We start from the raw sequence: 54,222 nt of genomic DNA, 5'->3' as shown, positions 1-54,222 counted from the left end.
GGTTTGCCGTGCACCTCCAGCAGGGGCTTGGGGCAGGTGTCGGTCAATGGCCGCATGCGCTCGCCGCGCCCTGCGGCCAGGATCATGGCCCGTATCGCGCTCACGCTGCGATCTGCCCGCGTCGCAGTTCGTTGCGCTCGCTATGACGGGGCTGGAACACCGACACCAGGCACTCCATCAGCGCATGCGCCTTGGCCGAATGATCGCCGCCGAAATTGCAGACGTACACGTCGAGCGTCACGCCGCGCTGCTCGGGCCAGGTGTGGATGCACAGGTGCGATTCGGCCAGCAGCACGGTGGCCGTCACGCCGCCCGGCCCCTGCGGCGTGGCAGGGAAGGAATGGACGATCTTGCCCACCGCCTGCAGCCCCGCGGCCGACACCGCCTTGATGCAGACCGCTCCCAATGCGGGGCCGTCGGTCAGCCATTGGAGGCCGCATTGGCAGTCGTGAAGGTCGGCGGTGAGGTGCAGCCCGTGCATGGGTGGCAACTCTAGCAGTCTGCCCGCCGCACAAGAACATCGGAAGGGTGTTCGGGCCGTATCGGGGCCGTCCGGGGCTCGCCCGGTAAAATCGCGGGTTCTCCCGACCCCAACCCTCCCTTTTCCCTCCGAAAGTCCACCGCACATGGCAAACCACGCCCTGATGGCCAACGCAATCCGCGCTCTGGCTATGGATGCCGTCCAACAAGCAAATTCCGGACATCCGGGCGCACCGATGGGCATGGCCGACATGGCCGTCGCACTCTGGGGCGAACACCTGCGCTACAACCCCGCCAACCCGCACTGGTTCGACCGCGACCGCTTCGTGCTGTCCAACGGCCATGCCTCGATGCTGCTGTACTCGGTGCTGCATCTCACCGGCTACGACCTGCCCATCGGCGAAATCAAGAACTTCCGCCAGCTGCACAGCAAGACCGCCGGCCACCCTGAAGTCGACGTGACCCCGGGCGTGGAAACCACCACCGGCCCGCTGGGCCAGGGCATCACCAACGCCGTGGGCTTCGCGCTGGCCGAGAAGCTGCTCGCCGCCGAGTTCAACCGCAAGGACCACGACGTGGTCGATCATCACACCTACGCCTTCCTGGGCGACGGCTGCATGATGGAAGGCATCAGCCACGAAGCCTGCGCGCTGGCCGGCGCCTGGCACCTGAACAAGCTGATCGCGCTGTACGACGACAACGGCATCAGCATCGACGGCCAGGTCAAGCCCTGGTACATCGACAACGTGGCCGAACGCTTCCACGCCTATGGCTGGCACGTGATCGGCCCGATCGACGGCAACGACGCCGCCGAAGTGTCCAAGGCCATCGCCAAGGCCAAGCAGTCGACCGACAAGCCCACGCTGATCAACTGCAAGACCGTCATCGGCAAGGGCAGCCCGAACCGCGCCGGCACCGCCAAGGCGCACGGCGAGGCGCTCGGCGCCGAAGAAATCAAGCTCACGCGCGACGCCATCGACTGGCACTACCCGCCCTTCGAGATCCCGGCCGAGGTGTATGCCGACTGGAATCACAAGGAAGCCGGCGCCAGGACCGAAGCCGCCTGGAACGACAAGTTCGCCGCCTACGCCGCCGCGTTCCCCGAACTGGCCGCCGAGTTCACCCGCCGCATGAAGGGCGAGCTGCCCAAGGACTTCCACCAGGTCGCCTTCGACACCGTGGTCGCTGCCCACACCAAGGCCGAGACCGTCGCCAGCCGCAAGGCCAGCCAGCTCGCGCTCGAAGCCTTCACGGCCGCGCTGCCCGAAATGCTCGGCGGCAGCGCCGACCTGACCGGCTCGAACCTCACCAACACCAAGAGCACGCCCGCGCTGCGCTTCGACGCCAAAACCGGCGCCGTGGTCCGCACCGAGCCCACCGAACAGCACCCCGAAGGCCAGATCGGCCGCCACATCAACTACGGCGTGCGCGAGTTCGGCATGGCCGCCATCATGAACGGCGTGTCGCTGCACGGCGGCTACATCCCCTACGGCGGCACCTTCCTCACCTTCAGCGACTACAGCCGCAACGCCATCCGCATGGCCGCGCTGATGAAGCGCCGCGTGGTGCACGTGTTCACGCACGACTCCATCGGCCTCGGCGAAGACGGCCCGACGCACCAGTCGATCGAGCACGCCGCCTCGCTGCGCCTCATTCCGAACCTCGACGTCTGGCGTCCGGGTGACACGGCAGAAACGGCCGTGGCCTGGGCCGTGGCGCTGCAGAACCAGTCGCGTCCCACGGCGCTGCTGCTGAGCCGCCAGAACATCGCCTACGCGGCGAAGTCGGAGCTGGGCGACATCAGCCGTGGCGCCTACGTGCTGTCCGAGCCGGAAGCCGTCGGCCTGAAGAACAAGAAGACCGTGGCCGTGATCATCGCCACCGGTTCTGAAGTGCAACTCGCGATTGCCGCGCAGAAGCTGCTGGCCGACAAGAAGATCGCCGTGCGCGTGGTGTCGATGCCCTCGACCACCACCTTCGACCGCCAGGACCTCGCCTACAAAAAGGCCGTGCTGCCGAAGAAGCTGCCGCGCATCGCCGTCGAAATGGGCTGCACCGGCGGCTGGTGGAAGTACGGCTGCGCTGCCGTCGTCGGCATCGACACGTACGGCGAATCGGCGCCCGCGCCGGAGCTGTTCAAGTACTTCGGATTCACGGCGGAGAACGTGGCCGCTACGGTGGAAGCCGCATTGCGCAACTGATCGCGCCGGTTCACGACAAACAAGTTTTTCAACCTTAGGAGCAAGTCAGATGGCTATCAAACTCGGTATCAACGGCTTCGGCCGCATCGGTCGCAACGTGCTGCGCGCAGCAGTGCAGAACTTCAAGAACGACATCGAGATCGTTGCCATCAACGACTTGCTCGAGCCCGACTACCTCGCCTACATGCTTCAGTACGACTCGGTGCATGGCCGCTTCAAGGGCGAAGTCACGGTTGAAGGCAACACGCTGATCGTGAACGGCAAGAAGATCCGCCTGACGCAGGAGCGCGACCCCGCGCAACTGAAGTGGAACGAAGTCGGCGCCGACGTCGTGCTCGAATCGACCGGCCTGTTCCTCACCAAGGAAACGGCGCAGAAGCACATCGACGCGGGCGCGAAGAAGGTCATTCTGTCGGCACCGTCAAAGGACGACACCCCCATGTTCGTCTACGGCGTGAACGACAAGAAGTACGCCGGCGAAGCCATCATCAGCAATGCCAGCTGCACCACCAACTGCCTGGCCCCGCTGGCCAAGGTGCTGAACGACAAGTGGGGCATCAAGCGCGGCCTGATGACCACCGTGCACGCAGCCACTGCCACGCAGAAGACCGTGGACGGCCCGAGCAACAAGGACTGGCGCGGCGGCCGCGGCATCCTGGAAAACATCATTCCCTCGAGCACCGGTGCTGCCAAGGCCGTGGGCGTGGTGATCCCCGAGCTCAACAAGAAGCTCACGGGCATGAGCTTCCGCGTGCCGACCTCCGACGTGTCGGTGGTCGACCTGACGGTCGAGCTGGTGAAGGAAGCCACGTACAAGGAAATCTGCGCCGAAATGAAGGCACAGAGCGAAGGCGCGCTCAAGGGCGTGCTGGGCTACACCGAAGACAAGGTCGTGGCCACCGATTTCCGCGGCGACCCGCGCACCTCGATCTTCGACGCCGAAGCCGGCATCGCGCTGGACGGTACGTTCGTGAAGCTCGTGAGCTGGTACGACAACGAATGGGGCTACTCGAACAAGTGCCTGGAGATGGTGAAGGTCGTTTCGAAGTAAGGCTTCGAAGCTCCAATGAAAACGCGCCCTCGGGCGCGTTTTTTTATTTGGCGACAAGAACGCTTTAAGGGCTCAACGCAACTTCTCGTTCCTGCGAATCTCGCTGCTCAGCTGTGACGTCAACCGCGTTGCAGCCCTTCGAGCCGCCAGCCCGAAGTCGCCCTTGAACTCGCCGAACTCCGCCGTGCCGTTGCCCGTAGCACGCACACGCGTGACTTCGGCGCCCGCCGCGTCGGTCACCACGCACGACACCTCGGCCGTGAACGAGGTCGGCGGCCAGCTGATGAACGACGACGAGCTGGAGTCGGTCTTGATGCGCGGTGCGAACACCAGCGACACACCGGCCGCCTCGTTCACCTTCGCGTCGCCGGCAGTGCGCAGCACCACCACGTCGCGGTACACCGCGCGCAGTGCATCGCGGATCGACTTCTCCAGGTCGCGGTACGGGTAGTAGCTCACGCGGTCGCCGCTGCCGCCGGGGGTGATCACTTCCAGGTCGCGATCCGCATTGGTCATCACGTAGGCAACCTTCTTCTGAATCAGGTGCGCCTGCGAACGTTGCGGCGCGGTCTCGGTGATCATCGTGATCGGATGCACGCAGCCAGCGAGCAGCAGGGTCACGAGTGCCGCGCCCGTAACACGTCGAATCGCGGTCATCGGAAGTAAGAAGAACATCATCATCGAAGCGCCTCCAGGCCTGTGAGGTCAGCGGCCGATGGCGGCCACGAACTGCGGATCGGCATACACCTGCCGCAGCAAGGCGCGCACGAGGCGCGGGTACGCGGCCTGTCCGGCTGGCACGGCGACGATGCTCGCGTAGCTCGAATCGAAGGCGATCTCCGCGCGGTAGGTCTTGCGCAGGCGCTGCGTGCCATCGCGCGTGACGGTGACTTCGACGTCCATGCGGCCGGTGCCGTTGATCACGCCGAGGTCAATCTCGTTGACGACGATGCGCGCCGCGATGCGAGTGGGCGCCTTCGGGTCGTAGACGGAAATCTCGCTGAGGTCGCGCATCAGCGCGTCTTGCAGGTATTGCGCGAAGCTGCCGCTGGACGACAGCAGCCTGGCGCTGCGAAGACGCACGGTGTTGACCTTGTCTTCCGCTTCGGTGGGCTGTGCTTTCACGAGCGCAACAGGCCCGGGGCGCGTGGCCTCGAGTCGGTCGAGCGTCTCGTAGTCGGCCGCGTAGGGCGGCGCCAGCAACGGCGCGCAGCCGGTCGTCAGAGCAAGGGCGGCCAGCAGTGCGCCGGGCGCGAGCCAGGCGCGCAAGCGGAAACCTCGCGAACGAAAGATCGCCATGCCTGCAGTCCTTCTCTCCATGCGGCCGTGCGATGCATACATGGTGCATCCGCGATGCCTGCTCCCCGGCGCGACGGTAGCACGCATCGCGCGGCGCGCGAAGGCGGGAAACTCAGGCCGGCTTCAGACCGGTTCGAGCACGTGAATCAGCTTGCTCTCGGTGAACTCTTTCGTCTTCTCGCTGTGGGCCTTCATGTGCGGTGCGACCGCATGTGCCTGCAGATGCGCCAGCGTTTCCCACTTCTCGACGACCACGAAAGTGTCGGGGCCGAAGCTGGCCTTCGAAGTCGGGATGCCCTGTGCATCGATCGTGGCGCCGTATTCGATGCAGCCCTCTTCGGCCAGCACGGCCGCGCGGTTGGCGGCAAAGGCTTCGAGCAACGTGGCGCGCTGGCCTGGCTTGGCGGTGATGACGGCGACGACGTGAATCATTGAAAGAGTCTCCAGTAGGTAAGGTAGTACGACGGTCGAATCTAAGAGATTCGACGCCGTCGCGCTGGTCCGGTCGGCGACAACACCACGGCCTTGTCCCTATCATCGCCCGCATGTTCTTCCCGCTGCCCCGCACGGCCACCGCGCCCTTCTGCCCGTCCGAAGTGAAAGGCAGCGTCGCCGTTCCGCAAGACCTGCCCTTCTTCAAGAAGCTGATGCGCTACGCGGGCCCGGGCCTGCTGGTGTCGGTCGGCTACATGGACCCGGGCAACTGGGCGACCGACATCGAGGCCGGCTCTCGCTTCGGCTACGGCCTGCTGTTCGTGGTGCTGCTCGCGAGCCTCGCGGCGATGCTGCTGCAGACGCTGTGCGTGCGGCTGGGGCTCGTCGCGCAGAAGGATCTGGCGCGTGCCTGCCGCGAGCACTACTCGCCGCGCGTCAACCACCTGCTGTGGCTTGGCGCCGAGCTGGCCATCGTGGCCTGCGACCTTGCCGAGGTGCTGGGCAGTGCGCTTGCGTTGCACCTGCTGTTCGGCGTGTCGATTCCGGTGGGCATTGCCATCACGGCCTTCGACACGCTGCTGGTGCTGGGCCTGCAGGGGGCGGGCTTCCGCCGTGTCGAGGCCATTGTGCTCGGGCTGGTCGGCACCATCGCGGGTTGCTTCGTCGTCGAGCTGGCGATGGCGCCGCCTAACTGGTTCGGCGTGGCGATGGGCTTCGGCCCGAGCCTGGAGCGGCTGCACCAGCCGGGCGCGCTGTACCTGGCCATCGGCGTCGTCGGTGCGACGGTGATGCCGCACAACCTGTACCTGCATTCGTCCATCGTGCAGACCCGGCTGATCGCCGACACCGATTCGGCGCGGCGCGAGGCGGTGCGCTTCTGCACGCTCGACGCGGTGGTGTCGCTGTCGCTCGCGCTGCTGGTCAACGCGGCCATCATGGTGCTCGCGGCCAGCGCCTTCCATGCCACGGGCCACCGCGAAGTGACCGAGATCGACGACGCTTACCGGCTGCTCGAACCCATCGTCGGCAGTGCGTTCGCGGCCACGCTGTTCGGCATTGCGCTGCTGGCTTCGGGGCAGAGTTCGACCTTCACCGGCACCATCGCGGGCCAGATCATCATGGAAGGTTTTCTCGACCTGAAGATCCCGTGCTGGCAGCGCCGGCTGATCACGCGCGGGCTGGCGCTGGGGCCGGCCTGGCTTGGCGTCTGGTGGTTCGGCGATGGTGGCGTGGGCAAGATGCTGGTGCTCAGCCAGGTGGTGCTGAGCTTTCAGCTGCCCTTTGCGATGTGGCCGCTGATCCGCTTCACGAGCAGCCGCGCGATGATGGGCAGCTTCGCCAACGGGCCGGTGGTCAAGTCGCTGGCGTGGCTGCTGTTCGGCGTGATCGGCGCGGCCAACGTGTGGCTGATCGCCACGGTGGTCTCGGGCAGCTAGCGCTTGCCGGCGTCCTTCCACAGATGCACCAGCGCTTCAGGCGCTTCGGCCTCCGGCACCTCGAAGCTCACGGAAATCTTCTGGTCTTCTTCGGTGCTTTCCACGAGCACCTCGACACGGTAGTAGCGCTGGTCGCCGCTGGACAGCACGGCACCAGCTTGCCCGGCGTACGGCACCGCGCTTTGCAGCGCGTCGCCTATCTGCTGGCGCAGTTCGGCGGTGCAGTCGCCGAGCTGGAAGCTGCGCGGCTGCGACAGGCCGGGCATGTAGGCCAGCCCGCCCTCGCGCGTCACGCGCACGATGGTCGCTTCGTTCAGTGGCGGCAGGCGGATCATGGCGAAATCACTCCCACGCCCTGCCAGGCGCCGGCCACTGCCTTGTGCACCGCGCTGCCGGCGCCGAAGCGTCGCGAGGCGACCTCGGTGCTGAGCGTTGCGAAAGCCTCGAAATCGGCGTCCTGGCGCAGGCGCTTGTCGCATACCGTGTCGTACCAGACACGGCCTGCGGTTTCCCACGCCTGCCCGCCGATGGCGATGGCCGCCAGATAGAAGGCGCGGTTCGGAATGCCCGAGTTGATGTGCACGCCACCGTTGTCCTGCGAAGTGGTGACGAAGTCCCTCATGTGCGCCGGCTGCGGGTCCTTGCCGATCACCGGGTCGTCGTAGGCGGTGCCGGGCTCGGCCATCGAACGCAGGGCCTTGGCCTTCACGCTTGCCATGAAGAGGCCCGCGCCGATCAGCCAGTCGGCCTGCTGCGCCGTCTGCCGCAGCGAGTGCTGCTTGACGAGCACGCCGAACACGTCGCAGATCGATTCGTTGAGTGCGCCGGGCTGCCCCTGGTAGATGAGCCCAGCCTCGTGGTCGATCACGCCGTGCGTGAGCTCGTGGCCGATGATGTCCACCGCAATGGTGAAGCGGTTCATGACCTCGCCGTCGCCATCGCCGAACACCATCTGCTCGCCGTTCCAGAAGGCGTTGTCGTAGTCCTTGCCGTAGTGCACGCTGCCGGTCAGCGGCATGCTCGCGCCGTCGATGGAGTCGCGCTCGTACACGTCGTGGTACAGCCGCCAGGTTGCGCCCAGGTGGTCGTAGGCCTCGTCGGCCGCGATGTCGCCGGTGGCGGGCTTGCCCTCGGTGCGCACCAGCTTTCCTGGCAGCGTGGTTGTGTGCGCCGCGTCGTGGATGGCGCGCTCGGGCGAATTCGGCCGCGCCGGGCGTGGCCGCGCGGCCGTCGTGCTCGCTGTGCCCGAGGCAAGCTTTGGCGGTACGAACCCGCGCAGCGCGCGGTGCTCTCGGTCGATCGTCAGGGTGTTCACTGCACGCGCGCTGGTGGACGCGCTGGCGTGCTCGGCGAGGCGGCTCAGCAGGTACGGCGGTATGAAGCCGGGTGGCAGGATCTGCGGTGTGCGCGACGGCATGGGCGGGCCTTTCGTCGGGTGTCGATTGATTCAAAACACCGTAGCAGAAACACCCGCCCGCGCTTGTCGGATCGAAGCTCAAGCCCTCGGCGGCATGTCGTCTTTTCCGAGCGCGGCGGCCATGAAGTCGACGAAAGTTCGCACGCGTGCCGACAACTGGTGGCGCTGCGGGTACACCGCGTAGATGTCGGCGTCGGGCGTGCGGTAGTTGGCCAGCACCTGCACCAGCCGGCCGCTGCGCAGGTAGCGCGCGATGTCCCATTCGGCGCGCATCAGGATGCCGTGGCCGTCCAGGGCCCAGTTGACCGCGATCTCGCCGTCGTTGGTGCTCAGCGCGCCGCGCGTCTTCACGGCCTCGGTGCGCTGCGCCGTGCCGCGCCCGCTGCTCAGCCGCCATATGCCGTAGGCCTCGTCACCCTGGCGGATGCCGATGCAGCGGTGGTGCGTGAGGTCGTTCGGCACCTTGGGCTGTCCGGCGCGCGCCAGGTAGGCGGGCGAGGCGCACAGCAGCCGCCGGTTCGACGCGATGCGCCGCGCAATCACGCGCGCCTCGGGCGGCGCGCCGAAGCGGATGCAGACGTCGAAGGCGTCGTCGGTCAGCGGCGGCGGATTGACCGAGAGCTGCAGCTGCACTTCCACCTGCGGATGCTTTCTTGCGAACTTCGAGATCAGTGGCGCCACGTGGCTGCGCCCGAAGCCCAGCGTGGCGTTCACGCGCAGCAGGCCCTGCGCCTCGCCCTTCGCGCCGCCGAGCAGCTGCGCCATGTCGTCGATCTCACCGAGGATGCGGCGCGCGTGCGCCACGTAGAGCTCGCCCTCGGGCGTGAGGCTCATGCGCCGCGTGGTGCGGTTCACCAGCGTCACGCCGAGGCGCGCCTCCATCTGCGCGAGCCGCTTGCTCACCGCGGGCGTGCTGATGCCGAGCTCGCGCGCTGCCGCGCTCAGGCTGCCGCAGGCCGAGAGCGCGGAGAAAAAGCCGAGGTCGGCGGGCTGGACCGGAGCAACCATGGGCGATCCGATTGTTGAACTGAGGTTAATGATGGATTCACTTCCGGCGTGAATCATTCGGCACATCGGATCCTACAGTGGGCCTTCACTACAGCGCACACAAGGACATCGATGAGCAGCTACAGCATTGCCACCATTCCCGGCGACGGCATCGGCAAGGAAGTGATCCCGGCGGGCCGCCAGGTGATGGAGGCGCTGGCCGCGGCCTCCGGCGGCGCACTGCATTTCAGCTTCGAAGACTTCGGCTGGGGCGGCGACTGGTATCGCGCGCACGGCGAGATGATGCCGGCCGACGGCCTCGACGCGCTGCGCAAGAAGGACGCCATTCTTTTCGGCTCCGCGGGCGATCCGCACATTCCCGACCACATCACGCTCTGGGGCCTGCGCCTGAAGATCTGCCAGGGCTTCGACCAGTACGCCAACGTGCGGCCCACGCGCATCCTGCCGGGCATCGACGGCCCGCTCAAGCGCTGCGCGCCGGGCCAGCTCGACTGGGTGATCGTGCGCGAGAACTCCGAGGGCGAATACGCTGGCGTCGGCGGCCGCGTGCACCAGGGTCATCCGATCGAAGCCGCCACCGACGTGAGCATGATGACCCGCGCGGGCGTCGAACGCATCATGCGTTTCGCCTTCAGGCTGGCTCGTTCGCGGCCGCGCAAGCTACTCACCGTGGTCACCAAGAGCAACGCGCAGCGCCACGCGATGGTGATGTGGGACGAGATTGCGCTGCAGATCTCGAGAGAGTTCCCCGACGTGAGCTGGGACAAGGAACTCGTCGACGCCTGCACCGCGCGCATGGTCAACCGGCCGGCCTCGCTTGACACCATCGTCGCCACCAACCTGCACGCCGACATCCTCAGCGACCTCGCGGCTGCGCTGGCGGGCAGCCTGGGCATTGCGCCCACCGGCAACATCGATCCGGAGCGGCGCTATCCGTCGATGTTCGAGCCCATCCACGGTTCGGCCTTCGACATCATGGGCAAGGGGCTGGCCAACCCGGTCGGCACCTTCTGGTCGGTGGTGATGCTGCTCGAGCACCTTGGCGAGGCCGAGGCCGCGCGCCGCGTGATGGCTGCGGTGGAACACGTCACGGCCAACCCGTCGCTGCACACGCGCGACCTGGGCGGCAGCGCGACCACCGAGCAGGTGACGCGCGCGGTGTGTGCGCACATTGCCGGCGAGCCCGTGCGGCTTGCGGCCTGACGGGCCGATCGATTCGAGCGAGCGACACGACGGTATCCGCGCGCCTCGATGCGCGCATCACAACAACGAGCCGGAGACAACACCATGACAGCAGCTTCCTTCCCCCAGCGCCACCGGCGCACGGTGCTTCGGGCCGCGGCGCTCGCGCTCGGCCTCGGCGCCTCTGCCCTGGCGTTTGCGCAGCAGCAGCCCGCCGGTTGGCCGACGCGGCCCATCAGCCTCGTCGTGCCCTTCCCCGCCGGCGGCACCACCGACGTGCTGGCCCGCGCGCTGGCCGACAGGCTTTCGCAATCGCTCGGCCAGCCGGTGGTGGTCGAGAGCAAGCCCGGCGCCGGCGCCACGCTCGGCGCCGACTACGTGGCCAAGGCCAAGCCCGACGGCTACACGCTGCTCATGGGCGCGGTGCACCACACCATCGCCACCAGCGTCTACAAGAAGCTGCCCTACGACTTCCAGAAAGACCTGGCACCGATCACCGTCGTGGCCATGGTGCCCAACGTGCTGGTCATCAACGCCGCCAACACGCCCGCGAAGAGCGTGGCCGAACTGGTCGCGCTCGCCAAGGCCGAGCCCGGCAAGCTGGCCTACGGCTCCAACGGCAACGGCACGGCGCAGCATTTGATCGGCACGCAGTTCCAGTCGAGCACCGGCACCACGCTGCTGCACGTGCCCTACAAGGGCAGCGGTCCGCTCACGACCGACCTGCTCGGCGGGCAGGTGGCGATGTCCTTCGACACCATCACCCCGGTGCTGCAGCACATCAAGGGCGGCAAGCTGCGCGCGCTGGCCGTGACCACCGCGCGCCGCTCGTCGGTGCTGCCGGACGTGCCGACGCTGGAGGAAGCGGGGCTCAAGGGCTTCGACATCGGCACCTGGTTCGGCGTGCTCGCGCCGGTCGCCACGCCGAAGGAGATCGTCGCGCGCCTCAATGCCGAGATGGTGAAGATCATCCACTCGCCCGATTTCGCGCAGCGCATGCAGGCTATCGGCGCCGAGCCGCTGGGCGGCACGCAGGACGAAATGGCGCGGCAGATCCGCGAGGAAACGGCCAGGTTCGCGAAACTCGTCAAAGAGGGCGGCGTGGTGATCGACTAGCGAACGGCCTGTTACGGGTGTGCACACCTCGCTGCGACGGGCGCGTTGCCGAGGTCATAGGATCGGGGCTTCCGAATTCACCGCCATCCCGCCCATGTTCATCGTCACGCTCACCTACATCCGCCCACTCGAAGAAGTCGACGCGCTGATGGACCCGCACATGGTCTGGCTGAAGAAGCACTACGAAAGCGGATTGTTCGTGGCTTCGGGCCGCCAGGTGCCGCGCAAGGGTGGCGTGATCCTCGCCCGGTCGGGCGACCGTGAAGGGCTGGAGGCCGTGCTGGCGCGCGACCCGTTCGTGCAGGGCGGCGTGGCGCGCGCCGACGTGACCGAGTTCATCCCGAGCATGACGGCCCCCAGCATCGAGGTGCTCAAGAAGTTCTGACGAAGAACGTCTTTTTTCTCAGGCCCCCGGCACTTCCTCGCGACCGCCCGGGTGCCGCGCAAAGCGCACGGCTTCGCGGTCGTGCACCGGCGCCGGATCGGCCCACGGCCAGCCGCCGAACTGCGTGCGGCGGTAGTCGGCCATGGTCTGGCTGATCTCGGCCTGCGTGTTCATCACGAAGGGGCCGTACTGCGCCACCGGCTCGGCGATCGGGCGGCCCTGCAGCACCAGGAACTCGCTCGTCTCGTCGTTGCCGTTGACGATCTCGACGGCCACATTCGCGCGCAGCTCGACAGCGGTCGGGCCTTCCACGCGCTCGCCGGCAATGTGCGCCACCGCCCCCTTGAAGAAGTACAGCATGCGCCGCGTGCCTTCGCCCGTGGCGGCCGGCAGCGTCCATTGAGCGCCGGGCGTCATCTTCAGCGTCCAGATTGCCACGTCGGCATCGGCCTGGGCGGCCCATGAATCGGGCGGCGGCGCCAGCGGCTGGATCGGGTCCTGCCCGCCGGCGGCGTCGCCGAGCCGGCCCGCGATCACCGCGACCTCGGTGCGGCCGCCCTTCGCGTCGTCGGAGGCGAAGCGCGGAATGGCGTCGGACCAGAACATCGTGAAGTGCGGCTCGGCCATCTTGCTCCTGGCCGGCAGGTTGAGCCAGATCTGGAACAGCTCCAGCGGGTTCGGCGCGCTGTCGTCGAGCAGCGGGAACATTTCAGAGTGCACGATGCCCTTGCCGGCCGTGAGCCACTGCACGTCGCCGCCGCCGAAGCGCGCGGTGGCGCCCAGCGAGTCGGAATGGTCGACCAGGCCCTTGCGCACGATGGTCACGGTCTCGAAGCCACGGTGCGGGTGCGAGGGAAAGCCTGGCACCGTGTCGCCGTGGTACATGCTCCAGCCGTCCTTGCGGCTGAAGTCCTGGCCGATCTGGCGGCCGGCCAGCGAGGCCTCGGGCCCCATGCGGCCGTTGGCCTTCGGGTAGGCGTCGTCGTGGTAGACGCAGAACAGGAAGGGGTCGATCGTCTGCCACGGGAAGCCGAGAGGCGCGATCTGCACGATGGGGCTCTTGTTGTTGTCGGTCATGTCGATATTCCTTTCCATGTGGGGCGCGGCCGATGATGCCGCGCCAGTGAATGGAATATCGGGGCGCCGCCGTCTTCCGGTAGAGGCCTTCCGTGCAACAGTGAAGAGCGCGTATGGAACGATGGGCATCGCTCTTCTCCCCTTCAGCGCGGGTCCGTGGCTCTTTACTGCTTCGGCATTTCGGCGTTCGGGTCCATGTACACCAGCTCCCACAGGTGGCCGTCGATGTCCTGGAAGCCGTGGCCGTACATGAAGCCGTAGTCCTTCGGCTCGCTCGGGATGGTGCCGCCCGCGGCCACTGCCTTGGCCACGAGCTCGTCGACTTCGGCGCGGCTCTCGCACGAGAGGCACAGCAGCACTTCGGTGCTCTTGGACGTGTCGGTGAGGCTCTTGGTGGTGAAGGTCTTGAAGAACTCCTCGACCAGCAGCATGACGTGGATGCTGTCCTTCTGGACGACTATGCACGCGGCATTGGCGTCGGTGAACTGCTCGTTGAATGTGTAGCCCAGCGCGGCGAAGAAAGCCTTGGTCTTGTCGAGGTTCTTGACGGGGAGGTTCACGAAGATCTGCTTGGTGGCCATGGTGTCGTCCTGTATCGATGAAGAGTGGATGTGGAGGTGTTTTCCGGTGTTTTGTGTACACCGTCCACAAAAGATATCAAAGAAAATGGACGGCGTCCACATCTTTTTTCAAACGGACAAGTCGGCCAGGGTTCGGGCCAGTGCCAGGGTGCTGCGGTCCTCGAAGTACGGGCCGACGATCTGCAGGCCCAGCGGCAGGCCGTCAGCCGTGCGGCCTGCGGGCGCGACCGTGGCGGGCAGCCCGCCGAGGCTGGCGAGGGCCGACCAGGCGCCTTGCGCGCCGTAGGGCGTCGGGCGGCCGTCGATGGCGAGCGTGCGCCGCGACCAGTCGGGCTCCGTCACATGCTCGAAGGCGGCGCAGCCGAAAGCGGGGCACAGCACAGCGTCGAACTCGCCGAACAGTGTGCGCAACTGCGCGCGGATGCGGGTGCGCGTGGCGAGCAGGTCGAACCAGGCGCGCAGCGAGAGCGGCGATTGGCCGCCCGGCTCGGCATGGGCGAGCACGGTCTGCACGATCTGGTCGTAGGTGTCGCTGACTTCGGCCAGGTCGGGGAGCAGGCCCGACGCGTCGCAGACGCTGGCCCCGGCCTTCGCGAGCCGCTGGCCGGCGGATTCGACGGCCTCACGCACCTCGCCGGCGACAGCTGCCCGCGGATGCGACGCCACCACGAGCACGCGCCAGTTCTTCGCGGCTGCATGGCGCGGTGCGGGCAGCGCTATGCGGCCTTCCGCAACGCGCACCGCATCCGGCCCGGCCAGCACGTCGAGCGCCAGCTCCAGATCGTCCGCGCAATGGCCGATCGGCCCGATCACCGAGGGCAGCCCGGCCAGTACCTCCTCGGTGCCCGGAAACGCAAACCCGCGCACCGGCAGCAGGCCGTGGCTCGGCTTGTGCGCGTACACGCCGCAAAAAGCCGCCGGAATACGCAGCGAGCCCATCAGGTCGGTGCCCATCTCGAGCGCGACCATGCCCGTTGCCACTGCGACGGCCGAGCCACCCGAAGAACCACCCGGCGTGCGCTTCGTATCGAGCGGATGCACCGTGCGGCCGTAGACCGGGTTGGTGCACTGCCAGTCAGCCAGCGCGGGCGGCACGTTGGTCTTGCCGAGGATCACCGCGCCCGCCGCCTTCAGGCGCTGCACGGCCACCGCGTCCTGCGCCGGCACGAAATCGCGAAACGGCGGCAGGCCCCAGGTCGTCGGCAGGCCGGCGACGTTGAAGGCTTCCTTCACCGTCATCGGCACCCCGAGCAGCGGCCGGCGCTCGCCGCGCGCAAGGGCGGTGTCAGCTGCAGCGGCCTGGCTGCGGGCGCGGTCGAAATCGCGCACCACCACTGCGTTGAGCGCGCCGTCGAGCGTCTCGATGCGGGCGATGGCGGCCTCGCAGAGTTCGCTCGCGGTGACCTGCCCGTCAGTCAGCGCCTTGGCGCATTGCGCCGCGCCGGCGGACAGCAGATCGGTCGGATTCGTCGCAGCCATGGTGCAAGCCTTTCTCCCCTACTCCAGCGGCAGATAGAGGTGCGTGCGCAGTTCCGCCTCGGGCGTGTTGCGCGGATCGTCCAGGTAGAGATCGAAGCCCGGCACGTCGCGCGTCGCGTAGCCGGTGGCCGGGAGCCAGTGCCGGTAGATGGCCTTCCACATCGTGTGCAGGCCGGTGTAGGGGCCGACATGGGTGAAGACCGCGTAGCGGCCCGCGGGCAGATGCCACCACGCGAGGCTGCCGCCGAGTGCCACGTCGGGCCGCGCCGGTTCGCCGCGCCCGTCTGGCAGCGAGTGGCCGAACAGCGCGCCGGCAAGGATGCGGCACTCCGCGTCTTCCGGCCCCTGCGGCTCTTCGGGCATCGTCGCGATGGTGTGCGTGACCTGCGGCGCAAGCCCGCTCGCCAGCAGCGCGGGCCACAGCTCGGCGAAGGCCTGCTGCGCCGCGCGGCCCATCGTGCCCTGCGTCATGCCGTGGCCGGTGGTGGTGAGCGCGTCGAACGCGGGTGCCTCGACCCAGCGCGGCTGCAGTGGGCGCGCGTTCGGCATCCCTTCGTCGTCATCGGGAATGTGGCGCTGCGCAAAGAAGTGCGCCCACGCCGGCTCGCTGCCGTCGCGCACGGCCGTCGGCGTGGTGCCCAGCTCGCGCCGCATTGCCTTGGCCAGCGCCTGCGCCGATTCGAAGCCCACCGCCTGAGCGGCCTCCAGCACCGGCGCCGACCGCTGCGCCGCCAGCAGCTCGCAGGCGCGCCGAAGCCGCCGCCACGTCACGTAGCCGCCTACCGTGAGCCCGAAGTACGCATGGAACACGCGATGGAAGTGGTGCCGCGACATGGCCGCCTGGCGCGCCAGCAGATCGACATCGAGCGCCGCATCGAGGTTCGCATCCACATGCGCCGCCGCGCGCGACAGCAGGTCGAGATAGCGCACCGAGGCTTGCGGGGTCGTCGTGCTCATGCGGCCATTCTGGCGGTGGGGCGCGCGGGCGGCGTGTCCCGGAGTGCTCGATGTTGCCCGCATTGCGGGGAGTGAAAAAGACGGGGCATCATGGCCGCCATGGAAATCGAGTTCAAGTTCTGTATTCCCGCCAGCCGCCTGAAGACCGTCGAAGCCGCCCTGAAGCGCGGCGCCGTCGTGCGCACGCGCCTGCAAGCCCGCTACTTCGACACCGCCGACCAGCGGCTCGCCGCCGACGGCATGGTGCTGCGGCTGCGCAAGGAAGGCCGGCGCTGGGTGCAGACCGTGAAGGCCACCGGCGACAACGCGCTGCACCGGCTGGAGCACAACGTCGATCTGGGTACAACGGGCCCTGCGCCGCAGATCGATCCGCAGCGTCATCAGGGCACGCCGGTGGGCGACCGCCTCGGCAAGTTGCTGGCCGAGGGGGGCGGCACGCCGCTGGTCGAGCGGCAATCGACCGACATCGTGCGGCTCACGCGCGACGTGCGCGTCACCGGGCCCGGCGGCGCGGTGGTGGAGACGGCGCTCGACATCGGCAAGGTCGTCGCCCACGCGGGCACGCCCGAGCAACGCGAATCGCCGGTGTGCGAACTGGAGCTGGAACTCAAGCGCGGCGACGTGCAGGGCCTGGTGTCGCTCGCGCGGCGCTGGTCGCAGCAGCATGGGCTGTGGTTCAGCACCGTGTCGAAGGCGGAGCGCGGCGCGCGCCTGCTGGCGGCGCAGGAGACCGTCGAAGCCGTGAAGGCCGAAGCGCCGCGCTTCACCACGCAGCACCCCGACGGGCGGGCCGTCCAGCAGGCCGTGGTGGCATCGTGCCTGGCGCAGATGCTGCCCAATGCCAGCGAGATCGCGGCGGGGAGCACCGATGAAGAGCAGATCCACCAGCTGCGCATCGGCATCCGTCGGCTGCGCTCGGCGTTGCGCGAGCTGCCGGAGCTGGGCCTGTTCGACGCGGCCGAATGGGAGCCGCCGCTGGTCGACGCCTTCCGCGCATTGGGCGCATTGCGCGACCGCGAACAGGTCGTGAAGCTCGCGCAGCCCCGGCTGCGTGAGGCGGGCGCGCCGGATTTCGACCCGCTGGCTGGCGACGACATCGCCACCAACACGCCCTCGCCCGGCGACATCGTGCGCGCTCCGGCGTTCCAGAGCGTGCTCGTATCGCTGATCGGCTTTACCGCTGCGGTGCCCGTGGAAATCGCACCGGCGACAGTCGCCACTGAAGACGGCCCGGCAGTTCCTTCGGCACCCGCGCCGCCTATCAACGCCAATGCCGTGCGCCGCCTGCTGCGCAAACGCCTGCAGCGTCTGCACAAACAGGTGCTGCGCGACGGCGAGCGCTTCGAGTCGCTCGACACCGAAAGTCAGCACCGCGTGCGCAAGCGGCTCAAGCGCCTGCGCTACCTGGCCGAGTTCGTGGCACCGCTGTTCGAGAAGGAAGACGGCAGCGCCGCCGCACGCTACCTGAAGGCGCTGCGCCCCGCGCAGGATGCACTGGGCGAGTTCAACGACGAGGCCGTTGCGCTGGCGCTGTACCGCGAGGCCGTCGAGCGCGATGCGCGTGCGTGGTTCGCGGTGGGATGGTTCACCGCGCGGCATGCAGCCGGCGCGAAGGCCTGCCACAAGGCGCTGGCAAAGATCGAGGATGCGCCGCGGTTCTGGAAGAAGAACTGACCGGGCGGCCGGGCGCCCCTCGGGGCGTCAGTGATGGTGCCCGTGCGCCCCATGCACATGCCGGTGCTCTATTTCCACCGGCAGCGCAGCGCGCACATCCGTCACCTGCAGGCTGAAGCGCAGCGCCTTGCCGGCCCACTGATGGTTGCCGTCGAGCAGCACGACCGGGCCCTTGATCTTCATCACGGTGAACACATGCTCGGTGCCGTCGTCGAGCCGGCCCTGCAACTGGCCGCCCACCTTCACGCCCGGCGGAAAGTCGGTCTTGGGAATGCTGCGCACCAGCGTCTCGTCGCGCTGGCCGAAGGCGTCTTCGGGCGCGAGGTTCAGCACGGTCTGGTAGCCCTTTTCCTTGCCATCGAGCGCTTCCTCGATCTTGGGCAGCGTGTTCTCGTAGCCGCCATGCAGGTAGGCCATCGGCTCGGGGCTCGCCTCGATGAGCTTGCCCTGGGCGTCGGAGACTTTGTACTTGATGGTGACGACGGTGTCTTTTTCGATTTTCATGGGGTGGCATTTTCAGTGGAAACGAAAAGGTGCTGGTGACTAGGCCTTCCCGGAAGAGGAAAGCGACGGCTCCTGCAGCATGTCCATGTGGTCGAGCTTGCTCATCACCAGGTCGATGAACGCCGACACCGCCAGCGGCAGGTGCTTGCGGCTCGGGTAGACCACGCTGAGCCCCCGGCCGGTGTACTCGTACTGCGGCAGCACCCGCACCAGCCGCCCTTCCTGTTCGTCGCGCGTCGCCATTGGCGGCGGCAGCTGCGCAATGCCCAGCCCGGCCAGCGCTGCCTTGCGCAGTGCCTGTGCTGTGTTGCCGGTGAACCGGCCGGTGACCTGCACTTCTTCTTCCACGCCCCCGGGGCCCGTCAGGCGCCAGGTGGTGTGGCCGGCCGGGTGCGGTGGCGTCACGCAGTCGTGGTCCGCCAGCTCCTGCAATGTTGTGGGCTCCCCGTGCCGCGCGATGTAGGCGGGACTTGCCAGCAGGCCGCCGCTGCGGGTGGCCAGTCGCCGGCCGATGTAGCCCGAATCGCGCAGCACGCCGCCGCGGAAGGCCACGTCGATCTGCTCCGCGATGAGGTCGGCGGCCGCGTCGCTGAGCACGAAGTCGAGCTTGACCAGCGGATGCGCGGCCAGGAAGTCGGACACCCATTCCATCGGGAAGAAATCGAAGAAATCCGCCGGCGCCGCCACCCGCACGAGGCCGCTGGGCTCCTGGCCTCCGGCCACCAGCGCCTGCCCGGCGGCAGCCAGTCCGTCGACCAGCCCCGCGCACCGATCATGAAAATCCTGCCCCGCGCTGGTCAGCGTCAGCTTGCGCGTCGAGCGCTGCATCAGCCGCGTGCCCAGTTGCGATTCGAGCTGCTGGATGCGCCGGCTCACGGTGTTGGGCGGCAGGCCCAGCCGCCGGGCCGCCTCGGCAAAGCTGCCGTAGCGCACCACCTGCACGAACATGGCGACGTCGTTGAGGTCGAACATGGCGGGTTGATTCCTTCAGTTTGTGGACGAGTGCAATCCGACTCTACCGTCTAGTCGATCAATGGGTGCGTGCCTAACCTTATGCCCATGACTACTTCATCTACTTCCTCTCCCACGCAGCGCCGCATCGTCTGGGGCGTTCGCATCCTGCTCGCGCTGGCTTTCGGCGCCGCCGGCGCTTCCAAGCTGGCTGGCGTGCCGCAGATGGTCCAGGTGTTCGACGCGATCGGCTTCGGCCAGTGGTTCCGCTACGTGACTGGCCTCGTCGAGGTCGGCGGCGCGCTGCTGCTGCTCGTGCCCGCAACCGGCTTCCTCGGCGGCCTGCTGCTGGCCGTGACCATGGTCTGCGGCGTGGCCACGCACCTGGTGCTGATCGGCGGCAACCCCGCGCCGGCGCTGGTGCTGGCGCTGCTGTCGGGCTTCGTCGCCTGGCGCCTGCGGCCCGTGTCCCGGCTGGCCGTCACCGCGGCCTGACCCCCTCTTCATCTTCTTCAACTTTCCTTGGAGCACCCCATGACCCAGCAACAACCCCGCATCGGCATCATCCTCGGCTCGACCCGCGAAGGCCGCTTCGGTGAAAAGCCCGCGCAATGGATCCACGAGATCGCGAAGCAGCGCACCGACCTCGCCTTCGAGCTGGTCGACCTGCGCGACCATCCGCTGCCCTTCTTCAACGAGGCGGGCGCGCCGGCCTGGGGGCCGGTGAAGAACGAGGCTGCGCAGCGCTGGCAGGCCAAGCTGGCCACCTTCGACGGCCTGGTCGTCGTCACGCCCGAATACAACCACGGCCCGAGCGCGGTGCTGAAGAACGCGATCGACTGGGTCTACAAGGAATTCACCCGCAAGCCGATCGGCTTCGTGGGCTACGGCGGCGTGGGCGCGGCACGGGCCGTGGAGCAGCTGCGGCTGGTGGCGGTCGAGATGCAGATGGCGCCGGTGCGCAACGCCGTGCACATCGGCATGGTCGAGTTCCTCGGCATCTGGCAGCAGGGCAAGAGCTTCGACGACTTCCCGCACCTCGCGCAGTCAGCCACCGGCATGCTCGACGACATCGCCTGGTGGGCCAAGGCGCTGAAGACCGCGAGGGAGGCCGTATGACCACCGCTGTCGAAACAACGCTGGCCCGCGCCATCGTCTACCGCACGCGCGGCTCGCAGCACGGCGGCATCACGCGGCTGGTGAGCCCCGGCGACCTGGGCGAGTTTCTCAAGCCCTTCGTGTTCCTCGACCTCTTCGGCTTCGACATCGCGGGTGGCCACAAGGGCTTCGGCCTGCACCCGCACTCGGGCATTGCCACGCTCACTTATCTGATCGAGGGCGACACGCTCTATGAAGACACGACCGGCGAGCAAGGCACGCTGCTCGGCGGCGGCGTGGAGTGGATGCGCGCCGGCAACGGCGTGTGGCACACCGGCGGACCCGCGCCGGGCGTGAAGCGCGTGCGCGGCTTCCAGCTGTGGGTGGCGCTGCCGGCCTCGGAAGAGAACGCACCGGCGCAAAGCATTTACCTCGCGCCCTCGCAGGTGCCGCAGAAAGGCCCGGCGCGCGTGCTGCTCGGGCGCTACGGCGCGGCGCGCAGCGCAATTGCGGCGCCGGCCCAGATGAACTACCTGGCCGTGCAGTTGAAAGACGGCGAGCGCTGGAGCTACGCGCCGCCCGCCGGCCACACGGTGGGCTGGGTCGCGGTCAACGAAGGTGCGCTCGAAACAGGCGACGACAGGGGCGGCCCCATCGGCGCGGGCGAACTGGCGGTGTTCGAGGAATCGAGCGCGGTCATCGACTTCGTGGCTCGCGGCGACACGTCCTTCGTGCTGGGCTCGGCGGTGAAGCACCCGCATGAGCTGGTAATGGGCCATTACTCGGTGCACACCAGCCGGGCGACGCTCGACCAGGGTGAGGCCGAAATCCGGCGCCTTGGTGCGAAGCTGCGCCAGGAAGGGCGCCTGCCCTAGCACCCCGTCGGTGCGCCCGGGCGCACGAACGACAGCCTCCAACCATGCCGGCGGTGCGCACTTTCATCTGCGCGCCGCCGGCGTTTTTGCGTTTCGCCCTCTGAACGGCACTGGTCTGGAGGGCCACCCAAGGGCTTACCCCATCACGCGGGCCCGCATATTGCTTAAGACTGTCGCTGGTTGACTGTCGACAGATTGCAGTCAATCCGACGAACCCATCAACAAGGCAAGGCCCGCCCGGCCGGGTCTGTGAAAAGGAACGCGATATGCAACTGCACGCAGTGGACCGCAAGGCCCCACCCGTCTCCGAAGCCGAGCGCCAGGTCCGACAAGACCTTGCCGCGGCCTACCGGCTGGTGGCGCACTACGGCATGGACGACAGCATCTACACGCACATCTCCGCGCGTGTGCCGGGAACCGAAGACCAGTTCCTCATCAACCCCTTCGGCATGCTGTTCCGCGACATCACGGCCTCGTCGCTGGTCAAGATCGATCTGGAAGGCCGCATCCTCGACGATTCGCCCTACGACGTGAACCCGGCCGGCTTCACCATCCACAGCGCCGTGCACGCGGCGCGCCACGACGCGGCCTGCGTGCTGCACACCCACACGGTGGCGGGTGTGGCGGTGTCCTCGCTGGCCGGTGGGCTGCAGCCCTGCAACCAGTGGGCGCTGCAGTTCTATCAGCGCGTGGTCTATCACGACTTCGAGGGCATCGCGCTCGACCCCGAGGAGCGCGAGCGCCTCGTGGCCGACCTGGGCCCGACGGCGCGCGCGCTCATCCTGCGCAACCACGGCCTGGTGACGCTGGGCCGCACGGTGTCGGAAGCCTTCATCCTGATGCTGAACCTGGAGCGCGCCTGCCGCGTGCAGGTCGCCATCCAGTCGAGCGGCCTGCCGGTGTATCCGGTGCCGGCCGAGGTCTGCGAAAAGACCGCGCAGCAGTACGAGGCCGGCGGCGGCAGCTACCTGCCCGGCCAATCCGACCCGAACGCGCGCGAATGGCGCGCGATGCTGCAGCGCATCGAGCCCGCACCGGCCACGTCGTTCCGCGACTGAGCCGCCCCGCTTTCCTTTTCCCCTCCCGTCCCCCTGACCCTGTCCACCACCTCGCAAGAGCCAGAAGGAGTTCGCCCTCATGAAACGTCGCAACCTCATCCAGATGGGTGCCGCTGCCACCGCCGGCCTGACGCTGGCCGGCGTTCCCCTGCATCTTCTGGCCGCGGGCAGGAAGGGCGGCGTGATCAACGCCGTCGTCCAGCCGGAGCCGCCGGGGCTGATGCTGGGCATCACTCAGAACGGCCCCACGCAGATGATCTCCGGCAACATCTACGAAGGCCTGCTGCGCTACGACGAGAAGATCACCCCGCTGCCCTCGCTGGCCACCGCGTGGACCGTCAACAAGGAAGGCACGCTCTACACCTTCAAGCTCAAGCCCGGCGTCACCTGGCATGACGGCAAGCCCTTCACCTCGGCCGACGTGGTGTTCTCGGCCGACGTGTTCCTGCGCAAGACGCATGCGCGCCTGCGGGCCAACCTGGCCGCGGTGGAAAGCATCCGCGCGGTCGATCCGCTCACGGTCGAGTTCAAGCTCAAGTACCCCTTCGGCCCCTTCATCGGCATCTTCGAGGTCGGCAGCATGCCGATGGTCCCGAAGCACATCTACGAGGGCACCGACTTCGCGACCAACCCCGCCAACGCAACGCCCATCGGCACCGGGCCGTTCAAGTTCAAGGAGTGGGTCAAGGGCTCGTACATCCAGCTCGTGGCCAACGACAAGTACCACGTCAAAGATGTTCCGCTGGTCGACAGCGTCTACTTCCACGTCATTCCCGACGCGGCCTCGCGCGCCGCGGCCTTCGAATCGGGCAAGGTCGACCTGGTGCCCGGCGGCGCGGTCGAGTACTTCGACGTGCAGCGCCTGTCCAAGCTGCCGGGCGTCGCGGTCACCACCAAGGGCTGGGAGTTCTTCGCGCCGCATTCGTGGCTGTGGCTGAACAACCGCAAGGCGCCGATGGACAACGTCAAGTTCCGCCAGGCCGTGATGTTCGCCATCGACCGCGAGGCCATGGCCAAGATCGCATGGCAGGGCTTTGCCAAGCCTGCCACCGGGCCGTTCAACAGCAACATCAAGTTCTATAGCACCGACGTTGCCAAGTACCCGCGCAATGTGGAAACGGCCAAGAAGCTGCTCGCCGAATCGGGCTACAAGGGCGAGACGCTGCGGCTGCTGCCGCTGCCCTACGGCGAGACCTGGTCGCGGCAGGCCGAGATCCTGAAGCAGAACCTGGCCCAGGCCGGCATCAAGGTCGAGATGACCGCCACCGACGTGGCCGGCTGGAACCAGCGCCTGAACGACTGGGACTACGACCTCGCCTTCACCTACGTCTACCAGTACGGCGACCCGGCGCTGGGCGTGGCGCGCAACTACACCACCGCCAACATCGCCAAGGGCTCGCCCTTCAACAACGTCGAGGGCTACTCCAATCCGAAGATCGACGAGCTGTTCGATTCCGGCGCGCGCGAGACCGACCCCGAGAAGCGCAAGGCCATCTACCTGCAGGCGCAAAAAATCCTGCTCGACGAAGTGCCCGTGGCCTGGCTGCTGGAGCTCAACTTCCCCACGCTCTACCGCACCAAGCTCAGCAACATCGTGAGCTCGGGCATCGGCCTCAACGACAGCCTCGGCAACGCAAGCGTCGGCTGACGCGCGGAGTGACGACCGAATGAAACGTACGCAGTTCATGTTGACCCGCGTGCTGCAGGGCCTGGTGGCGATCCTGCTGATTGCGACGGTCAACTTCATGCTGGTGCGCGCCGCGCCGGGCGATCCGGTGTCGGTGCTGGCCGGCGAGGCCGGCGCGTCCGACCCGCAGTTCGTGGCGCAGCTGCGCGCGCAGTTCGGGCTCGACCAGCCGCTGTCGACGCAGCTCGCCACCTACGTCGGCAAGGTGGTGCGGCTCGACCTCGGCTACTCGTACCGCCAGCAGCAGCCGGTGCTGAAGCTCATCATGGACCGGCTGCCCGCCACGCTGCTGCTCACCGGCACGGCCTTCGCGCTCTCGCTGCTCTTCGGCATCACGCTGGGGGCGCTGTCGGCGCGGCGCGCGGGCACTTGGGTCGACAGCGCCATCACCGTGGTGGCGCTGCTGTTCTATGCCACGCCGCTGTACTGGCTCGCGCTGATGGCGGTGCTGGTGTTCACGGTGCAGCTCGAATGGCTGCCGGGCTTCGGCCTCATGACCGTGGGCTCGGGCCACACCGGCTTCGCGCTGGCGCTCGACGTGGCAAAGCACCTGGTGCTGCCTGCGCTCACGCTCGCGCTGTTCTACATGGCCGTCTATGCGCGCATGACGCGCGCCGCGATGCTCGAGGTGGCGCAGATGGACTTCGTGAAGACCGCGCGCGCCAAGGGCGTGAAGCCAGGCCGCATCCTGCGCGCCCACGTGCTGCGCAACGCGCTGCTGCCGGTGGTCACGCTGGCGGGCATCCAGGCCGGCGGGATGATCGGTGGCGCCGTGCTCACCGAAACCGTGTTCGCCTGGCCCGGCATCGGCCGACTGATGTTCGACGCGCTGCTGCAGCGCGACTACAGCCTGCTGCTCGGCGCCTTTCTGGTGACGGCGGCGATGGCCGTGCTCTTCAACCTCATCACCGACCTGGTCTACACCCTGGTCGACCCGCGGATCGAGCTGACATGACGACGACGATGCAAAGCGATTTCTGGCGGCGCTTTCGCCGCAACAAGGGCGCCGTGGCCGGCATGGTCGTGCTGCTGATCGTGGCAGCGGTCGCATTGCTCGGCCCCTGGCTTGCCACCAACGACCCATGGGCCATGGTCGAGCAGCCCTTCGTGCGCCCGTGGACCGAGCCCGGCTTCCTGCTGGGCACCGACACGCTCGGGCGCGACATCCTTGCGGGCCTGGTCTACGGCGCGCGCATTTCGCTGCTGATTGGCGTGGTGTCCACCATCGTGGCGCTGCTGATCGGCGTCACCTTCGGTGCAATCGCCGGCTACTTCGGCGGCTGGATCGACGCGGCCCTGATGCGCTTCACCGAGCTGTTCCAGGCGGTGCCGAGCTTCGCGCTGGCCATCGTGCTGGTGGCGATCTTCGAGCCTTCGATCAAGTCCATCGTCGTGGCGATTGCCATCGTTTCGTGGCCGCCGGTGGCGCGCCTGGTGCGCAGCGAGTTCCTCACGCTGCGCCAGCGCGACTTCGTGCAGGCCGCGCTGCTCGCGGGGCAGTCGACGCCGCGCATCATCCTCACGCAGATATTGCCCAACGCCATGTCGCCCATCATCGTGATGGCTTCGCTGATGGTGGCCACGGCCATCCTGCTCGAAAGCAGCCTGAGCTTTCTCGGCCTGGGCGACCCGAACCAGATGAGCTGGGGCTACATGGTCGGCGCCGCGCGCACCGTGCTGCGCCAGGCCTGGTGGATGGCGCTGTTCCCGGGGCTGGCCATCGTGCTGACGGTGCTTGCGCTCAACCTCGTGGGCGAAGGCCTGAGCGACGGGCTCAACACGCGGCTGCACGGAAAGGGCAAGTAAGAAATGAACGCCACCGTGACGCCGATGAAACCCCTGCACCCCGTGCTCGACATCGTCGACCTGAGCATCTCGCTGCCCTCGGGCGCCGACCGCGCGCTGGCCGTCGAGGGCGCCACGCTCTCCGTGCTGCCGGGCCAGACGCTGTGCGTGGTCGGCGAGTCCGGCTCGGGCAAGTCGATGATCGCCAACGCCGTCATGGGCCTGCTGCCGCGTCCGCACGTAGCGCCGGTGGCGGGCCGCATCATGTTCGAGGGCCACGACCTGCTGCAGCTCACCGAGCCGCAGATGCGCGAGCTGCGCGGCCGACGCATCGGCATGGTGTTCCAGGAGCCGATGACCGCGCTGAACCCGGTGATGCGCATCGGCGAGCAGATCGGCGAAGTGTTCGACGCGCACGGCAACGTGCCCGCGGCCGAGAAGCGCCGCCGCATCCTCGCGGCGCTGGCCGACGTGGGCCTGCCCGAGCCCGAGCTGCTGATCGACGCCTACCCATTCCGCCTCTCGGGCGGCCAGCGCCAGCGCGTGATGATTGCCTGCGCGCTGGTGCTGGAGCCCGTGCTGCTGATCGCCGACGAGCCCACCACCGCGCTCGACGTCACAACTCAGGCGCAGATCCTCGCGCTGATCCGCGAGCTGCAGCAGCGCCGCGGCACGGCGGTGCTCTTCATCACGCACGACTTCGGCGTGGTCAGCGAAATCGCCGATCACGTGGTGGTCATGCAGACCGGCCACGTGGTCGAGAGCGGCCCGGCCGCGCAGGTGCTCGGCGCGCCGCAGCATCCCTACACGCGCAAGCTCATCGCCGCCATCCCCGATGGGCAGGCGCAGACCGTGCCGCACGACGACCTCACGCGCGTGCTGCAGGTGCAGGACCTGTGCAAGACCTACCGTTCGAGCGGCGGCCTGTTCAAGCGCGGCCGCGCGGTGCAGGCGGCAAAGGACATCAGCTTCGAGCTGCACCGCGGCGAAACGCTGGGCCTCGTGGGCGAATCGGGCTCAGGCAAGTCGAGTGTCGGGCGCTGCCTGGTGGGGCTCGCGCCCTTCGACAGCGGCCGCATCATCTTCAAGGGCCGCAATCTTGCGCAGGGCCGGAACTTCCGCAGCGCGGCGGCCGGCAAGATCCAGATGGTGTTCCAGGACCCGTATGCCTCGCTCAACCCGCGCCACCGCGTGGGCGCGGCCATCGCGGGCGGGCCCATCGCACAAGGCGTGGGCAAGGCCGAGGCAATGGCGCGTGCCATGGAGCTGCTGCAGCTCGTGGGCCTGGGCGCCGACGCGGCGCAGCGCTATCCGCACGAGTTCTCGGGCGGGCAGCGCCAGCGCATCGGCATAGCCCGCGCGCTCGCGATGCAGCCCGAGCTGCTGGTGGCCGACGAGCCCGTGTCGGCGCTCGACGTGTCGGTGCAGGCGCAGGTGCTGGAGCTCTTCGCGCAGGTGCGCGCGCAGTTCCAGCTCGCAATGGTGTTCATCACGCACGACCTGCGCGTGGCCGGGCAGATGTGCGACCGCATCGCGGTGATGCAGCGCGGCGAGGTGGTGGAGTATGGCGAGACGCAGAAGGTGCTCAACGATCCGCAGCACGCCTACACGCGCAAGCTGATCGACGCGGTGCCGCGCCTCGCGCCGCAGGCCGACATGTCCGCGAAGGTGGCCTGATGCCTTGCGTCGCGCTCCTGAGTGATGTGCTCGACATGCACTACCTTGCGCCCGCCTTTCGCGAGCACTGCCCCGACATCGATTTGCGCCTGGGGGCCGACCTCGGTCCGCTCGACCAGATCGATGCGGCTGTCTGCTGGTTTCCGCCGCATGGCCTGCTCGCGCGCCTGCCGCAGCTGCAGCTGGTTCAGTCGCTGGCAGCTGGCGTCGACCACATCACGGCCGACCCCCGGCTGCCGCGCGCACTGCCGTTGTGCCGGATCGTCGATCCGGAGATGGCCACGGGCATGAAGGCATATGTGTGCTGGGCCGTGATCCAGCATCAGCGGCAGATGCCCGCCTACCTTGCGAGCGCGGCCAGGCGCATGTGGGAAGAACAACCGATGAGCCCACCCGGGCGCCATCGTGTCGGCATCGCAGGGCTTGGCACCCTGGGGCTCGCTTGCGCAGAGGCATTGGCCGCCATCGGCTATGCGGTGCGCGGCTGGAGCCGCAGCGCGAAGGCCGAACTGCCGGCCGGTGTCACGGGCTTTCACGGCGATGCGCAGCTCGACGAATTCCTCTCGGGCTGCGACACGCTGGTGTGCTTGCTGCCGCTGACGCCGCAGACGCAGGGCTTTCTGGACGCGGACCTGTTCGCGCGGTTGCCGCGTGGTGCGCACCTGGTCAACGTAGGGCGCGGCGCGCATCTGGTCGAAGCTGACCTGTTGCGCGCGTTGGACCTCGGCCAGCTTTCCGCCGCCACGCTCGATGCCTTCACGCAGGAGCCGCTGCCGGCCGACCACGCCTTCTGGGGCGACCCGCGCATCCTGGTCACGCCGCACATCGCAACGCGCACCGACACGTCGGTGATCGCGCGGCAGACACTTCACAACCTCGCGCTCGTGCAGCGCGGCGAGCGGCCCCACACGGCCGTTGACCTCGAACGGGGCTACTGAGCCGCCGCGAGGTTTTCCTCCTCATCGAAATTCAAGCAAGAAGAACGGAGCAGGCCCCATGAACGCATCGATTCCCAACGCCGCCCTGCAATCGGCACACGCCGAGCGCGCGGCGAACGACATCGCGGCCCATCTGCACCCCTTCACCAATCTCGCGGCACATCCGCAGGTCGACCCGCTCGTGATCGAGCGCGGCGACGGCATCTACGTGCAGGACGACCAGGGCCGCCGCTACTTGGAGGCCATGTCGGGGCTGTGGTGCGTCTCGCTGGGCTTCAGCAACGCGCGCCTGGCCAAGGCCGGCAGCGAGGCGCTGCACACGCTGCCCTGCTATCACACCTTCAACCACCGCTCGAACGCAGCCGCCATCGCGCTGGCCGAGAAGCTGATTGCGATGGCGCCGGTGCCTATGTCCAAGGTGTTCTTCGCCAACTCGGGTTCGGAGGCCAATGACACGGCCGTCAAGCTCGTCTGGTACTACCACAACGCCATCGGCAAGCCGGCCAAGAAGAAGATCATCGCGCGCCGCAATGCGTACCACGGCGTCACCGTGGCGGCGGCCAGCCTCAGCGGGCTGGTGCCCAACCACCGCGACTTCGATCTGCCGATCGACCGCATCCTGCACGTCGACTGCCCGCATCACTACCGCTACGCCGAGCCTGGCGAAACCGAAGAGGCCTTCGCCACGCGGCTGGCCGATGCGCTCGAGCAGCGCATCCTCGCCGAAGGGCCCGACACCGTGGGCGCCTTCATCGCCGAACCGGTGATGGGCGCGGGCGGCGTGCTGGTGCCGCCGGCCACCTACTTCGAGAAGGTGCAGGCCGTGCTGCGCAAATACGAAGTGCTGCTGATCGCCGACGAGGTGATCTGCGGCTTCTGTCGCACCGGCGAGATGTTCGGCTCCACCACCTTCGGGCTGCGGCCCGACATCCTCACAGCCGCCAAAGCCTTGTCGTCGGGCTATGTGCCGATCTCGGCCGTCATGGTGTCCGAGCAGGTGCATGCGGCCGTGGCTGCCAACAGCGGAAAGATCGGCACCTTCGGCCATGGCTTCACCTACTCGGGCCATCCGGTGACTGCAGCGGTGGCGCTCGAAACGCTGCGCATCTATGAAGAGGAAAAGGTGCTCGCGCATGTGCAGTCGCTGGCGCCGAAATTCCAGGCCGGCCTGCGTCGCTATGCCGGCCATCCGCATGTGGGCGAGGTGCGCGGCGTGGGGCTGATCGGCGCGATCGAACTCGCCGCCGACCCCGCCACTCGCACGCCCTTCGATCCGGCATTGAAGGCCGGCGCGCGGCTGGCCGAGCTCGCGTTGCAGGAAGGCCTGATCGTGCGCGCCATGGGCGATGCCGTGGCCTTCTGTCCGCCGCTGATCATCACGCCCGCGCAGATCGACGAGATGTTCGAACGCTTCGACCGCGCGATGGTCCGCTTCGAGGCCTCGCTGGCGTGAACACCGCGAGCGCCGCAGTGCTGCTGCGACCGCCGGGCTCCAGGAGCACCGGCGTTGCGCTGTTCTTCTGCGCGCTGATGGCCTTCGCAAGCTACGACGCCTTCTGCAAGCACATGCTGCAGTTCTACCCGGCGCCGTTCATCAACCTGATGCGCTACCTGTCGGTGATCTGCATCGCCTTTGCCATGCTGCTGCGCCACGGCGACCTGCGCATTTGGCGCGCGCCGCAGAAAAAGCTGCTGCTGTTGCGCGGCACGATGCTCGCGACGGTGGCCACCTGCTTCATGACGGCGCTGATCTGGATGCCGCTGGCGGAAGCCACCGCGATCTACTTCACCGCGCCGCTGCTCATGGTGGCGCTGTCGCCGTGGCTGGTCGGCGAACAGGTGCAGCGCAGCCGCTGGGTGGCGGTGAGCGTGGGATTCGCGGGCATGCTGCTGATTGTGCGGCCCGGCGGCGACCTGCCCTGGGTGGGCACGGTGCTGATGGCGGTGTCGGCCGTCTGCTATGCGATTTTTCAGCTGCTCACGCGTCGCCTTGCGGGGCTCGTTGAAAGCCCGGTGCAGTACGCGTACACGGCGCTCGTGTGCCTTGTGGTGACGGCCGTGCCGGCGCCCTTCTTCCTGCCGGCCGAGCGGCCCGCCGCCGGCGCCGTGTTGCTGCTGCTCGCGGGCGGCGCGTGCAGCGGGCTCGCGCAATGGCTGCTGCTGGCTGCCTTCGAGCGCGTAGAGGCCGCGACGTTGGCGCCGCTCAACTACTTTCAGCTTTTGCTCGCGGTGGCCTTCAGCACCTTCTGGTTTCACAGGCCACCCGATGCGCTGGCGATGGCGGGCATTGCGCTGATCGTGGCGGCGGGCGTGTACCTGGCGCGGCGGCCGATCAAGAATAAGAACCCGATCCCTCTCACATGACGAGACAAACACCATGGCTTTTTCTTCTTCCATCGCCGACCGCGCCGGCTTCGAGTCCGTCGAGGCGCAAGACCTCGTCGGGCTGGTCGAAGCGCAGCTGACGCGCGCCATCGTCGAAGGGCGCCTGGCGCCCGGCAGTCGCATCGTCGAGGCCGAGATCGCGCGCCGCATGGGCGTGAGCCGCGCCCCGGTGCGCGAGGCCGCGCGCCGGCTCGAACGCCAGGGCGTGCTGGTCGCGCGGCCGCGCCACGGCTTCGCGGTGCGCACCATCAGCGTCCAGGAAATCGACGACCTGTTCGAAGTGCGCCTGAGCCTGGAGATGACCTCGGTCGAGCTGGCCTGCCGCAAGGCCGACGACGCGGGGCTGCAACGCCTGCGCACGCTGGTCGACGGCATGGTGCGCGAGGCGCCCACGCAGCCGCAGCACGTGCGCATCGCGACCGACCTGGCCTTTCACACACTGATCTGTGAGCTCTCGGGCAACGCGCACCTGCATCGCATCTTCTCGAACACGCAGACCGAGATGCAGATGATCATCGCGCTGATCGACGCGGTCTACCACGACCCTGAGACCATGGCCAACACGCACTACCCGATCGTCGATGCGCTGATGAGCCGCGACGTCGATGCGTCGCGCCTGGCCATGCGCGAGCACCTCGACGACGCCTGGCAGCAGGTGCGCGCTCTGTTCGTGAAGCAGCACGGCACCGTTCCTCCATCCACCCCGACTCCGACGCAAGGACCCGCGCGATGAAGATCGTCTACAGCGACGCCCACAAGGACCACGACCCGCAGCTCTTCATGGTGCGCGGGCGCCTGAAGCGCAGCAACGAGCAGCCCGAGCGCGCCTTCCGCTTGTTGTCGGCGGTCGAGCGCGACGGCCACGAAGTCATCGCGGGAGAAGACTTCGGCGCCGGCCCGCGCGCTGCGATCCACACGCCCGAGTACCTGCGATTCCTCGAGACGGCCTATGCGCGCTGGCGGCTGCTGGACGACCCCTCCGACGAGGTCATGCCCAACATCCACCCCTTTCCCGGAGAGCCCTGCAGCTATCCGGAAAGCGTGGTCGGGCAGGCCGGCTACCACATGGGCGACAACGCCTGCTCCATCGGCCCGCACACCTGGGCGGCGGCCGTGGGCTCGGCCAACGTGGCCACGCACGCTGCGCAACTGGTGCTGCAGGGCGAGCGCGCAGCCTATGCGCTGTGCCGCCCGCCCGGCCATCACGCGTACGCAGACCGGGCCAACGGCTTCTGCTACCTGAACAACACGGCCATCGCCGCGCAGCAGCTGCGCGCGGCACACGATCGCGTGGCGATCCTCGACATCGACGTGCACCACGGCAACGGCACGCAGGGCATCTTCTACCGCCGCGCCGACGTGCTGACGATTTCTCTGCACGGTGATCCGCGCAACTTCACGCCCTTCTTCACCGGCTACGCGCACGAGCGTGGCGAGGGTGCGGGCCTGGGCTACAACATCAACAAGCCGCTTGCGTTGGGCACCGATATCGACGGCTACATGCCCGTGCTGCGCGACGTCTGCGAGAGCATCCGAGCCTTCGCGCCCGGCGCGCTGGTGGTGGCGCTGGGGCTGGACACGCACGAGCGCGACCCTTACAAGGGCATGAAGATCACCACGCCGGGCTTCGCGCAGCTACTCGCCGAAATCGCGCGCCTCGGCTTGCCGACCGTGCTGGTGCAGGAGGGCGGCTACCTCTCCGACGACCTGGGGCCCAACCTCGCCAGCGCGCTGCGCGGCTTCGCGGGCGCCGCATGACGGCCGCGGACGGGTTCGACGACGCGGATGTCCTGAGCGAAGGCTCGCCCGAGCTCGACGCCGAATGGGTGCGCGAGTTCGCGCTGCGCCACTACGGCATCGAGGGCGAGATGCGGCCGCTGACCGGCGAGCGCGACCGCAACTACCGCCTTGATTCGGCGCGGACCGGCGAGCGCTTTATGCTGAAGATCTCGCACCCTAGCGAAACACCGCTGGTGGCGGACTTCCAGACCCAGGCGCTGCTGCACATCGCTGCTGCCGATCCAACGCTGCCGGTGCAGCGCATCGTGCCCACGCGCGATGGCCAGCCCTCGCTGCTGTGCGATCCGGGCGACGGCCTGCCGCGCGTGGCACGGCTCTTCAGCTACCTGCCCGGCCTGCCCTTGCCCGAAGCGCCGCGCACTGCCGCGCAGCAACTCAACCTCGCGCGCACGCTGGCCCGGCTCGACCTCGCGCTACGCGACTTCGACCATGCGGCCGGAGCGCTCGCGCTGCCCTGGGACATCCAGCGCGCCGACGGCGTGCGCGGCCTGCTCGCGCACATCGTCGATCCGGCGCGGCGCGCGCTGGCCGGGCGCTCGCTCGACCGCTTCGAGCGCGATGCCAAGCCAGTGCTGGAGGGCCTGCGCACGCAGCCCATCCACAACGACTTCAACATCTACAACGTACTGGTCGACCCCGGCGATACCGACCGCATTGCCGGCATCCTCGATTTCGGCGACATGGTGCGCGCGCCGCTGATCGATGACCTGGCAGTGGCCGCGGCCTACCAGCTCGACCCGGCGGGCGATGCGCTGGCCGGCATCGTGCCCTTCATTGCCGCGTACCACGCCGTGCTGCCGTTGACGCGGGAAGAGGTCGATGTGCTGTTCACGCTGATCACCGCGCGGCTCGTGATGGTGGTGGCCATCAGCGGCTGGCGCGCCGCGCGCCACCCCGACAACGCGGCCTACCTGCTGCGCAACAACGCGCTTTCGTGGGCCCGCCTGCAGGCCTGCGAACACATCGGCAACGACGCCGCGAGCGCCGCCTTCCGGCGCGCCTGCGGCATGAACGAAAGTCACGCAAATGCCTGAAGAATCGCTCCTGGAGCGCCGCGCGCGGCTGCTCGGCCCGGCCTATCGCCTGTTCTACGAAGCGCCGCTGCACCCGGTGCGCGGCGAGGGCGTGTGGCTCGACGATGCCGACGGCAAGCGCTATCTCGATGCGTACAACAACGTCGCATCGGTGGGGCACTGCCATCCGCATGTGGTGGAGGCCATCGCGCGGCAGGCCGGCGTGCTCAACACCCACACGCGCTATTTGCACGAGGGCGTGCTCGACTACGCCGAACGCCTGCTGGCCACCATGCCGCCAGAACTCGGCCATGCGATGTTCACCTGCACCGGCAGCGAGGCCAACGACCTCGCGATGCGCATCGCCAAGGCCCATACCAAGGCCGAAGGGCTGATCGTCACGCGCTTCGCGTACCACGGCGTGACCGAATCGATCGCGCAGGCCTCGCCCTCGCTCGGGCGCTTCGTGCAGCTCGGCAAAGCGGTGCGCACTGTGTCGGCGCCGGACAGCTATCGCGTGCCGGCCGGGGAGCAAGGCGCGGCGTTTGCTGCCGGTGTGCGTGCAGCGATTGCCGACCTGCAGGCGCATGGCATTCGGCCTGCCGCGTTGATGGTCGACACGGTGTTCTCGAGCGACGGCATCTTCACCGACCCTGCGGGATTTCTCACTGAAGCGGTGGCTGCGATTCGCGAAGCCGGCGGCATCTTCATCGCCGACGAAGTGCAGCCGGGCCTGGGCCGCACCGGCGACGCCTTCTGGGGCTTCCTGCGCCACGAAGGCCTGGTGCCCGACATCGTGACCATGGGCAAGCCGCTGGGCAACGGCCACCCGCTGGCCGGGCTGGCCGTGTGCCCCGAGGTGCTGGCCGCGTTCGGCCGTGAATGTCGCTACTTCAACACCTTCGGTGGCAACCCGGTGTCGATGGCCGCCGGCATGGCCGTGCTCGACGTGATCGAACGCGAGGGCCTGATGGCCAATGCGCAGCGCGTCGGCCGCCATCTGCGCGCGGGGCTCTCGAAGCTCGCCGAGCGCCACGAGTTGATCGGTGATGTGCGCGGCGCGGGGCTGTTCGTGGGTCTGGAGCTCGTCACGGACCGTCGCGCGCGCACGCCTGCGACCGCGGAGACTGTGCGCGTCGTCAACGGCCTGCGGCAGCGGCAGGTGTTGCTGAGCGCCACGGGCGAACACGCCAACACGCTGAAGATCCGCCCGCCGCTGGTGTTCTCCGAAGCCAATGCCGATCTGCTGATCGACACGCTGGACGAAGTGCTGGCCGGGCTTTGACCCGTTGCCATGGCGGCGAACGCCGCATTGCGCCAGAATTGTCCGCCTCCCACGACAGCCCGCTCCCCGCCATGAACATCGCCGATTCCTTTGTCGCCAATGCCGCCCGTTTCGTCGACATCCGGCGCGACATTCACGCCCACCCTGAACTCGGTTTCGAAGAGCACCGCACTTCCGAGAAGGTCGCGAACCTGCTGACCGGATGGGGCATCGAGGTGCACCGCGGCATTGCGGGCACTGGCCTCGTCGGCGTGCTGCGTAAGGGCAAGGGCCCGCGCACCATTGGCCTGCGTGCCGACATGGACGCGCTGCCGCTGCATGAGGCCAACGAGTTCGCCCACAAGTCGACGAACCCCGGCCGCATGCATGCCTGCGGTCACGATGGCCACACCACGATGCTGCTGGCCGCCGCGTGGCACCTGTCGCAGCAAGGGCCCGACGACTTCGACGGCACGGTGCATTTCATCTTCCAGCCCGCAGAGGAGATGGGCAAGGCCGGCGCCAAGAAGATGATCGACGAGGGCCTGTTCGAGCGCTTTCCGTGCGATGCGGTCTTCGGGCTGCACAACTTTCCGGTGGGCGACGTGGGCCGCTTCGCGCTCAACGAAGGCGCGCTGATGGCGTCGAGCAACACGTACAAGATCACCGTGCACGGGCGCGGCACGCACGCCTCGATGCCGCACACCGGCATCGACCCGGTGGCGGCGGTGGTCACGCTCGCGCAGCAGCTGCAGACCATCGTGGCGCGCACCATTCCGAGCACGGAGCGTGCGCTGCTGGCGGTCACGCAGCTGCAGGGTTCCGATGCGCCGAACGTGATTCCCGACGTGGCGACGGTGGGCGGCACCATCCGCACTTTCTCCATCGAGGCCATCGACAAGATCGAGGTCCGCCTGCGCGAGGTGGCCGCGGGCGTGGCGGCGGCACATGGTTGCACGGCCGAGGTGTATTTCAACCGCTCGTCGCCGCCGACCGTGAACCACCCGGCCGAGGCGCGCTTTGCCGCCGGCGTGATGCGCGAGGTGGTGGGCGACGACATGGTCACCGACAACTTCCCCGCCGTGATGGGCGCCGAAGACTTCGCGCACATGCTGATCGCGCGGCCCGGCTGCTACGCCTTCCTGGGCAATGGCGACGGCGACCACCGGCTCGACGGCCACGGGCCCGGCCCTTGCATCATCCACAACACCTCGTTCGATTTCAACGACGAGATCATCCCGATCGGTGCCAGCTATTTCGTGAAGCTGGTGCAGCGCTGGCTACCGTCGGGCGTTTGAATTTTTCACTGTCGACGATGACGAAGAAAGTGGCCACCCAGATGACCTCCACCCCGCTCACCCGACGTTCATTGACCGCGCTTGCAGCCGCGGCGGTGCTCTGTGCCGTGGCACCGGCCTATGCGCAACAGCGCGTGATCCACATCGTCGTGCCCTTCGCCACCGGCGCGGTGCAGGACACGGTGGCGCGTGCCTTCAACAATGAGCTGGGCGCGGCGCTGAATGCCAGCGCCATCGTCGAGAACCGCGCGGGTGCGGGCGGCACCGTGGGCGCGGCCCTGGTGGCGCGCGCGCCGGCCGACGGCAACACGCTGGTCCTGGCGGCCGCGAGCCACAACATCGCGGGCTTTCTCTACAACAAGCTGAGCTACGACCCGCTGAAGGATTTCGTCGGCGTGGCGAATGTCGGCAATGCGGGCTATGTGCTGGCGGTGGCCAGCGGCATGAATGTGTCGAGCACGGCCGACTTCATCAAGGAGGTCAAGGCCAACCCCGGCAAGTACAACTACGCCTCGGCGGGCAACGGCAGCGCCACGCATCTGGCGATGGCGTCGTTTCTCGCGAAAGCGGGGCTGCAGATGACGCACATCCCGACCAAGTCGACCGGCGAAGCGGTCAACGAGGTGCTCGCGGGCCGCGTGCAGGCGGTGATTTCGTCGAGCATCGGCGTGATCGGCTTCCAGGACGACGCGCGCATGAAACTGCTGGCCTCCACCGGCCAGTCGCGCAGCCCCTTCCTGCCGAAGCTGCCGACCGTGGCCGAGAGCGGCCTGCCGGGTTACGCCTTCGATTCGTGGATCGGTCTGCTCGCGCCGGCCGCCACGCCCAAGGCGGAAGTCGAGCGGTTGAACGCCGCGGCCAACAAGGTGCTGGCCGACCCGGCGATCCAGGAGCGCTTCAAGCGCCTGGGCGTGGAGCCGCGCAGCCAGAGTGCGGAGGAGTTCCAGAAGCTGCTGCGCTCGGATTGGGATGCGATGGGGGTGGTGGTGAAGGCTTCGGGGGCGAAGATCGATTGAGTCCGGGGCGCGTGCGGATGGCATCGGGTGCTTCCGTGTAGGACGCCAGTCAATTGACAACGTGCCGTCCGCGTTCATGCTCCCTGGTGGGTTCCGAAGGATTTCGCTTCGGACACAACAGGAGCTTCAAATGGATTCGTCTTCGCCACTCAACCCACCTCCAGGCATGCCTGCGAGCAGGTCGCCCAAGGCGCTGTGGGCCGTGATCGGCGCATTGAGCGTGGCCGTGGTGGCGCTTGGCGGGGTGTTGCTTCACCGGCAGGAGCCGGCCGCGAGTGCGAGTGCACCGCCGCCAGTCGTTGCCGCTGCGTCGCCCACTGCACCGGACGATTTCAAGCCTGAAGCCATGCCACCGGCGCCTGCAGTGCCGCCCACGGCGGCAGGCCCGGCGCCACAAGCAATGGCGGCTGCGCCGATGCCTGCCCCCATGCCAGCCCAGGCGATCCAGCCAGGACCGGCGCCAGGCGTGATGAACGCACCACCCGTCGCTGCCGCACCTCCCGACCCGCCACCCTGCGCGGTCTGCGGCCGTGTCGAATCGGTTCGCCCGGTTCAGAAGCGCATCCAGAACACCTCGGGCGTGGGGGCTGTGGCCGGCGGCGTGGTGGGTGGCCTCGTGGGCAACCAGTTCGGCCATGGCAATGGGCGCGTCGCGACCACCGTGCTGGGTGCAGTGGGCGGCGGCTTCGCGGGCAACGAGATCGAGAAGCACGTGCGCACGGTCACGGTTTACGAGGTGAGCGTGCGCATGGACAACGGCACGCTGCGCACGGTCGAGACGAAGACCGCGCCGCCCATCGGCAAGCCGGTGACGCTCAAGCGGGGCCTGCTGCGCCCCGCGGACGGCCGCAAGTAGCGCGACCTACCCCGCCCCCGGATATCACAGAAAAACCGGGCGCGGAAGAGTTCGTGCCCCAAAGATATCTTGACCATATATCCTTAATATATTTAAAGTGCGACGCTTCCACACCACCGCACATCCACAAGGAGCGATCAAGTGAGCAATCCCCGCTGGCAAGGCATTTTTCCCGCCGTCACCACCAAGTTCCACGCCGACGAGAGCATCGATGCCGAGGGCACGGCCCGGCACATCGACTTCCAGATCCGCAACGGCATCCACGGCCTCGTCACCTGCGGCTCGCTCGGCGAAGCCAGCACGCTGACGCTGGAAGAAAAGCTGCAGGTCGCGAAGATCGCGCTGGAAGCCGCCGACGGCCGCATCCCGGTGCTGGCCAACGTGTCCGAAACCAGCACGCGCGAAGCGCTGCGCTACGTGGACGGCGCCAACAAGCTCGGCGTGGCCGGCTTCATGGTGATGCCTTCGGTGATCTACGTGGCCGACGCGCGCGAGGCGATGCTCAATGTGCGCACCATCGCCAATGCCGCGCAGAAGCCCATCATGGTCTACAACAACCCGGTGGCCTACCGCGTCGACCTGAAGCCCGAGCACATGGTCGAGTTGGCCGACTGCGAATGGATCGCGGCCATCAAGGAAAGCACCGACAACATCCGCCGCATCACCGACCTGCGCAACACCGTGGGCGACCGCTACCAGCTGTTCCTGGGCGTGGACGATCTCGCCTACGAAGGCCTGGCGCTGGGCTGCGACGGCCTGCTGGCCGGCGTGGGCTGCGCCTTCCCGCGCGAAACGGTGGCGCTCTACGACCTGATGAAGGCCGGCAAGTTTGCCGAAGCGCTCAAGCTCTACCAGTGGATGACGCCCATGCTGCACCTCGACGTGTCGACCAAGCTGGTGCAGAACCTCAAGCTCATCGACGTGCTGGTGGGCGTGGGCAGCGAGCACATGCGCCGTCCGCGCCTGCCGCTCATCGGCGAGGAGCGCGCCTTCATCGAGGCCATCGTCAAGAAGGCGCTCGCGACGCGGCCCACTCAGTACCAGTCGGTCATGTAATAACTCCCCTCTTTTTCATCGTCCCCAACCTAGGAAGAAGCATGAAGACAAAAGCAGGCATGGTTCCGTTTCTAAGCCTCGTGGCCCTTGCCCTTGCAGGCCAGGCGTACGCGCAGGAGCAGGTGGTCAAGATCGGTCACAGCGATCCGCTGTCGGGCCCCAATGCCTTCGCGGGCAAGGACAATGAAAACGGCGTGCGCCTGGCCGTCGAGGAGCTCAACGCGAAGAAGCTCGTCGTCGGCGGCAAGACGCTGAAGTTCGAGATGGTGTCGGAAGACGACCAGTGCGACGCCAAGACCGGCGTGAGCGTGGCGCAGAAGTTCGTGGACGACGGCGTCAAGTACGTCATGGGCCCGTACTGCTCGGGCGTGGCCATTCCGGCTTCGCGCATCTACAGCGAAGGCGGCACCATGGTCTCCACCGTGGGCACCAACCCGAAGGTCACGCAGGGCGGCTACAAGAACCTCTACCGCATCATCGCGAGCGACAACCAGATCGGCTCCAGCATGGCCGTGTACGCGGCCAAGGTGCTGAAGGTGACGAAGGTCGGCGTGATCGACGACCGCACCGCCTTCGGCCAGGGCCTCGCCGAAGAGTTCACCAAGGAAGCCAAGAAGCAGGGCCTGACCGTGGTCGGCCAGGAGTTCACCACCGACAAGGCCGTGGACTTCACCGCCATCCTGACCAACATGAAGGCCAAGGCGCCAGAGGCCATCTTCTTCGGCGGCTATGCACCGCAGGCCGCGCCCATGGCACGCCAGATGAAGCAGCTGGCCGTGCCCGGCAAGCTGCTGGGCGGCGACACCGTGTGCAGCCCGGCAACCGGCAAGCTCGGCGGCGACGCGGTCAACGACCTGGTGTTCTGCGCGCAAGGCGGCTCCATTCTCGAGAAGGCGCAAAGCGGCCCGGCGTTCAAGGAAAAATTCAAGAAGCGCTTCAACGCCGACCCCGACGCATACGCGGCTTCGTACTACGACCAGGTGCTGTTCATCGGCGAGTCGATGAAGAAGGCCAATTCCATCGATCCCGACAAGGTGGGCGCGGAGCTCTACAAGGCAACGTACAAGGGCGTGGCCGCAACCTATGCGTATGACGACAAGGGCAACATGAAGCAGGCGCCCATCACCGTCTTCACCTTCAAGAACGCGGCCCCCGTGCCCATCGCCAGCTACTGAAGAACGAACGGACGACGCCACATGCAACGCATCCAGGTCATCGACTCGCACACGGGCGGCGAGCCCACGCGCCTTGTGATCGGCGGCTTCCCCGATCTGGGTGGCGGCAGCATGGCCGAGCGCCGCGCGCTGCTGGCCGACCAGCACGACAAATGGCGCGCGACCGCCGTGCTGGAGCCGCGCGGCAGCGACGTGGTGGTGGGCGCGCTGCTGTGCGAGCCGGTGTCGCCGGATGCGGCTGCCGGCGTGGTCTTTTTCAACAACGCCGGCTACCTCGGCATGTGCGGCCACGGCACCATCGGGCTGGTCGCAAGCCTCGCGCACATGGGGCGCATCGGCGTGGGCGAGCACCGCATCGAAACGCCCGTGGGCACCGTTACGACCACGCTGCATGAAGACGGCTCGGTGAGCGTGCGCAACGTGCCCGCGTACCGGCATCTGCACCAGGTGGCGGTCGAGCTGCCGGGCCACGGAACCGTGCGCGGCGACGTGGCCTGGGGCGGCAACTGGTTCTTCCTGGTGAGCGAACACGGCCAGCGCGTGGCGAGCGACAACCTCGCGGCGCTGACCGACTACACCACTGCGTTGCGCAAGGCGCTCGCGGCGCAGGGCATCTCGGGTGCGGACGGCGCGGAGATCGACCACATCGAACTCTTCGCTGAAGACGACGAAGGCGCCGACAGCCGCAACTTCGTGCTGTGCCCCGGCAATGCCTACGACCGCTCGCCCTGCGGCACCGGCACCAGCGCCAAGATCGCCTGCCTCGCGGCGGACGGCAAGCTCGCGCCGGGCGAAGTGTGGAAGCAGGCCAGCGTGATCGGCAGCGTCTTCGAGGCCAGCTACGCGATGGACGGGGACAAGGTCATTCCCACGCTGCGCGGCCGCGCGCACATCAGCGCGGAAGCCACGCTGCTGATAGACGACCAAGACCCGTTCGGCTGGGGCATCCAGCTCTGACGCCGCGCGGCATGGACGCGGATGTCATCGTCATCGGCGCCGGCATCGTCGGCGCGGCTTGCGCGCATGCGCTCGCACAGGCCGACCGCCGCGTGCTGGTGCTCGACGCACGCATCGGCGGCGCCACCGGCGCGGGCATGGGCCACCTCGTGGTGATGGACGACAACGCGGCCGAGCTGGAACTGAGCCGCCATTCGGTCGCGCAATGGCGCGAACTTGCGCCGCGCATGAGCGAAGACTGCGCGTACAGCGCCTGCGGCACGCTGTGGATTGCCGCCAACGACGAAGAGATGGCCGAGGCCGAACGCAAGCAGCAGCGGCTGCGCGCGCACGGCATCGACAGCCGGCTGCTCGATGCGCGCGAACTGGCGAGCGCAGAGCCTGCCTTGCGCAAGGGCCTGTCGGGTGCGCTCGAAGTGCCGGGCGACGGCATCCTCTATGCGCCGAACGCGGCGCGCTGGCTGCTCGCGCAGGCCGCCGATTCGGTTCGTGTGGAGCACGCGAAGGTCGAGGCCATCGAAGACGATGGCGCACTGCGCCTCGCAGACGGCAGCCGTCGCACTGCGCCGCAGATCGTGCTCGCCAACGGCATCCATGCGACGACGCTGTGCCCCGAGCTGCCGATACGCCCGAAGAAGGGCCACCTGCTGATCACCGACCGCTATCCGGGCACGGTGCATCACCAACTGGTCGAGCTCGGCTACGTGACCAGCGCGCACCACAGCGACGGCGACTCGGTCGCCTTCAACGTGCAGCCGCGCCCCACGGGGCAGTTGCTGGTCGGCTCCTCGCGCCAGTTCGACACGACCGACCCGGCGGTCGAGGCGCCGATGCTGGCGCGCATGCTCCAGCGCACGCTGGACTACCTGCCGGGGCTTGCGAACCTCAATGCGGTGCGTTCCTGGACCGGCATGCGTGCCGCGTCGCCCGATGGGCTTCCGCTGCTGGGCAAGCACCCGTGGCGCGAGAAGCTCTGGCTCGCCGTCGGCCATGAAGGCCTCGGCGTGACCACGGCGCCGGGCAGTGCGCACCTGCTCGCTGCATTGATGACCGGGGCCACGCCCGACTTCGACGCAACGCCGTACGCACCGCGCGGACTGCGGGAGATGGCATGAGCGGCCACACCCTGTTGAACATCGATGGCCACCTGGTCCGTGTGAAGACGGGCAGCTCGGTCGCCGCCGCGTTGCGCGTGGCCGGCGGCATGGGCGTGGCGCGCACGTCAGTCACGGGCCAGCAGCGCGCGCCGTTCTGCGGCATGGGCGTGTGCCAGGAGTGCCGCGTGCTAATCGATGGTCGCCGCAGACTCGCCTGCCAGACGGTCTGCGCCGAGGGCATGCGCGTGGAGACGGCGGAATGAACGGCATCGCGATGGAGCATTGCGACGTGCTGATCGTCGGCGCGGGCCCGGCCGGCATGGCTGCGGCGGTGGCTGCCGCGCCGAGCGGCGCATCGATCGTCGTGATCGACGACAACCCCGCGCCCGGCGGACAGATCTGGCGCGACGGCCCCGGCGCGGCGCTGCCACCGGCGGCGCGCAAGTGGCGCGATGCGCTCGAGCGCCACGCCAACATCCGTGTGCGCAGCGGCACGCGCGTCGTCTCCGTGCCGTCGCTTAACGAACTGCTGCTCGAAGACGCCGAGCGCGCCACGCGCATGCGATGGCGCAAGCTCATCCTCTGTACCGGCGCGCGCGAGCTGCTGCTGCCCTTCCCCGGATGGACGCTGCCCGGCGTAACCGGCGCAGGTGGCCTGCAGGCGCTCATCAAGGCCGGCATGCCGGTCGAGGGCGAGCGCATCGTCATCGCGGGCAGCGGCCCCTTGCTGCTTGCCGCCGCCGCGACGGCGCGTGCCGCGGGTGCGAAAGTGCTGCGCATCGCCGAACAGGCTTCGTTCGCCTCGGTCGCGCGCTTCGGCGCCAGCCTTGCGCGCTGGCCGGCCAAGGCCGCACAGGCGGTGACGCTCGCCGATCCGCAGTACCGCACCTCGTCGCGCATCGTCTCGGCGCAGGGCGCGATGCAGGTCGAGTCGGTTCGCCTTCGCCAGGGCAACGGCAGCAGCGAAGCCGAGATCGCCTGCGACCGCATCGCCTGCGGCTTCGGCCTCACGCCCAATACGCAGCTGGGCCAGATGCTCGGCTGTGCCCTCACACCCGCGGGCTCCGGCGCGCAAGCCCTGTCGGTCGATGGCCTGCAGGCCACCAGCGTCGCCGGCGTCTATGCAGCGGGCGAGTGCACCGGTTTCGGCGGCAGCGAACGCGCGCTGGCCCAAGGCGCCATCGCCGGCCATGCCGCCGTCGGCAACGAGCGCGCGGCGAAAGCACACGAGGGCGAACGCGCCCGCTGGAACGCCTTCGCCGCCCAACTGCGCCGCAGCTTCGCGCTGGCCGCCGACATCAAGGCCATGCCGCAACCCGACACGCTCGTGTGCCGCTGCGAAGACGTGCCCTTCTCCGCGCTTTCAGGGTGCAGCGGCTGGACCGACGCCAAGCTGCACCGCCGCTGCGGCATGGGCGCCTGCCAGGGCCGCGTCTGCGGCGACGCCGCGCAATTTCTCTTCGGATGGACGCCACCCGTGCCGCGCCCGCCGCTGTCGCCGGTCCGCATAGCGACACTGGCGGGCCTGGCGAACGACGGCGACGCCCGACAATGACGCCGCCGCATTCGCGGAAAAAGAAAACCATGGCTGCCCCGAAGAAGACTGCTCCAAAGAAGACAAGCTTGCGCCCACCGCCCAAGCGCCGCGCCGCCGACGTGGCCTACGACGCCATCGAGACGCTGCTGTCGACCATGCTGCTGCAGCCCGGCAGCCAGATCGTCGAAGCCGAGCTCGCCGAGCGCACGGGGCTGGGCCGCACGCCGGTGCGCGAGGCGCTGATGCGCATGGTGTCCATCGGCCTCATCGTGCAGCAGCCGCGCCGCGGGCTGCTGGTGTCGGCCATCGACCTGGCCGACCATCTCGACGTGATCCAGACCCGGCGCGTGCTCGAACTGCTGATTGCCGCCTGCTCCGCGCGGCGGGCCACTGCGCAGCAGCGCAAGGAGATCGTGCATTGCGCCGAGATGATGGTCGAGGCCGCAGGTCGCGGCGACCTGAACGACTACATGCAGGCCGACCGCGCGCTCGATCTCGTCAACCACCAGGCGAGCCACAACGATTCCGCGGTGAAGGCGGTGGTGCCACTGATCGTGCAGTGCAGGCGCTTCTGGTACGCGTACCAGCATGAAGGCGAGATCGTCGAGGGCGCGAATGCGCACCTCGAGCTGGCGCAGGGCATCGCAACGGGCGACGAGGCCGCCGCCATCGCGGGCGCCAACCGGTTGATGGACTACCTCGAAGTCTTCGCGCGCAAGATCATCGACAAGTAGCGGCTGTAGCGGCTGTAGCGGCAAGTAGGCCGAAGGGCCTCGCCCGGTACCCGGGGAATTCCGCGTGTTCCACAGCGGCTCGCAGCGCCATACTGGCCTCATGGCCGCCGCTCCCCGTGCCCAACCCGAAGACTTCTTCACCACCGACGAGTGGCAGTCGCTCACTGAGCGCTCGTCGTGGAAGGGCCTGTCGCTGGTGCTGCACTGCTGGGGCGTGATCGGCGCCGCCATGCTGGTGGGCATCGTGTGGCCGTGGACCATTCCGCTCGTGGTGCCCATCGTCGGCGCGCGGCAGCTGGGGCTCTTCATCCTCATGCACGACGCGGCGCATGCGGGGCTGCACCGCAACCGCAAGATCAACGACTGGGTGGGCTACTGGCTGTGTTCGTCGACGCTGCGCGACTACCGGCCGTACCACCTGCAGCACCACCGCTTCGTGCAGCAGACCGAAGACCCCGACCTCGTGCTGTCGGCGCCCTTTCCGATCACGCGGGCCTCTATGTGGCGCAAGGTCGTGCGCGACCTGAGCGGGCAGACTTTCTACAAGCAGCGCTTCGGGCATGTCGCAGAAGGCATCCGCAAGCGTGAGCCGGGTGAGTCGGCGCTGAAGGTTTTCGGCCGGGAGCTTGCGAAAGACCGTCGCTTCTTCGTCGCCAACGGCCTCGGCTTCCTTGCCTTCGCGCTCGCCGGCTACTGGTGGGCATGGCTGCTGATGTGGCTGCTGCCGATGGCGACGTGGCTGCCGCTCGTGAGCCGCGTGCGCAACATCGCCGAACACGCGCTCGTCGCGCAGAACGAGGCCGATCCGCTGCGGCAGGCCCGCACCACGCACGCCGGCTGGCTCGAGCGCATCCTGGTGGCGCCCTACTGGGTCAACTACCACTGCGAGCACCACATGTTCACCAGCCTACCCTGCTGGGCCTTGCCAAAGGCGCACCGCCTGCTGCAACGGCAGGGCGCGATCGTGCGCATGGAAGTGCAGCCCGGCTATCTGAGCCTGCTGAAGCGCGCCACGGCGCTTGCTGCCTAGCGGATCGCCGGCGCAGGCCGCACCAGCGGCTGTGCGCCGCGTTGCGCATGCTGGCTGAGCCAGATGCTCGCGATCACGATGCCGATGCCCGCCACCTGCCACACCGACAGCGCCTGCCCCAGCAGCGCCCAGCCGAGGATCACGGCCGTCACCGGGCTCAGGAAGGCCAGCGGCGCGATCGCCGAGGGCTCCAGCCGCGCCACACCGCGAAACCACACGATGTAGGTCAGCGCGGCGCCCACGAGGCCGAGCCAGCCGAAGCCGATCCAGTTCTGCACCCTGAGCGCAGGCAGCGGCGGCTCCAGCAGCAGCGCCACCGGCAACAGCAGCAGGCCGCCCGCGGTGAGCTGCCACGCGGTGAAGGTCAGCGCCGAGACCGGCGGTTGCCAGCGGCGGCTCAGCACCGTGCCGAAGGCCATCGACACTGCCGCGGCGATGGCTGCGGCAATGCCGATGGCGTCGAGCGCCGCATTCGGCGTGAGCACCAGCAGCGCGACCCCGCCGATGCCGACCACTGCCGCCGCCACCGACAGCGCGCGCACCGGCGAGCCCAGGAAGACGCTCGCGAGAAACACCACGAGCAGCGGCTGCACCGAAGTGATCGTCGCTGCCACGCCGCCCGGCAGCCGATACGCCGCGAGAAACAGCATGGCCCAGAGGATCGAGAAGTTCAGCGCCCCGAGCACGAAGATGCGCCCCCACCACGCGCGTTCAGGCAGTTGCCGCACGATCGCAAGCAGCAGCAGGCCGGCGGGCAACGCGCGCAGCAGAGCGACCGTCAGCGGGTAGTTCGCCGGCAGCAGCTCGGTGGTAACGATGTAGGTGCTGCCCCAGATGGCGGGCGCGGCTGCGGTGAGGAGGATGTCGGTGGTGCGGCTGGTCATGGGTCGAATCTAGTGAGTTGACCCTTGGTTGTGAATGCTCGAATAATGAATTGATTCTTTACTGTCGGTCGTCAATTCAGCATGGACCATCTCACGGCTCTCAAGGTCTTCCGCACCACCGCCGCCACGGGCAGCTTTGCCGGCGCCGCGCGGCAGATGGGGCTCTCGGCGGCGGCCATCAGCAAGAACATCGCGGAGCTGGAAGCGCATCTGAAAGTGCGGCTCATCAACCGCACCACGCGGCAGATGAGCCTGACCGAAGCGGGCGCAGCGTACTTCGAGCGCCTGTCGCGCATCCTCGACGAACTCGGCGAGGCCGACGCCGCGCTCGCGCCCATGGGCAGCAGCCCCGGTGGTGTGCTGCGCGTGAGTGCGCCGCTGACTTTTGCGCTCACGTCGCTGTCGCCGGCCATTCCCGAATTCATGAAGCGCTATCCGAACCTGCGGCTCGAACTGAACCTGCAGGACAGCCGCTCGGACATCATCGGCGAGGGCTACGACCTCGCCATCCGCGGCAGCGACCGGTTGGAAGATTCGAGCCTCGTCGCGCGCAAGCTGATGACCATGACTCACGTGCTGTGCGGCGCGCCCGGCTACTTCGCCACCGCCGGCCGGCCCGCGCAGCCCGAGGACCTGAAGGCCCACGAGTGCGTGCAGTTCACGCTCTCGGGCCATGCGAACAAGTGGACCTTCAGCCGTGCCGGCCGCAGCGTGGCGGTGCCCATTGACGGGCGCTACAAGGTCAGCTCCAGCATCGCCGTGCGCGATGCGCTGCTTGCGGGCTTCGGCCTGAGCCTGATTCCGCGCATCTACGTCGAGAACGAGCTGGCTTCAGGTCGGCTGCAGGCGGTGCTCGAAGACTGGGAGGCGGACCGGACGCCGATCTACGCCGTCTACCCCTCGCGTCACTTGGCGGCCAAGACCCGCGCTTTCGTCGACTTCCTGGTCGAACGTTTTTCCGCGCGCTGACCATTCAGCAGCGTGCCGAGGCGGGTGTGGCGCACCAGCAGCTGGTAGCTGGCGAGCGCCACCAGCGACGTGGCCGCGATGTTCAGGCCCATCTTCGGGACCGCACCGAAGGGCGCGTTGAACAGCAGGATGCCGAAGCCGATGGTGCCGAGCATGTGCACCAGGTACACCCAGTACGAGCTTTGCGACAGGTAGGTCAGCACGGCGTTCTGGCGCGGCAGGTAGCGCACGAAGCCGCCGATCAGGGCCAGGCTCCAGAGCCATGCGGTTGCGTTGTAGGCAAAGGCGATCCAGAACTCGGGGTGCGGCAGCGACTGGAGACGGTTGCCGCGCAATGCACCCAGCAACACCACCGTCGCCACAAGGAATGCGAGGCCAGCCACCGCATGGCCCTTGCAGCGCGACGCAAACAGCGGCAGCAGCCGCTCCTGCTGGCCGTGCACGTACCAGCCGACCACGAAGAAGAGCCCGCTTTGCACCCATTCGGTCAGCGGCGGCAGGAACGAGCCGCTCTCCGTGACCATGCCGGACGGATAGAAGGAGCCGACGAGCGCCAGTGGCAGCGCCAGCACCGCGAAGCCCCAGCGCCGTTCGGCCAGCGTCACGAAGCTTCGGGCCAGTGTCTCGCGCAGTCGCATCGGCACGAAGCGCTGCAGCCGCACGCCGGCCCAGGTCGCTACGCTGAACCAGAACAGCTGGTACAGGAACCACAGGTGCATGGTGTTGAAGGGCGAACCGCCAGGCTGCCGCGCGGGCGTCAGCGTGCGGTCGATGCCAGGCACGCCGCGCGCCGTCAGGTGGATGTAGACCATCGCCAGCACGGTGGTTGCCACGAACAGCAGCGGCCAGAAAATCGCGAAGGGCAGCGCCAGCCGCAGCGCGCGGTTCTTCAGCATGCCGTTCGCGCCGCGCCGCTCGACCAGCAGCGCCACGAAGAAGCCGGCCAGCACGAAGAACACCGGCATGCGGAAGCTGTGGATGAAGAGCAGCAGCAAGTCGGCGACCGGCGATGTCCTCGGGTCGCGCCATGGCAGCGGCGAATTGATCGTGAGGTGGTTGATCGCCACGTGCAGCACGATGCCGAGCCACATCATCAGGGCGCGGAGGTTGTCGAGCGCGTGGAGCCGTTGGGGCGTGGTTGGGTTGTTCATGCGGCCACTGTCGGGCCTCACGCAACGTCAGGGTCAAGCGCTGCTGGCGGGCGGTGGCGGATTTTTCTGCTGCAGCACGGCCATGGCCCGCATCAGGTACTCGCGCACTTCGGGCGTGGTCACGGCGGCGGCCTGCAGCACCGGCTCTGCGTTCATCGCCCGCATCAGGCGGGCTGCCAGGCCGGGGTCGTGGTTGGTGAAGGCAGCGAACAGGCGCGCCCATTCGCGCGCGATGGCCTGCACCGATTCGTCGCCGGGAGGGACGCCGCGCGCCTGCAGCGCGGCGAGTTCGCCCGCCAGGCGCCGCCATTCGTCCTCGGGCGGGTGGCTCAGGTGCGCGAGATCGTCGGTGCTCAGGTGGCGCAGCAGCGCGGCCATGCGCATGCCGATGGCTTCGCCGATGTACTCCACCAGTTCGGCCGGCGGTCCGTCGTCGCTGCGCGCCACGGGCTCGCGCCGGTACATCTCGCCCCAGCGCGTGATGAGGTCGAAGCTGCCGTCCATCCACTGGCCCATCAGCGTCATCCAGCGGGCGGCCAGCGGCTGCACCTCGGGGGCGCTGGCCGGCACGCCGCGCGACATCAGCGCGGCCACCTCGGCCACCAGCGGCGGCCACCGGTCGGCCACGGCCTTCCAGTTGGCCATGAACGACCTGATTTCGGCGGGGCTGAAGTAGCGCCCGTAGGTGGTCATCTTCTCGAGCGTGTCCAGCCAGTCCTTCATGTCGGGCTGGGCGCCTTCGTCAAGGCGCTGCTGCAGCAGGCCGAGCCGTTCGCGCAAGGCCGTCGCCTGCGCGATCTGCTGGTCGAGCGATTCGATCTGTCGCGCGATGATGGTGGGCAGCGAGCTGCTCTCCGCGCCCAGCAAGGCGCCGATTTCCGCCAGCGGCAGGCCCAGCAGCCGCAGTGCCTGGATGGCGTGCAGGCGGGCGATGTCGGCCGCGTTGTAGAGCCGGTAGCCGGCCTCGGAGCGTGCCGAGGGCGCGAGCAGGCCGATGGCGTCGTAGTGGTGCAGCGTGCGCACCGTGAGGCCGGTGTGCCGGGCGAGTTCTCCGACTTTCAGCAGCATGGGGCGCTCCGGCAGGGGCTCAGTCGGCTTCGGGCGCCGGCGCGAGGCCTTCCCAGCCGAGCAGCTCGGCCAGCCGCTGCACGATCCACGTGGCCTCGGCCGCCGACACACCGGATTCAGGCGTCATCAGCCCGGCGTGGATGCGCCGCAGGATCTCGCTTTCGACCGGCACTTCGGTGTGGTGCTGGATCTGCGCGTGGCCCACGAGGTGGCTGGCGAGGTCTTCGCAGATCTCGTAGCGCTCGCGCACCACGCCGATCGGCTCGCTCAGGCGCTGGCGCGCATCGGTGTACACCGCGAAGAACGAGGGCGGGATGAGGATCTGGTTGTCGTCGGACATTGCGATTTATAGCTGCCTCAATGACAAAACGCGCCCTGGGGCGCGTCTGTCGTGGCTCAGGCGAGAGCCAGGCGGGGGCTGATGGATCAGCCGCCCTTCTTGGCGCGCTTGCCAGGGTTCTTCTTGCTGCGCGTTGCGGTGCCGCGTTCCAGGCTGACCTTCTGGCCGCCACCGGAGCGAGGCGCCGTGTAGCCGGGCAGGGGCGTCGGCTTCGGGGTGGCAACGCGGTCGGCTTCGGTACGAATTTTCTTGGGCATGAAAAGCTCGGGTAAAAGTAATGTTCGAGCCGCAATTAGGCCACATCGAGAATTTCACATGCCAATAGCCGAAACAACCGGCGGTGTCGAGCGCGCGCGCTTCGTTTCGGGGTCGCTGCTGCGGCATGTCTGCGTGATGGCGGGCACGGGCGCCATCGGGCTGATCGCGGTGTTTGCGGTCGACCTGATCAACCTGTTCTACATCTCGCTGCTCGGGGAGAAAGCGACGGCCGCGGCGGTCGGTTTCGCGGGCGTGGTGGGCTTCTTCCATGCGTCGCTGTGCATAGGGCTGACCATCGGCATCGCGGCGGTGGTGTCGCGCACGGTGGGCGCGGGGCGCATCGAGGACGCGCGTCGCATCAGCACATCGAGCCTCGTGCTGATGACGGCGGTGTCGGTGGTGGTGGGCACGGGCACGGCCTTCTTCCTACACCCCGCGCTGCAGGCGCTCGGCGCCGAGGGCGAGACGGCGCGGCTCGCGCAGCGATACCTCTCGGTGACGGTGCACACGCTTCCGCTGCTGGGCATCGGCATGGCAACTTCGGCACTGCTGCGTTCGATCGGCGACGCACGCCGCGCGATGACGGTAACGCTCGCGGCCGCCTTTGTGACGGCGGTGCTCGACCCGATATTGATCTTCGGCTTCGGGCTGGGGCTCGACGGCGCGGCCATCAGCGCGGTGGTCTCGCGCATGGTGCTGGCGGCCATCGGGCTGCATGGCGTGATGGTGAAGCACCGCATGCTCGGGCGCTTCGATGCACAGCAGTTGGCCGGCGATGCGCGCGCGCTCGGCACGGTGGCCGGGCCGGCTGTGCTGACCAACCTCGCGACGCCCGTGGGCGCGGCCTTCGTCACGCATGCGGTCGCGCAGTTCGGGCCGTCGGCGGTGGCGGGCGCGGCCACCATCGACCGGCTGACGCCGGTGGCCTTCGGGCTGGTCTATGCGCTCAGCGGCGCGGTCGGGCCGATCCTGGCGCAGAACCTGGGCGCGGGGCAGTACCGGCGCGTGCAGGAGGGGTTGCGTGACAGCCTGCTGTTCATGGTGGCGTCGGTGGCCGTGGCGTGGCTGGTGCTGGCGCTGGGCCAGGGCGTGCTGATTCGCGCGTTCTCGGCCGACGGGCTGGCGGCGGAGCTGATCTCGCTGTTCTGCAGCTGGCTGGCCGCGAGCTTCTTCTTTGCGGGCGGGCTGTTCGTGGCGAATGCGTCGTTCAACAACCTCGGGCATCCGCTGCTGTCGACGACGTTCAACTGGGGGCGCGCCACGCTGGGCACGATTCCGTTCGCCTGGTGGGGCTCGCACTACGGCGCGGCCGGCGTGCTGATCGGGCAGGCCGTGGGCTCGTCGATCTTCGGCTTGCTGGCGGTGGTGGTGGCATTCCGGCTGGCCGCGAAGCTGGCACGGCAGGAGGCGCCCGATGCGGCGCCGGCTCCGGTGCTCGATGCACCGGTGGCGCCGACTTCGGCGCTCGCCACGCCGCAGCCTGCAGTGGCTGCTACAGGTCCTGCAGCGTCAGCAGCCGCACCTTGACCGACTTGCCCTTCACGCGGCCGCTGGACAGCTTGCGCGCCGCCTCTTCGGCGATGGCGCGGTCGACCGCCACATAGGTCGAGAACTCGTTGACGTTGATCTTGCCGACCTGGTCTTTCGCGTAGCCGCAATCGCCCGTGAGCGCGCCCAGCACGTCGCCGGCGCGGATCTTTTCCTTGCGCCCGCCCACGATCTGCAGCGTGGCCATCGGCGGCTGCAGCGGTGCGCCCTTGCCCGGCGTGAGCTCGGCCAGTTCGTGCCATTCGGACTCGCGGCCCTGCAGCTGCTCGATCTTTCCGACGCTGCCCATCTCGTTCATGCTGGCGAGGTTCAGCGCCAAGCCTTCGGCGTCGCCCGACTGGCCCACGCGGCCGGTGCGGCCGATGCGGTGGATGTGAATTTCCGAATCAGGCGTCACGTCGACGTTGATCACCGCTTCGAGCTGCGCAATGTCGAGCCCGCGCGCCGCCACGTCGGTTGCCACCAGCACCGAGCAGCTGCGGTTGGAAAACTGCACCAGCACCTGGTCGCGCTCGCGCTGCTCCAGCTCGCCGAACAGCGCCAGCGCGCTGAAGCCCTGGGCCTGCAGCACTTCGACGAGGTCGCGGCACTGCTGCTTGGTGTTGCAGAAGGCCAGCGTGCTGACGGGGCGGAAATGGTCGAGCAGCAGGCTCACGGTGTGCAGCCGCTCGCTGTCTTTCACCTGGTACCAGCGCTGGCGGATCTTGCTGCCTTCATGCTGCGCCTGCACTGTGATCTGCTCGGGGTTCTTCATGAACTGCTGCGCGAGCTTGGCGATGCCTTCGGGATATGTGGCCGAGAACAGCAGCGTCTGGCGTTCCTTGGGGCACTGGCGCGCCACCTTCACGATGTCGTCGAAGAAGCCCATGTCCAGCATGCGGTCGGCTTCGTCGAGCACCAGCGTGTTGAGCGCCGAGAGGTCGAGGTTGCCGCGCTCCAGGTGGTCCATCAGGCGGCCGGGCGTGCCGACCACGATGTGCGCGCCGTGCTCCAGGCTGGCGATCTGCCCGCGCAGTGCAACGCCGCCGCAGAGCGTGACGACCTTGATGTTTTCTTCCGCGCGCGCAAGGCGGCGGATTTCGGTCGTGACCTGGTCGGCCAGTTCGCGCGTCGGGCACAGCACCATCGACTGCACCGCGAAGCGGCGAGGGTTCAGGTTGGAAAGCAGCGCCAGGGCAAAGGCGGCGGTCTTGCCGCTGCCGGTCTTGGCCTGGGCGATCAGGTCCTTGCCGAGCAGCGCCGGCGGCAGGCTGGCCGCCTGGATCGGCGTCATCTGCGTGTAGCCGAGCTGCGTGAGGTTGGCCAGCATCTGGGGCGAGAGCGCCAGCGCGGCGAAGCCGTTTTCGGCAGGGGCCTGGGCTTGCGGGCCGCCGGCTGTGGGATTGGGTGTGGTCATCGTTCAGCAGCCGGACAGACGCACGAATAACAAAGGCCTTGCGGCGCCCGTCGCGGGGCGCCGCAAGGCCTTTCGTCAGTCGCGGATCAGCGGCGGGGTGCGTTGTTGTTGCCGGAGTTGGTCGGCGGCGGGCCGCGACGTTCCAGGTGACGGAAGGTGATACGGCCCTTGGTCAGGTCGTAGGGCGAGAGTTCGAGCGACACCTTGTCACCCGCCAGGATGCGGATGTGGTGCTTGCGCATCTTGCCGCCGCTGTAGGCGATCAGCTGATGGCCGTTGTCCAGCGTGACGCGGTAGCGCGAGTCGGGCAGGACTTCGGTCACTGCGCCGTTCATTTCGATCAGTTCTTCCTTGGGCATGTGTGGTTACCTCTGAATCGTTCGATGTGTGTTGGAGATGGAATTTGGCGTAATTGTTTCAGCCCGCGCACGGAAGCGCGAGAGGGGGATTGCGGGGAGCGCGTTCGCGCACCCAGCCGAGGCCCTGGTCGATGGCGTAGCCGACGGCGGCTGCGTGGCTGGCAAAGCGCGGCGTGAAGCGCATCACGCGGTCGTGCATGCCGCTGCCGTGGCCGGAGCGGATCGAGACGGAAGCGGCGTAGTTGCCGTCGTCCTGATGTCGAATGAGCGGGGAAACAAGGTACTTGCCCACCGCGATACTGTGTTGAATGATGTCCATGAAGCCTTGGCACGCCGCGCGGATACAGAGCGCGAAGTGCCTGAAAAATAATTGAAAACGGGCGTGGGCCGGCCGGAATGGCGCGGCGGACGCGCTATTCGCTTCAACAGGAACGAAGGCAGTGGTGGCAATCATGGGCGCCCGGTCTGGCGCTCCAACACACTGTGAAAGCCGGCTTGGGAGTGAGAGGCCTGAATAATCCAAGGACAGTGCAGGTCAGCCGGCGGTATTGACGAAATTCTTCGTCGTGGTATCGAAACGAACCCGACATTATAGCTTGCAGGGCATGACAATTGCCGGTCTTAAAAACAACGATCCCATGAAAAAGGCCCCGAAGGGCCGTGACTGGAGAGTTGTTTGC

Annotated in this window: 57 protein-coding genes (1 of these 57 cut by a window edge); 35 read left to right on the top strand and 22 right to left on the bottom strand. The window is 68.0% G+C overall.

Translation table 11 applies throughout. The features are described from left to right. Both ACSFBF_RS18825 and speD read right to left on the bottom strand, forming a co-directional pair. Nucleotides 1-86: the beginning of a nucleotidyltransferase family protein gene (locus tag ACSFBF_RS18825; protein WP_435469544.1), read on the bottom strand. The gene continues 628 nt to the left of window position 1, outside the view; 86 of the gene's 714 nt are visible here — the first part of the coding sequence; its start codon is at nt 84-86; its stop codon lies beyond the left edge, outside the window. Nucleotides 87-100: 14 nt separating this feature from the next. Further along, nucleotides 101-481: an adenosylmethionine decarboxylase gene (gene speD, locus ACSFBF_RS18820; RefSeq protein WP_435469542.1), complete on the bottom strand. Its 381-nt coding sequence runs from the start codon at nt 479-481 to the stop codon at nt 101-103. A 145-nt stretch (nt 482-626) separates the two neighbouring features. Between speD and tkt the strand changes: the two genes are divergently transcribed. After that, nucleotides 627-2,681: a transketolase gene (gene tkt, locus ACSFBF_RS18815; protein WP_435469540.1), complete on the top strand. Its 2,055-nt coding sequence runs from the start codon at nt 627-629 to the stop codon at nt 2,679-2,681. Between the two features lie 49 nt (nt 2,682-2,730). After that, nucleotides 2,731-3,732 (top strand): type I glyceraldehyde-3-phosphate dehydrogenase, encoded by a 1,002-nt coding sequence (gene gap, locus ACSFBF_RS18810; protein ID WP_435469538.1) that lies wholly within the window; start codon nt 2,731-2,733, stop codon nt 3,730-3,732. Between the two features lie 72 nt (nt 3,733-3,804). Here gap and ACSFBF_RS18805 read toward each other — a convergent pair whose 3' ends face one another. The 3 genes from ACSFBF_RS18805 to ACSFBF_RS18795 all read right to left on the bottom strand — a co-directional run bounded on the left by ACSFBF_RS18805 (nt 3,805) and on the right by ACSFBF_RS18795 (nt 5,463). Beyond that, on the bottom strand, nt 3,805-4,389 hold the full coding sequence (locus ACSFBF_RS18805; protein ID WP_435469536.1) for a hypothetical protein: 585 nt from the start codon (nt 4,387-4,389) through the stop codon (nt 3,805-3,807). A 48-nt stretch (nt 4,390-4,437) separates the two neighbouring features. Continuing rightward, nucleotides 4,438-5,031, bottom strand: coding sequence for a hypothetical protein (locus ACSFBF_RS18800; protein ID WP_435469534.1), 594 nt, complete (start codon nt 5,029-5,031; stop codon nt 4,438-4,440). 123 nt (nt 5,032-5,154) lie between these two features. Continuing rightward, entirely contained in the window at nt 5,155-5,463 is a 309-nt protein-coding gene (locus tag ACSFBF_RS18795) for a putative quinol monooxygenase (RefSeq protein WP_435469532.1), read from the bottom strand. A gap of 113 nt (nt 5,464-5,576) precedes the next feature. Between ACSFBF_RS18795 and ACSFBF_RS18790 the strand changes: the two genes are divergently transcribed. Beyond that, a complete protein-coding gene (locus tag ACSFBF_RS18790) occupies nt 5,577-6,902 on the top strand; it encodes an Nramp family divalent metal transporter (protein WP_435469530.1) in 1,326 nt (441 codons plus the stop codon). Here the strand turns inward: ACSFBF_RS18790 and ACSFBF_RS18785 are convergent. The 3 genes from ACSFBF_RS18785 to ACSFBF_RS18775 form a co-directional block, all read right to left on the bottom strand. After that, complete coding sequence (locus ACSFBF_RS18785) at nt 6,899-7,237, bottom strand: protealysin inhibitor emfourin (protein WP_435469528.1); 339 nt, start codon at nt 7,235-7,237, stop codon at nt 6,899-6,901. The two genes, ACSFBF_RS18790 and ACSFBF_RS18785, sit on opposite strands and share 4 nt — an antisense overlap. Next, a complete protein-coding gene (locus tag ACSFBF_RS18780) occupies nt 7,234-8,319 on the bottom strand; it encodes a M4 family metallopeptidase (protein WP_435469526.1) in 1,086 nt (361 codons plus the stop codon). The genes ACSFBF_RS18785 and ACSFBF_RS18780 overlap by 4 nt, the downstream gene beginning before the upstream one ends. 78 nt (nt 8,320-8,397) lie before the next feature. Next, a complete protein-coding gene (locus ACSFBF_RS18775; protein WP_435469524.1) occupies nt 8,398-9,327 on the bottom strand; it encodes a LysR family transcriptional regulator in 930 nt (309 codons plus the stop codon). Between the two features lie 111 nt (nt 9,328-9,438). Between ACSFBF_RS18775 and ACSFBF_RS18770 the strand changes: the two genes are divergently transcribed. From ACSFBF_RS18770 to ACSFBF_RS18760, 3 genes are all read left to right on the top strand, one after another. Then, nucleotides 9,439-10,530 carry a tartrate dehydrogenase gene (locus tag ACSFBF_RS18770; protein WP_435469522.1) on the top strand — a complete coding sequence of 364 codons (1,092 nt, stop codon included), beginning with the start codon at nt 9,439-9,441 and terminating at the stop codon, nt 10,528-10,530. An 84-nt stretch (nt 10,531-10,614) separates the two neighbouring features. After that, nucleotides 10,615-11,625 (top strand): tripartite tricarboxylate transporter substrate binding protein, encoded by a 1,011-nt coding sequence (locus ACSFBF_RS18765; protein ID WP_435469520.1) that lies wholly within the window; start codon nt 10,615-10,617, stop codon nt 11,623-11,625. Between the two features lie 94 nt (nt 11,626-11,719). Continuing rightward, nucleotides 11,720-12,010: a YciI family protein gene (locus ACSFBF_RS18760; protein WP_435469519.1), complete on the top strand. Its 291-nt coding sequence runs from the start codon at nt 11,720-11,722 to the stop codon at nt 12,008-12,010. An 18-nt stretch (nt 12,011-12,028) separates the two neighbouring features. On the opposite strand, the gene ACSFBF_RS18755 is transcribed toward ACSFBF_RS18760, so the two are convergent. From ACSFBF_RS18755 to ACSFBF_RS18740, 4 genes are all read right to left on the bottom strand, one after another. After that, nucleotides 12,029-13,087, bottom strand: a complete 1,059-nt coding sequence (locus ACSFBF_RS18755; RefSeq protein ID WP_435469517.1) for a pirin family protein — start codon at nt 13,085-13,087, stop codon at nt 12,029-12,031. Nucleotides 13,088-13,251: 164 nt separating this feature from the next. Continuing rightward, nucleotides 13,252-13,668: a VOC family protein gene (locus tag ACSFBF_RS18750; protein WP_435469515.1), complete on the bottom strand. Its 417-nt coding sequence runs from the start codon at nt 13,666-13,668 to the stop codon at nt 13,252-13,254. Nucleotides 13,669-13,776: 108 nt separating this feature from the next. Continuing rightward, the gene (locus ACSFBF_RS18745; protein WP_435469513.1) at nt 13,777-15,147 is read right to left on the bottom strand and encodes an amidase family protein; all 1,371 of its coding nucleotides are present in this window, start codon (nt 15,145-15,147) and stop codon (nt 13,777-13,779) included. Between the two features lie 18 nt (nt 15,148-15,165). Further along, nucleotides 15,166-16,104: an AraC family transcriptional regulator gene (locus ACSFBF_RS18740; RefSeq protein WP_435469511.1), complete on the bottom strand. Its 939-nt coding sequence runs from the start codon at nt 16,102-16,104 to the stop codon at nt 15,166-15,168. Nucleotides 16,105-16,194: 90 nt separating this feature from the next. Between ACSFBF_RS18740 and ACSFBF_RS18735 the strand changes: the two genes are divergently transcribed. Then, nucleotides 16,195-17,778: a CYTH and CHAD domain-containing protein gene (locus ACSFBF_RS18735; protein ID WP_435469509.1), complete on the top strand. Its 1,584-nt coding sequence runs from the start codon at nt 16,195-16,197 to the stop codon at nt 17,776-17,778. A 27-nt stretch (nt 17,779-17,805) separates the two neighbouring features. Here the strand turns inward: ACSFBF_RS18735 and ACSFBF_RS18730 are convergent, their stop codons facing one another. Both ACSFBF_RS18730 and ACSFBF_RS18725 read right to left on the bottom strand, forming a co-directional pair. Next, a complete protein-coding gene (locus tag ACSFBF_RS18730; RefSeq protein ID WP_435469507.1) occupies nt 17,806-18,282 on the bottom strand; it encodes an FKBP-type peptidyl-prolyl cis-trans isomerase in 477 nt (158 codons plus the stop codon). Between the two features lie 39 nt (nt 18,283-18,321). Then, complete coding sequence (locus ACSFBF_RS18725) at nt 18,322-19,254, bottom strand: LysR family transcriptional regulator (protein WP_435469505.1); 933 nt, start codon at nt 19,252-19,254, stop codon at nt 18,322-18,324. Nucleotides 19,255-19,341: 87 nt separating this feature from the next. Here ACSFBF_RS18725 and ACSFBF_RS18720 point away from each other — a divergent pair, with 87 nt between their 5' ends. The 26 genes from ACSFBF_RS18720 to ACSFBF_RS18595 all read left to right on the top strand — a co-directional run bounded on the left by ACSFBF_RS18720 (nt 19,342) and on the right by ACSFBF_RS18595 (nt 45,569). Next, a complete protein-coding gene (locus ACSFBF_RS18720) occupies nt 19,342-19,728 on the top strand; it encodes a DoxX family protein (RefSeq protein WP_435469503.1) in 387 nt (128 codons plus the stop codon). 39 nt (nt 19,729-19,767) lie between these two features. Continuing rightward, nucleotides 19,768-20,352 (top strand): NADPH-dependent FMN reductase, encoded by a 585-nt coding sequence (locus ACSFBF_RS18715; protein WP_435469501.1) that lies wholly within the window; start codon nt 19,768-19,770, stop codon nt 20,350-20,352. After that, entirely contained in the window at nt 20,349-21,206 is an 858-nt protein-coding gene (locus ACSFBF_RS18710; RefSeq protein ID WP_435469499.1) for a pirin family protein, read from the top strand. The genes ACSFBF_RS18715 and ACSFBF_RS18710 overlap by 4 nt, the downstream gene beginning before the upstream one ends. Nucleotides 21,207-21,472: 266 nt before the next feature. After that, nucleotides 21,473-22,264, top strand: a complete 792-nt coding sequence (locus tag ACSFBF_RS18705) for a class II aldolase/adducin family protein (protein ID WP_435469497.1) — start codon at nt 21,473-21,475, stop codon at nt 22,262-22,264. A gap of 79 nt (nt 22,265-22,343) precedes the next feature. After that, the gene (locus ACSFBF_RS18700; protein ID WP_435469495.1) at nt 22,344-23,912 is read left to right on the top strand and encodes an ABC transporter substrate-binding protein; all 1,569 of its coding nucleotides are present in this window, start codon (nt 22,344-22,346) and stop codon (nt 23,910-23,912) included. Between the two features lie 19 nt (nt 23,913-23,931). Continuing rightward, the gene (locus tag ACSFBF_RS18695; RefSeq protein ID WP_093076361.1) at nt 23,932-24,906 is read left to right on the top strand and encodes an ABC transporter permease; all 975 of its coding nucleotides are present in this window, start codon (nt 23,932-23,934) and stop codon (nt 24,904-24,906) included. After that, entirely contained in the window at nt 24,903-25,757 is an 855-nt protein-coding gene (locus tag ACSFBF_RS18690; protein ID WP_258352155.1) for an ABC transporter permease, read from the top strand. The genes ACSFBF_RS18695 and ACSFBF_RS18690 overlap by 4 nt, the downstream gene beginning before the upstream one ends. 3 nt (nt 25,758-25,760) lie before the next feature. Next, entirely contained in the window at nt 25,761-27,413 is a 1,653-nt protein-coding gene (locus ACSFBF_RS18685) for an ABC transporter ATP-binding protein (RefSeq protein ID WP_435469492.1), read from the top strand. Next, nucleotides 27,413-28,351 (top strand): 2-hydroxyacid dehydrogenase, encoded by a 939-nt coding sequence (locus ACSFBF_RS18680; protein WP_435469490.1) that lies wholly within the window; start codon nt 27,413-27,415, stop codon nt 28,349-28,351. Before ACSFBF_RS18685 ends, ACSFBF_RS18680 begins: the two co-directional genes overlap by 1 nt. A 58-nt stretch (nt 28,352-28,409) precedes the next feature. Beyond that, the gene (locus ACSFBF_RS18675) at nt 28,410-29,804 is read left to right on the top strand and encodes an aspartate aminotransferase family protein (RefSeq protein ID WP_435469488.1); all 1,395 of its coding nucleotides are present in this window, start codon (nt 28,410-28,412) and stop codon (nt 29,802-29,804) included. Then, the gene (locus tag ACSFBF_RS18670) at nt 29,801-30,715 is read left to right on the top strand and encodes a DMT family transporter (protein WP_435469486.1); all 915 of its coding nucleotides are present in this window, start codon (nt 29,801-29,803) and stop codon (nt 30,713-30,715) included. Before ACSFBF_RS18675 ends, ACSFBF_RS18670 begins: the two co-directional genes overlap by 4 nt. Before the next feature lie 13 nt (nt 30,716-30,728). Continuing rightward, on the top strand, nt 30,729-31,469 hold the full coding sequence (locus ACSFBF_RS18665) for a GntR family transcriptional regulator (protein ID WP_435469484.1): 741 nt from the start codon (nt 30,729-30,731) through the stop codon (nt 31,467-31,469). Next, nucleotides 31,466-32,494 (top strand): histone deacetylase family protein, encoded by a 1,029-nt coding sequence (locus tag ACSFBF_RS18660; protein ID WP_435469482.1) that lies wholly within the window; start codon nt 31,466-31,468, stop codon nt 32,492-32,494. Before ACSFBF_RS18665 ends, ACSFBF_RS18660 begins: the two co-directional genes overlap by 4 nt. Continuing rightward, nucleotides 32,491-33,570, top strand: coding sequence for a phosphotransferase (locus ACSFBF_RS18655; RefSeq protein WP_435469480.1), 1,080 nt, complete (start codon nt 32,491-32,493; stop codon nt 33,568-33,570). Before ACSFBF_RS18660 ends, ACSFBF_RS18655 begins: the two co-directional genes overlap by 4 nt. Further along, the gene (locus tag ACSFBF_RS18650; protein WP_435469478.1) at nt 33,563-34,834 is read left to right on the top strand and encodes an aspartate aminotransferase family protein; all 1,272 of its coding nucleotides are present in this window, start codon (nt 33,563-33,565) and stop codon (nt 34,832-34,834) included. Before ACSFBF_RS18655 ends, ACSFBF_RS18650 begins: the two co-directional genes overlap by 8 nt. Nucleotides 34,835-34,905: 71 nt before the next feature. After that, nucleotides 34,906-36,111, top strand: a complete 1,206-nt coding sequence (locus tag ACSFBF_RS18645; protein ID WP_435469476.1) for a M20 aminoacylase family protein — start codon at nt 34,906-34,908, stop codon at nt 36,109-36,111. Nucleotides 36,112-36,128: 17 nt separating this feature from the next. Next, nucleotides 36,129-37,127: a tripartite tricarboxylate transporter substrate-binding protein gene (locus ACSFBF_RS18640; RefSeq protein WP_435469475.1), complete on the top strand. Its 999-nt coding sequence runs from the start codon at nt 36,129-36,131 to the stop codon at nt 37,125-37,127. 166 nt (nt 37,128-37,293) lie between these two features. Further along, on the top strand, nt 37,294-37,983 hold the full coding sequence (locus ACSFBF_RS18635) for an outer membrane lipoprotein (protein WP_435469473.1): 690 nt from the start codon (nt 37,294-37,296) through the stop codon (nt 37,981-37,983). 141 nt (nt 37,984-38,124) lie between these two features. Continuing rightward, complete coding sequence (locus tag ACSFBF_RS18630; protein WP_435469471.1) at nt 38,125-39,039, top strand: dihydrodipicolinate synthase family protein; 915 nt, start codon at nt 38,125-38,127, stop codon at nt 39,037-39,039. 41 nt (nt 39,040-39,080) lie between these two features. After that, entirely contained in the window at nt 39,081-40,214 is a 1,134-nt protein-coding gene (locus ACSFBF_RS18625) for a branched-chain amino acid ABC transporter substrate-binding protein (protein ID WP_435469469.1), read from the top strand. A gap of 21 nt (nt 40,215-40,235) precedes the next feature. Further along, nucleotides 40,236-41,171, top strand: coding sequence for a 4-hydroxyproline epimerase (locus ACSFBF_RS18620; protein ID WP_435469467.1), 936 nt, complete (start codon nt 40,236-40,238; stop codon nt 41,169-41,171). A gap of 11 nt (nt 41,172-41,182) precedes the next feature. Further along, nucleotides 41,183-42,286, top strand: coding sequence for an NAD(P)/FAD-dependent oxidoreductase (locus ACSFBF_RS18615; protein ID WP_435469465.1), 1,104 nt, complete (start codon nt 41,183-41,185; stop codon nt 42,284-42,286). Next, nucleotides 42,283-42,531: a (2Fe-2S)-binding protein gene (locus tag ACSFBF_RS18610; RefSeq protein WP_435458113.1), complete on the top strand. Its 249-nt coding sequence runs from the start codon at nt 42,283-42,285 to the stop codon at nt 42,529-42,531. The genes ACSFBF_RS18615 and ACSFBF_RS18610 overlap by 4 nt, the downstream gene beginning before the upstream one ends. Then, nucleotides 42,528-43,823 carry an FAD-dependent oxidoreductase gene (locus ACSFBF_RS18605; protein WP_435469463.1) on the top strand — a complete coding sequence of 432 codons (1,296 nt, stop codon included), beginning with the start codon at nt 42,528-42,530 and terminating at the stop codon, nt 43,821-43,823. The genes ACSFBF_RS18610 and ACSFBF_RS18605 overlap by 4 nt, the downstream gene beginning before the upstream one ends. 29 nt (nt 43,824-43,852) lie before the next feature. After that, a complete protein-coding gene (locus ACSFBF_RS18600; RefSeq protein ID WP_435469461.1) occupies nt 43,853-44,539 on the top strand; it encodes a GntR family transcriptional regulator in 687 nt (228 codons plus the stop codon). Nucleotides 44,540-44,639: 100 nt separating this feature from the next. Further along, complete coding sequence (locus tag ACSFBF_RS18595; RefSeq protein ID WP_435469459.1) at nt 44,640-45,569, top strand: fatty acid desaturase family protein; 930 nt, start codon at nt 44,640-44,642, stop codon at nt 45,567-45,569. Here the strand turns inward: ACSFBF_RS18595 and ACSFBF_RS18590 are convergent. Next, nucleotides 45,566-46,453, bottom strand: coding sequence for an EamA family transporter (locus ACSFBF_RS18590; RefSeq protein ID WP_435469457.1), 888 nt, complete (start codon nt 46,451-46,453; stop codon nt 45,566-45,568). The two genes, ACSFBF_RS18595 and ACSFBF_RS18590, sit on opposite strands and share 4 nt — an antisense overlap. An 81-nt stretch (nt 46,454-46,534) precedes the next feature. Here ACSFBF_RS18590 and ACSFBF_RS18585 point away from each other — a divergent pair, with 81 nt between their 5' ends. Beyond that, complete coding sequence (locus tag ACSFBF_RS18585; protein ID WP_435469455.1) at nt 46,535-47,422, top strand: LysR family transcriptional regulator; 888 nt, start codon at nt 46,535-46,537, stop codon at nt 47,420-47,422. Here the strand turns inward: ACSFBF_RS18585 and ACSFBF_RS18580 are convergent. The 4 genes from ACSFBF_RS18580 to ACSFBF_RS18565 form a co-directional block, all read right to left on the bottom strand. Next, nucleotides 47,359-48,573 (bottom strand): acyltransferase family protein, encoded by a 1,215-nt coding sequence (locus tag ACSFBF_RS18580; protein ID WP_435469453.1) that lies wholly within the window; start codon nt 48,571-48,573, stop codon nt 47,359-47,361. The two genes, ACSFBF_RS18585 and ACSFBF_RS18580, sit on opposite strands and share 64 nt — an antisense overlap. A 33-nt stretch (nt 48,574-48,606) precedes the next feature. After that, nucleotides 48,607-49,641 carry a MerR family transcriptional regulator gene (locus tag ACSFBF_RS18575; protein WP_435469451.1) on the bottom strand — a complete coding sequence of 345 codons (1,035 nt, stop codon included), beginning with the start codon at nt 49,639-49,641 and terminating at the stop codon, nt 48,607-48,609. Between the two features lie 19 nt (nt 49,642-49,660). After that, on the bottom strand, nt 49,661-49,981 hold the full coding sequence (locus ACSFBF_RS18570) for a hypothetical protein (protein ID WP_435469449.1): 321 nt from the start codon (nt 49,979-49,981) through the stop codon (nt 49,661-49,663). Between the two features lie 86 nt (nt 49,982-50,067). After that, nucleotides 50,068-50,238 (bottom strand): hypothetical protein, encoded by a 171-nt coding sequence (locus tag ACSFBF_RS18565; protein ID WP_176928792.1) that lies wholly within the window; start codon nt 50,236-50,238, stop codon nt 50,068-50,070. A 58-nt stretch (nt 50,239-50,296) separates the two neighbouring features. On the opposite strand from ACSFBF_RS18565, the gene ACSFBF_RS18560 reads away from it, so the two are divergent. Further along, a complete protein-coding gene (locus ACSFBF_RS18560) occupies nt 50,297-51,766 on the top strand; it encodes an MATE family efflux transporter (RefSeq protein WP_435469447.1) in 1,470 nt (489 codons plus the stop codon). Here ACSFBF_RS18560 and dbpA read toward each other — a convergent pair. From dbpA to ACSFBF_RS18545, 3 genes are all read right to left on the bottom strand, one after another. Then, entirely contained in the window at nt 51,732-53,183 is a 1,452-nt protein-coding gene (gene dbpA / locus ACSFBF_RS18555; protein WP_435469445.1) for an ATP-dependent RNA helicase DbpA, read from the bottom strand. The two genes, ACSFBF_RS18560 and dbpA, sit on opposite strands and share 35 nt — an antisense overlap. Nucleotides 53,184-53,269: 86 nt before the next feature. Next, nucleotides 53,270-53,542 (bottom strand): translation initiation factor IF-1, encoded by a 273-nt coding sequence (gene infA / locus ACSFBF_RS18550; protein ID WP_015867950.1) that lies wholly within the window; start codon nt 53,540-53,542, stop codon nt 53,270-53,272. A gap of 58 nt (nt 53,543-53,600) precedes the next feature. Continuing rightward, nucleotides 53,601-53,861, bottom strand: coding sequence for a hypothetical protein (locus ACSFBF_RS18545; protein WP_435470055.1), 261 nt, complete (start codon nt 53,859-53,861; stop codon nt 53,601-53,603). Between the last annotated feature and the right edge of the window lie 361 nt (nt 53,862-54,222).

Origin of the sequence: Variovorax nivicola (genome assembly GCF_051216475.1) — a bacterium.
Lineage (GTDB): Bacteria > Pseudomonadota > Gammaproteobacteria > Burkholderiales > Burkholderiaceae_C > Variovorax.
The sequence above is the reverse complement of the archived record's forward strand: the minus strand, read 5'-3'. Positions and strand labels throughout refer to the sequence as shown.

Excerpts from the sequence above, each read along its gene's own strand:
- ACSFBF_RS18675 (WP_435469488.1), top strand. The coding sequence starts at position 28,410 with ATGAACGCATCGATTCCCAACGCCGCCCTGCAATCGGCACACGCCGAG.
- ACSFBF_RS18650 (WP_435469478.1), top strand. The coding sequence starts at position 33,563 with ATGCCTGAAGAATCGCTCCTGGAGCGCCGCGCGCGGCTGCTCGGCCCG.
- ACSFBF_RS18655 (WP_435469480.1), top strand. The coding sequence starts at position 32,491 with ATGACGGCCGCGGACGGGTTCGACGACGCGGATGTCCTGAGCGAAGGC.
- ACSFBF_RS18790 (WP_435469530.1), top strand. The coding sequence starts at position 5,577 with ATGTTCTTCCCGCTGCCCCGCACGGCCACCGCGCCCTTCTGCCCGTCC.
- infA (WP_015867950.1), bottom strand. The coding sequence starts at position 53,542 with ATGCCCAAGGAAGAACTGATCGAAATGAACGGCGCAGTGACCGAAGTC.
- ACSFBF_RS18590 (WP_435469457.1), bottom strand. The coding sequence starts at position 46,453 with ATGACCAGCCGCACCACCGACATCCTCCTCACCGCAGCCGCGCCCGCC.
- ACSFBF_RS18795 (WP_435469532.1), bottom strand. The coding sequence starts at position 5,463 with ATGATTCACGTCGTCGCCGTCATCACCGCCAAGCCAGGCCAGCGCGCC.
- ACSFBF_RS18560 (WP_435469447.1), top strand. The coding sequence starts at position 50,297 with ATGCCAATAGCCGAAACAACCGGCGGTGTCGAGCGCGCGCGCTTCGTT.
- ACSFBF_RS18645 (WP_435469476.1), top strand. The coding sequence starts at position 34,906 with ATGAACATCGCCGATTCCTTTGTCGCCAATGCCGCCCGTTTCGTCGAC.
- ACSFBF_RS18750 (WP_435469515.1), bottom strand. The coding sequence starts at position 13,668 with ATGGCCACCAAGCAGATCTTCGTGAACCTCCCCGTCAAGAACCTCGAC.
- ACSFBF_RS18565 (WP_176928792.1), bottom strand. The coding sequence starts at position 50,238 with ATGCCCAAGAAAATTCGTACCGAAGCCGACCGCGTTGCCACCCCGAAG.
- ACSFBF_RS18605 (WP_435469463.1), top strand. The coding sequence starts at position 42,528 with ATGAACGGCATCGCGATGGAGCATTGCGACGTGCTGATCGTCGGCGCG.
- ACSFBF_RS18640 (WP_435469475.1), top strand. The coding sequence starts at position 36,129 with ATGACGAAGAAAGTGGCCACCCAGATGACCTCCACCCCGCTCACCCGA.
- ACSFBF_RS18700 (WP_435469495.1), top strand. The coding sequence starts at position 22,344 with ATGAAACGTCGCAACCTCATCCAGATGGGTGCCGCTGCCACCGCCGGC.
- ACSFBF_RS18800 (WP_435469534.1), bottom strand. The coding sequence starts at position 5,031 with ATGGCGATCTTTCGTTCGCGAGGTTTCCGCTTGCGCGCCTGGCTCGCG.
- ACSFBF_RS18745 (WP_435469513.1), bottom strand. The coding sequence starts at position 15,147 with ATGGCTGCGACGAATCCGACCGATCTGCTGTCCGCCGGCGCGGCGCAA.
- ACSFBF_RS18680 (WP_435469490.1), top strand. The coding sequence starts at position 27,413 with ATGCCTTGCGTCGCGCTCCTGAGTGATGTGCTCGACATGCACTACCTT.
- ACSFBF_RS18730 (WP_435469507.1), bottom strand. The coding sequence starts at position 18,282 with ATGAAAATCGAAAAAGACACCGTCGTCACCATCAAGTACAAAGTCTCC.
- dbpA (WP_435469445.1), bottom strand. The coding sequence starts at position 53,183 with ATGACCACACCCAATCCCACAGCCGGCGGCCCGCAAGCCCAGGCCCCT.
- ACSFBF_RS18600 (WP_435469461.1), top strand. The coding sequence starts at position 43,853 with ATGGCTGCCCCGAAGAAGACTGCTCCAAAGAAGACAAGCTTGCGCCCA.
- ACSFBF_RS18635 (WP_435469473.1), top strand. The coding sequence starts at position 37,294 with ATGCCTGCGAGCAGGTCGCCCAAGGCGCTGTGGGCCGTGATCGGCGCA.
- ACSFBF_RS18785 (WP_435469528.1), bottom strand. The coding sequence starts at position 7,237 with ATGATCCGCCTGCCGCCACTGAACGAAGCGACCATCGTGCGCGTGACG.
- ACSFBF_RS18735 (WP_435469509.1), top strand. The coding sequence starts at position 16,195 with ATGGCCGCCATGGAAATCGAGTTCAAGTTCTGTATTCCCGCCAGCCGC.
- ACSFBF_RS18660 (WP_435469482.1), top strand. The coding sequence starts at position 31,466 with ATGAAGATCGTCTACAGCGACGCCCACAAGGACCACGACCCGCAGCTC.
- ACSFBF_RS18570 (WP_435469449.1), bottom strand. The coding sequence starts at position 49,981 with ATGTCCGACGACAACCAGATCCTCATCCCGCCCTCGTTCTTCGCGGTG.
- ACSFBF_RS18610 (WP_435458113.1), top strand. The coding sequence starts at position 42,283 with ATGAGCGGCCACACCCTGTTGAACATCGATGGCCACCTGGTCCGTGTG.
- ACSFBF_RS18690 (WP_258352155.1), top strand. The coding sequence starts at position 24,903 with ATGACGACGACGATGCAAAGCGATTTCTGGCGGCGCTTTCGCCGCAAC.
- ACSFBF_RS18770 (WP_435469522.1), top strand. The coding sequence starts at position 9,439 with ATGAGCAGCTACAGCATTGCCACCATTCCCGGCGACGGCATCGGCAAG.
- ACSFBF_RS18805 (WP_435469536.1), bottom strand. The coding sequence starts at position 4,389 with ATGACCGCGATTCGACGTGTTACGGGCGCGGCACTCGTGACCCTGCTG.
- ACSFBF_RS18580 (WP_435469453.1), bottom strand. The coding sequence starts at position 48,573 with ATGAACAACCCAACCACGCCCCAACGGCTCCACGCGCTCGACAACCTC.
- speD (WP_435469542.1), bottom strand. The coding sequence starts at position 481 with ATGCACGGGCTGCACCTCACCGCCGACCTTCACGACTGCCAATGCGGC.
- ACSFBF_RS18740 (WP_435469511.1), bottom strand. The coding sequence starts at position 16,104 with ATGAGCACGACGACCCCGCAAGCCTCGGTGCGCTATCTCGACCTGCTG.
- ACSFBF_RS18625 (WP_435469469.1), top strand. The coding sequence starts at position 39,081 with ATGAAGACAAAAGCAGGCATGGTTCCGTTTCTAAGCCTCGTGGCCCTT.
- tkt (WP_435469540.1), top strand. The coding sequence starts at position 627 with ATGGCAAACCACGCCCTGATGGCCAACGCAATCCGCGCTCTGGCTATG.
- ACSFBF_RS18685 (WP_435469492.1), top strand. The coding sequence starts at position 25,761 with ATGAACGCCACCGTGACGCCGATGAAACCCCTGCACCCCGTGCTCGAC.
- ACSFBF_RS18620 (WP_435469467.1), top strand. The coding sequence starts at position 40,236 with ATGCAACGCATCCAGGTCATCGACTCGCACACGGGCGGCGAGCCCACG.
- gap (WP_435469538.1), top strand. The coding sequence starts at position 2,731 with ATGGCTATCAAACTCGGTATCAACGGCTTCGGCCGCATCGGTCGCAAC.
- ACSFBF_RS18665 (WP_435469484.1), top strand. The coding sequence starts at position 30,729 with ATGGCTTTTTCTTCTTCCATCGCCGACCGCGCCGGCTTCGAGTCCGTC.
- ACSFBF_RS18615 (WP_435469465.1), top strand. The coding sequence starts at position 41,183 with ATGGACGCGGATGTCATCGTCATCGGCGCCGGCATCGTCGGCGCGGCT.
- ACSFBF_RS18760 (WP_435469519.1), top strand. The coding sequence starts at position 11,720 with ATGTTCATCGTCACGCTCACCTACATCCGCCCACTCGAAGAAGTCGAC.
- ACSFBF_RS18695 (WP_093076361.1), top strand. The coding sequence starts at position 23,932 with ATGAAACGTACGCAGTTCATGTTGACCCGCGTGCTGCAGGGCCTGGTG.
- ACSFBF_RS18755 (WP_435469517.1), bottom strand. The coding sequence starts at position 13,087 with ATGACCGACAACAACAAGAGCCCCATCGTGCAGATCGCGCCTCTCGGC.
- ACSFBF_RS18765 (WP_435469520.1), top strand. The coding sequence starts at position 10,615 with ATGACAGCAGCTTCCTTCCCCCAGCGCCACCGGCGCACGGTGCTTCGG.
- ACSFBF_RS18780 (WP_435469526.1), bottom strand. The coding sequence starts at position 8,319 with ATGCCGTCGCGCACACCGCAGATCCTGCCACCCGGCTTCATACCGCCG.
- ACSFBF_RS18715 (WP_435469501.1), top strand. The coding sequence starts at position 19,768 with ATGACCCAGCAACAACCCCGCATCGGCATCATCCTCGGCTCGACCCGC.
- ACSFBF_RS18720 (WP_435469503.1), top strand. The coding sequence starts at position 19,342 with ATGACTACTTCATCTACTTCCTCTCCCACGCAGCGCCGCATCGTCTGG.
- ACSFBF_RS18775 (WP_435469524.1), bottom strand. The coding sequence starts at position 9,327 with ATGGTTGCTCCGGTCCAGCCCGCCGACCTCGGCTTTTTCTCCGCGCTC.
- ACSFBF_RS18705 (WP_435469497.1), top strand. The coding sequence starts at position 21,473 with ATGCAACTGCACGCAGTGGACCGCAAGGCCCCACCCGTCTCCGAAGCC.
- ACSFBF_RS18710 (WP_435469499.1), top strand. The coding sequence starts at position 20,349 with ATGACCACCGCTGTCGAAACAACGCTGGCCCGCGCCATCGTCTACCGC.
- ACSFBF_RS18585 (WP_435469455.1), top strand. The coding sequence starts at position 46,535 with ATGGACCATCTCACGGCTCTCAAGGTCTTCCGCACCACCGCCGCCACG.
- ACSFBF_RS18575 (WP_435469451.1), bottom strand. The coding sequence starts at position 49,641 with ATGCTGCTGAAAGTCGGAGAACTCGCCCGGCACACCGGCCTCACGGTG.
- ACSFBF_RS18545 (WP_435470055.1), bottom strand. The coding sequence starts at position 53,861 with ATGGACATCATTCAACACAGTATCGCGGTGGGCAAGTACCTTGTTTCC.
- ACSFBF_RS18725 (WP_435469505.1), bottom strand. The coding sequence starts at position 19,254 with ATGTTCGACCTCAACGACGTCGCCATGTTCGTGCAGGTGGTGCGCTAC.
- ACSFBF_RS18595 (WP_435469459.1), top strand. The coding sequence starts at position 44,640 with ATGGCCGCCGCTCCCCGTGCCCAACCCGAAGACTTCTTCACCACCGAC.